Genomic DNA, 55663 nt, shown 5'->3' with positions numbered 1-55663 from the left:
CGGTGATCCGGCGGGCCGAACCCAGCACCTCCAGGCCGACCTGGTCCAGCTTGAGGCCCAGGTCCGGGGAGACAACCTGCGCGCCGGTGAGCGTCGCGATGTCCTGCAGCATGGCCTTGCGGCGGTCGCCGAAGCCCGGGGCCTTCACGGCGACCACGTTCAGGGTGCCGCGGATCTTGTTCACCACGAGGGTGGACAGGGCTTCGCCTTCGATGTCTTCGGCGATGATGAACAGCGGCTTGCCGGCCTGCAGGGCCTTCTCCAGCAGCGGCAGGAATTCCTGCACCGAGGAGATCTTGCCCTGGTTGATCAGGATGAGCGCGTCTTCGAGGACGGCTTCCTGGCGCTCGGCGTCCGTGACGAAGTACGGCGAGAGGTAGCCCTTGTCGAACTGCATACCCTCGGTGAGGACCAGTTCGGTCTGCAGGCCGGAGGCCTCTTCGATGGTGATGACGCCATCCTTGCCGACCTGCTCGAAAGCCTTGGCCAGCAGTTCGCCGATTTCCGGGCTCTGGGCCGAGATGGTGGCAACCTCGGCCACCTTGCCCTCAACCTCGCGGGCGTTCTCCAGCAGGCGGTCGGCAACGGCCTCGACGGCGATCTCGATGCCGTTCTTCAGGGCGCCGGGGGCCGCGCCCGCGGCAACGTTGCGCAGGCCTTCCTTGACGAGGGCCTGGGCCAGGACCGTGGCGGTGGTGGTGCCGTCGCCGGCGACGTCGTTGGTCTTGGTAGCCACTTCCTTCGCGAGCTGAGCGCCGAGGTTCTCGTACGGATCCTCGAGCTCGACTTCGCGGGCGATGGTCACGCCGTCGTTGGTGATGGTGGGGGCGCCCCACTTCTTGTCCAGCACGACGTTGCGGCCGCGCGGGCCGAGGGTCACCTTGACGGTGTCGGCCAGCTTGTCAACGCCGGCTTCCAGGGCTTTGCGGGCAGCGTCGTTGAACTGCAGCTGCTTTGCCATGTGATCTCCTTGATCGAGAAAACCCCGGCCAGTTGCCTGGCCGGGGTCATCGGAAAACTTACTTGACGACGATCGCCAGGACGTCGCGCGCGGACAGAACCAGGTATTCCTGGCCGCCCTGCTTGATTTCGGTGCCACCGTACTTGGAGTAGATGACGACGTCGCCTTCGGTCACGTCGACCGGTACGCGGTTGCCGTTGTCGTCAACGCGGCCGGGTCCAACCGCGACAACCTTGCCTTCCTGCGGCTTTTCCTTGGCGGTGTCCGGGATGACCAGGCCGGAAGCGGTGGTCTGCTCGGCTTCGAGCGGCTGGACGACAATACGATCCTCAAGAGGCTTGATGGAGACCGACACTCGGCTCTCTCCTTTGCATGAGCTACGAATAGGTACGTTGGCCAAGGACTTTTCCACCGTCGTCGCGGTGCCGGCAGAAGGCTCCTTGAAAGGTTGGCACCCATAGGGTGAGAGTGCTAATGCTGACTCTATTCGCACAGTTAGCACTCGGTCAAGGCGAGTGCCAACGGGGTGCCATGCGGCCGCCGCCGCGCTGTGCAGGAGGCCGTGGAAGCGCTCCCGACCTGCCGCATCCAGCCACGCCACCGCCGCGGAGGAGCATCGGGGCGGGTCCTCCCGGCCGCCCCGCGTATAAGACGCACAACAGCCTTCCCCTCATCGCGCGTCACCGGGAGACTCCCGACCGCCCACGGTTTTGCGGTAAGGCTAACCTAACCGCTAGGGTGCAAATGCGCGCACAATTAGCAAACGATTTTGTGTCCTATTGCCGGATGGGCGCCGAGCCCTCCGGACCGACCTTATTTGGAGCCCTGAAATGAACTCGACCCTGACGTCCCGGCTGCTTGCGGTCACTGCCGCCGCATCCCTGCTGGCCCTGAGCGCGTGCGGCCAGAACCCCGGAGCCACCGCCGCCGCGAGCGAAACAGTCACCGTCGAGCACGCCCAGGGTTCCACCGAGGTTCCGGCCAACCCCGAGACCGTCTACACCTTCGATCTGGGTGCACTCGACACCCTCGATGCCCTCGGCGTCGAGGTCGACGGCGTTCCGCAGGCCGTCCTGCCCAAGTCCCTCACCAAGTACGGCGAGGACTCCGTCACCAAGATCGGTTCCATGAAGGAGCCCGATTTCGAAGCGATCAGCGAGGGCGCGCCGGACCTGATCATCATCTCCGGCCGCACCGCCGAGGCCTACCCGGAGCTGAGCAAGATTGCCCCGACCATCGACGTCAGCGTCGACATGGCCAACCCGCTGGAGTCGTTCAAGAAGAACACCGAGACCCTCGCAGGGATCTTCGGCAAGGAGGCCGAGGCCGACAAGAAGCTGGCGGCCATCGACGCCCGCATCGAGGAAACCAAGGCATCCGCTGCCGGCGCGGGCACCGGCCTGATCGTGATGACCAGCGGCGGCGAGCTGACCGCCTACGGTGCCGGCTCCCGCTTCGGGCTGGTCCATGACGTCCTGGGCGTCAAGACGGCGGCCGACGTCAAGTCCGAGGGCACGCACGGCGAGGCCATCTCCTTCGAGTACATCGCCGAGAAGAACCCGGCGCATCTGTTCGTCATCGACCGCGACGCCGCCACCGGAGAGGCCGGGCAGGCCGCGTCCGCCGTGCTGGACAACGAGCTGGTCAACGGCACGGACGCCGCCAGGAACGACAGCATCACCTACCTCGACTCGAGCTCCTGGTACCTGGTGGGCTACGGCCTGAACAATGTCGACGCCATGATCGGCGCCGTGCAGGAAGCCGTCGCGGCGTAGGACGCTTCCGCCGCCGGGGCCCCGTTACAGGAGCCCCTGCGGCGTTGGCAGGCGACTATGGCTTCCTCAACGATCACCCCGATTGCCCCGGCAGCAGCCGAGCGGGCCACCCCGACGCGCCCCCGCGGCAGCGGCGGCCAGCTGATGGGCGCGGGCGCCGCGATTGCGGCGCTGGCCATTATCAGCATGTTCGTCGGCGTCTCCGACGTCTCGCTGCCCGCCCTGCTGGCCGGCGACCAGACGGCCTGGGACATCTTCTGGATCAGCCGCGTACCGCGCACCATCTCCGTGGTCCTGGCCGGCATGGCCCTCAGCGTGGCCGGCCTGATCATGCAGCTGATGGCCCGCAACAAGTTCGTCGAGCCCTCGACCGTGGGGACGGTGGAGTCGGCGTCGCTGGGCATCCTGGTCGTCACCGTCGCTGTCCCCGGTGCCGCGCTGCTGACCAAGATGTCGGTCGCCGCCGTGTTCGCCGCCCTGGGCACGGGCCTCTTCCTGCTGGTGCTGCGCCGGATCCCGCTGCGCAACACCCTTTTGGTGCCCCTCGTGGGCATCATGCTGGGCGGCGTGATCGCCTCGGTCACCACCTTCTTCGCCTACCGTTTCGACCTGCTCCAGACCCTCAACAGCTGGATGATCGGCGACTTCTCCGGCGTGCTGCGCGGCCGCTACGAGCTGCTCTGGATCGTGGCCGTGCTGACGGTCGTGGGGTACCTGTGCGCCGACCGCTTCACCATGGCCGGCATGGGCCAGGAGTTCTCCACGAACCTGGGAATGGACTACAACAAGGTGATGATGACGGGACTCGTGATCGTCTCCCTGATCAGTGCCGTCGTCGTTGTTTCCATTGGCAGCATTCCGTTCCTGGGCCTCATCGTCCCGAACCTGGTATCCCTGGCCTTCGGCGACAACGTGCGCCGCTCGGTGCCGTGGGTCGCGGTGTTCGGCGCCGGCTTCGTCCTCGCCTGCGACATCATCGGCCGGACCATCCGCTTCCCGTACGAGATTCCGGTCGGCGTGGTGGTCTCCGCGATCGGCAGCGTCCTTTTCCTCTGCCTCCTGCTGCGCAAGCGTGAACTCCGTGGGTAATACAGCTAGCACGCAGCTTCCCGCCGCCCTCACCCAGCACACCCGCCGGCCGCTGAAATCGCTGGGCCCGAAGACCTGGATCATCCTGCTCTCCGTGCTGGCCGCCGCGCTGGTCGCGACGTTCATGCTGATCGACCTGCGCGGCAACATCGGCTACATCCTCCCCCGCCGCGCGATCAAGGTGGGCTCGATGCTGCTGGTGGCGTACGCCGTCGGTGTTTCCACCGTGCTCTTCCAGACGGTTACGTCCAACCGGATCCTGACTCCGTCCATCATGGGCTTCGACGCGCTCTACATGCTGATCCAGACCGCGCTGACGTTCGCCATCGGCGGCCAGGCGCTGCTGAGCCTCGGCGCTCCGGTGCGGTTCGTGATCGAGGTCGGGCTGATGGTCGGCTTCTCCTTCCTGCTGTACCGCTGGCTGTTCACCGGCGGCGGCAAGAGCCTGCACCTGATGCTGCTGGTCGGCATCGTGTTCGGCGTGATGTTCCGCGGAATCTCCTCGCTGCTGCAGCGGCTGATCGATCCCAGCGAGTTCATCATCCTGCAGGATCTCTTCTTCGCCAGCTTCAACAACGTGGACGGCCTCCTGCTGCTGGTGTCCGTGGCGGCCGTGGCCGCGGTGAGCGGGCTGGCCTGGCGGATGCGACACCAGCTGGACGTGCTCTCGCTCGGCCGGGACATGGCGCTGAACCTCGGCGTGGACCACAAGCGGTCCGTCACCTCGGTGCTGGTCATCTGCGCCGTGCTCGTGGCGGTCTCCACCGCGCTGGTCGGCCCGATCACGTTCTTCGGCCTGCTCGTGGCCAGCCTGGCCTACCAGCTCTGCAGCCACTTCCGGCACGCCTACGTGCTGCCGATCGCGGTGCTGCTGGGCATCATCGCGCTGGTCGGGGGCCAGCTGGTGCTGGAGCGCGTCTTCGCCTTCGACACCGCGCTGAGCATCGTCATCGAATTCGTGGGCGGCATCGTCTTCATCGCCCTGCTGCTGAAAGGCTCCGTCAAATGATCCACGTCTCCGACGTCTCCAAGCGCTACGGCGGCCAGACCGTGGTGGACGGCGTCAGCTGCTACATCAAGGACGGCGGCATCACGTCGATCATCGGACCGAACGGCGCGGGCAAGTCCACGCTCCTGTCGATGATGAGCCGCCTGCTGCCCATGGACAACGGCAGCGTCAGCATCGACGGGCTGGACGTCAACGCCACCGACAGCAGGCAGCTGGCGCGCAAGATGGCCATCCTCCGGCAGGAAAACCAGCTCACCGTGCGCCTGAGCGTGCGGGACCTGGTCGGTTTCGGCCGCTTCCCGCACAACAACGGCCGGCCCACCGCCGCCGACAAGGTCCACATCGACCAGGCCCTGGAGTACCTGGACCTGGGCGACCTCGCGGACAAGTTCGTCGATGAGCTCTCCGGCGGCCAGCGCCAGCGCGCGTTCATCGCCATGGTGCTGGCGCAGGACACGGACTACCTGCTGCTGGACGAGCCGCTGAACAACCTGGACATGAAGCACTCGGTGGAGATGATGCGGCTGCTGCGCCGGCTGGCGGATGAGCTGGGCAAGACCGTGGTGCTGGTCATCCACGACATCAACTTCGCCTCCTGCTACTCCGACAGCATCGTGGCCATGCGGCAGGGCCGGCTGATCCACCAGGGGCCGCCGGCGCAGATCATGCAGCCCGAGGTCCTGCGCGACGTGTACGAGATCGACATCCGCATCGAGGAGATCGACGGGAACCGGATCGGCGTCTACTTCGCCTGAGCGGGCACAGTACGACGGCGGTGTGCCGGGTTTCGTCCGGCAGCACCCTTTGCGCATTGCGCGGCCCGGCTCGGGCCCGCGCGCCTCAGGCCTTGAGCACCGAGAGGACGTTGCCGGCAGGGTCCTTGAACCAGGCGATGTCCGGCCCGTTCCCGCGCATGATGCCCTTCGCGTCCGTGGGCAGCTGCGGGTCGTCGTAGATCTTCGTCGCCACGCCCTTGCCGTTCAGCTCCTCGACGGCTGCGTCCACGTCGTCGACCAGGAAGTTCAGGATGGTGAAGCTAGCCGGCTCGTGGGTGTCCTTGGGGTAGACCAGCACCTCCGCGCCTCCCGGCAGGGTGAGGCGCAAGGTGCCCATTTCGCCGTCGTTCACGTCCAGCCCCAGGACGTCGCCGTAGAACGCCTTGGCTGCCGCGATGTCGTTGACGCTGAAGCCGCTCATGGCACGCGCTGCTGCAAACATGGGAATCCCCTCCGTATCCTGCCAACCGCCTGGCTCCTTCCACCTTGGCACGCTCCGCGGTCCCGGGCCAGAGCCGGCAGGCTCGGCGGCGTCGCCCGCTCCGGGCCGCCGTCCTACCATGGGAGAAGGCGCCAGGAAGCGGCGGACCGGAGGCCTGCGATGAATGCGTCAGTCCCAAGAACGGACCTGGAACTGGCCCTTGCCGCCTCGCACCTGGCGCCGCTGCCGCAGGAATCGCTCGCGCGCGTCATGGCCGGCAGCGCCGCGGCGGTGGTTCCCGCCGGATCGGTCACGCACCACGAGGGCGACCCGATGGCCCATCTGGAACTGGTCGTCTCCGGCCTGGCCAAGGTCTTCGTCACGGCACCGAACGGGCGGACCGCCACGGTCCGCTACTGCCGGACCGGCGCCCTGGTCGGCGTGGTTTCCCTCTTTACCGACGGCTTCATCATGCCGGCGACGGTTTTGGCACTCACCGAGCTGGAGGTGCACCGGCTCTCCCCCGCCGTCGTCCGCGCCGCCGCCCGGCAGGACGGCCATGTGGCCGAGGCGCTGCTGCAGGAACTCAGCGAGCGCGCCCTGCAGTTCATGGCGGAAATCGCCGGGACGGCCTTCACATCGGTGCGGCAGCGCGTCGCCCGCCACCTGCTGGACCTGGCGCATCCCGAACCCGCCGGGCCGGGCCACGAACTGGTGGTGACCACTGGCCAGCGCGGGCTGGCCGAGGCCGCGGGGACCGCGCGGGAGGTGATCGTGCGGGTCCTGCGCGAGTTCCGGCAGGAGCAGACGGTGCGGACTGAACGGGACCGGATCGTCCTGCTGGCACCGGAGCGGCTGATGGAACTGAGCAGGTGGAACACAGGTTCCTGACCGTCCGCGGCGGCGGGACGACACTGTAGGCATGAAAAAGACTGCAGTACGTTCCGGGCGCCATCCCGGGCAGGCAGATCGGGCGCAGGCACGGCCGGCCCAGGAGAAGGCGGCCTCGCCGCATCCGGCAGAGCCGAGCACCGGCCTGATCACCGAGGATGAACTCCTGCTGGCATCGCGGAACCACGCCATGCCGCTGGAGATGCTCCGCTGGTACGCCACGCCGGCGGGCATGCACTACCTGGTCATCCACTGGGACGTCCCGGCGGTCGACCCGGAAACCTGGTCGCTGCGGCTGCACGGCGCGGTGCACCGCGAACTGCAACTGAGCCTAGGGGATCTGCGCGCCAGGGAAGCGCGGACGCTGGACGTGACGCTGGAGTGCGCGGGCAACGGCCGCTCGCTGCTGAAGCCGCGGCCGGTGAGCCAGCCGTGGGTCCTGGGCGGCGTGAGCAACGCGGTCTGGACCGGCACGCCGCTGTCCGGCCTGCTGGCGGAAGCCGGGCTGGAACCGGGCGCGGTGGAACTCGTCTTCACCGGCGAGGACCGCGGCTACCAGGGCGGCGTCGAGCAGGCCTACGCCCGGAGCCTTCCGGTGGAGGTCGCGGCGTCGGACGATGTGCTCCTGGCCTACGAAATGAACGGCCAGCCGCTGATGCCGCAGCACGGTTTCCCGCTTCGGCTGCTCGTGCCGGGCTGGTACGGGATGACCAGCGTCAAGTGGCTGCGCAGCATCGAGGCAGTAACGACGCCGTTCGAGGGCTTCCAGCAGAGCGTCGCGTACCGGTTCCAGCAGGACGCGGAGGATCCGGGAACGCGGGTCTCGCGTATCCGGGTGCGGGCCCTGATGGTCCCGCCGGGTGAGGCGGACTTCGCCACCCGGCGCCGTGTCCTCGCTGCCGGACCGGCCGTCCTGGAGGGACGGGCCTGGTCCGGGCACGGCGCGGTCACGGCCGTCTCGGTCGGGATCGACGGCGCGTGGTTCCGGGCGCACCTGGAACCGGCGGTGGGCCGGTACGCGTGGCGGCGCTGGACCTTCCCCTGGGTCGCCTCCGAGGGGACCCACGAACTGATGTGCCGGGCCGAGGACACGGCCGGGAACATCCAGCCCCTTGAGCAGGAGTGGAACTACCAGGGCATGGGCAACAACGCGGTGCAGCGGATCGAGGTCACGGTCCGGCCCAGCCTGGCCGACGGCATCGCCTTCCCCTAGGACGTCCGTTCACTGCCCCGGGCTCGCTCCTACACCACGGAGAACCCGGCGGGCAGGGCCGTTCGCCCGGTGAGGGCGGAGAGCAGCCTGCTGCCGTCGCCGCGGGCGACCGCGATCTCGACGGCGAGCTTCGCGGCGCAGAGTTCGACGTCGGCCGGCAGCGACGTCGGAATGCCGCAGGCGGCGGCGAGGTCGACGCTGTGCACCGCCAGTTCGAAGATCCGCGTCGGCAGGTAGTCGCGCAGGCGCATCCCGCCCGCGATGGTTTCGATGACCCGGTCTTCGGCCGCGGGAATGATCTGCCCGGCCTGCACGAGGAGCCGGTCCACCGCCTCCACCGGTGCATGCCCCAGACCCTGTCCGGCCGCGACGGCGCGGTTGGTCACGCCCGGCGAAGAGCTGAAATCCTGTCCGACGAAGTACGCGGCCGGCGACGCGATATCGATCCTCTCCGCGGGCCGCTGCAGGTAGGTCAGCACGGTCACCAGCGCCCGGCTGGTATGGCCGGCCAGGGTCCGGACGCTCCACTCCCCCAGCCCAGGCTTCTCCCAGCCGTCCGGCGGGACCTGCGCCAATACTCCGCGGAAGTGCCGGCCGGCCGCCAAATATGTTGCTGCCCCAGGAATCATGAGGCCATGCTACCCATGCCCGCCGCGTCGCGGACCTAAGGGCCTATGCTGGCTTTGACCGCCCCCGCGCGAGAGGACCAAGCCAGTGCTACCGTCCCCCAACCGGTCCGCACCTTTGCTGGAGTCCGACGCCCTGGCAGCCGGCTATGCAGGCACCGCCGTCTGCGGCAGCCTGACCGTCAGGCTCGACGGAGGCGAGTGCCTGGCCCTCATCGGCGCCAACGGGACGGGCAAGTCCACGCTCATCAGGACGCTGAGCGGCCGCCAGGCCCCGGTGGCGGGTTCCGTTCGACTGAACGGCCAGCTGGCGGCCGAAGGCAGCCTCGCCTACCGGCGGGCCGTCGCGGCCGTCCCCGACGAGGACTCGTTCTTCCCCTCGCTGACCGCCGGCGAGCATTTGCTGATGACCGCCCGCGGCCACCAGGTACGGGACCCGGACACCGCCGTCGGACATGAACTGGAGTTCTTCGCGCTGGCCGGACGCCGCCGCGCGCTGCCGGACGAACTCTCCTCCGGACAGCGTCGCCGGCTGCTCCTAGCCTCGGCGTTTATCCGCCCGTTCGCGCTGATGGTGCTCGATGAGCCCGAACAGCGCCTGGACCAGGGCATGCGGGGCCGGCTGGCGGGGCGGATCCGCGAGCGCGTCGATGCCGGGGCCGCGGTGCTGATGGCGACCCACGATCCCGGCTTCCTGGCCGCAGCCGCGGACCGGTGCGTACTGGTCGGCGAGGAGACTCTCGAAGTGGCTCCCGGGCAGGCAGCCGGGATGATGTCGGTGTGAGGGCCGCCATCGGGGAACTGGAGCGGCCGTCCGGCTTCGATCCCCTGGCCTTTACCCGCGCGGCGGCCCGGCGGCACCCTCTCCGGAGCAGGGCGGAGAGCTTCGCCGACACCTACCAGATCCTGCTCGCGGCAGCGGTGGCGCTCGCCTACGCCGGCGCCGTATTGAACGGAATGCTGGAGGGGCTGCTGGTCGGATCCGGCGCCACTCTGACGCGGCAGCTTGCGCCCGACGGCTCGGAGCTACCCGGTGCGGTCGCCGTCCGCCTGGCGCTGCTGTGCGCGGCAGCGGCCGCGATGAAGTTGTTCCTGCGCGTGGGTCCGGTTTCCGTGACGCCGGCGCAGGCCCACTGGTGGCTCGGCCTACCCGTCGATCGCCGGAAGGTCCTGGCCCGGCCTGCTGCCGCCGGACTGGCGAGGGCTGCGGCCGCCGCAGGCCTGGTCTTCGTCCCGGTGGCGGCGCTCGCGGATCCTGAGCATGGTGCCGCTTCCGTTGTCCTCGGCTGCCTTGCGGCTGCCAGGTTGGGCGCCGTCCTCTTCCTCGCCGGGGCCCTCATCCAGCTGGCGCGGCTGCAGCGGCCCGTCCACTGGCTGCTGTCGGCCCTACTGGCCGCGGCGCTGCTGGTCGTGCCCACGCCGCTGGCTGCCCACGCCGCGCGTTCGGCCGGGGTGGACTCCGTGCTGCTGCTGTCGCCGTCGTCGTGGCCGCTGCTGGTGCTCCACGGTACGGCCTGGCCGCTGGCAGCGCTGGCGGTCCTGGTCCCGGCAGGGGCAGTTGCGGCCGGTCTGCTGCTCGACCGGCTGCCGGCCCACGAGCTGGTCGCCAGCGGGCGGGCCGCGGGCCAGGCCTCGGCCGCCTTCTATTTCGGCGACGTCGGCGTTCTCCGCGGAGTCCTTGCGCCCGAGGCGAAAGCGAAATCCTGGTTCGCCCCGTCAGGGAAACCGGCGTCCGCCTTTCGGATCCTGGTCGAGGCGGACGCCCTGGCGTTCCTGCGGGCACCGGCCAGGACCGGCTGGATCCTCCTTTGCGGCCTTCTGCCGGCCGCCGTCGCCAACGTCGCCGGCGCCGGAAGCGCAGTGCTGGTGGGCATGGCGCTCTTGGCCTGCGCCGGCATCGCCGCCGCCGGGGCGTCCTCGGCAGCCAGAAGCTGGGCCGCCCGGCCGGCCTTGGAAGCCGGCCTGCCGATCAGCACGGCCGCAGCCCGGCTCGCCCACGCCGTGGTGCCCGCTCTGCTCCTGGTGGCATGGGCGGCGGTCGCCTTCGGGACGCTCCTGGCCATGGGCGCGGCCGGGCCCCGGTCCCTGGCCCTCGGCACGGTGGCCGCCCTGGGCCTTGCCGGCGCCGCCGTGCGCGGCGCCTACAGGGCGGGACCGGGCTGGACGGATCCCGCCGCCGTGCCGTGGAACTACCTGGCGGCCCGGGCCGCCACCTCATACCTGGCCGGGCCGGACTTCACCTTTTTGGCCATGCTGCCCGTCCTCGCGGCCATCCTCACCGGCGCATCGAGCTGGTGGCTCGTCCTGCTCCAGCTGGCCTGCAGCGGCTTCTGCCTGTGGCGCGGCACGCGGAACGGATGGGGAGCGCCAGCGGCGCGGGCAAGCAGAGCCGGCCACCTGTTCGGGTACATCGGGCGGCGGAACAGTGCCGCGATGGAGAACTACCCGTGGCTCCTGCGCGGCTGCCGCTGGGCTAGGCTTGAATCCATGGCTTCGGAGAACATTGCGCCCATTCTCACGCCCGCGGGATGGGAGCTGCTCAACTCCCTGGGCCCCTATTCCGAGGCCGACAGCCTGAAGACCAGCACCGAACTGCGCAAGGCCGGCCACTCCCCCGAGCTCATCTCGGCGGCGCTGACCCAGTCCAAGCTGCGCGGCAAGGCGGAGGCCAAGTTCGGCCCGTTCGCCGCCAACATGCTCTTCACCCAGGCCGGGCTGGAACAGGCCACCCGCCTGAACATCGCGGCCCTGCACGCACAGCGCTTCGTCGCCGCCGGCGTCGAGCACGTCGCGGACCTGGGCTGCGGCATCGGCGCGGACGCGCTGGCCCTGGCCACGCTGGAACGCCGGGTCACCGCCGTCGAACGCGATGAGACCACCGCCGCGGTGGCGACGATCAACCTGATGCCCTGGCCCAACGCGACCGTGGTCAACGCGGAGGCGCAGGACGTGGATCTGGCCGGGGTCGACGGGGTCTGGCTGGATCCGGCCAGGAGGACGACGACGACGTCGGGCACCACCCGTTTGTTCGACCCGGAGGCGTTTTCCCCGCCGCTGTCCTTCGTGGAGCAGCTGGCCGACCGGAAGCTGCCGGTCGGGGTGAAGATGGGGCCGGGCATCCCGCACGAGGCACTGCCCGCCGGCTGCGAGGCGCAGTGGGTGTCGGTGGACGGCGAGGTGACCGAGGCGGCGCTCTGGTTCAACGCACTGGCCCGTCCCGGCGTCCGGCGCGCGGCGCTGGTGATCGGACACGGCGGCTCGGCGGAAATCACCAGCGGCGTCGACTTCGATCCGGCCAGCCAGGATGTGGAACTCGGCCCGGCCGAGGGCTACCTCTACGAACCGGACGGAGCGGTGATCCGGGCCGGACTGGTGGCGGACGTGGCCCGGCAGCTGAACGGGCACCTGCTGGATGAGCACATCGCCTACTTCTGCGCGCCCGAACTCATCGAGTCGCCGTTTGCCCGCGCCTACAAGGTGCTCGAGGTGCGCCATTACAACGTCAAGAAGCTCAAGGCGTGGGTGAAAGCCAACCGGATCGGCACGCTGGAGATCAAGAAGCGCGGCACCTCGGTCACGCCGGAGGAGCTGCGCAAGACCCTGTTGACCGGGTCCGGCAAGGGACCGAACAAAGCGACGCTGGTGCTCACCCGGATCGGCGAGGACCGGGTGGCCATTGTCGTGGAGCCGGTCCCGGGACCAGGCCACCGCAGTCGGAGCCGCGACGTCAGGCCGTAAGACGGCGCGACGGCGGGTGCTGTTCGTGAGAGGCCGTAGCCGGCTCAGCCGCAGCCGGCGCCGGCCTTGAATTCCCCGACATCCGCCGGCAGCTTGCCGGGCGCGGCGGCCTCGCCGGTCAGGTAGTCCAGCAGCGCATCGAAAGCCGCCGGGGTGTCCCCGTACAGCGCCGCCTTGGTCTCGCCCTGCGAGAGCTCCAGCCCCCACGGCTCCGCCAGGGACACGACGACGTCGCCGCTGCCGGATTCCCGGCCGGCCAGCAGCGTCACCACCGGGCCGGAACCGACCTGCAGCCCGCGGGAGCGCGCGGCCTCGGCCAGCCGCTCGTTGGCCGCCGGGTCAGCTCCCTGGATGGTCAGCGCGCCGTCGACCTGGCCGCCCTTGCACTGCCTGGTCAGGACCGTCAGGGCGGCGGCCGAGGCGGACTCGGCCTCGGCGGCATGCGTGCCGACCTCCTCGAGGGAGGCCACCTGCGCGATCGACTTCTGCCACAGCTGCAGGGTGACCACGCGCGTGGCAGCCTCATCCAGCCGCTCCTCGCTCAGCGTGCCGTCCTCCACCGCGGCGAGAATGGCGGCGTGCGCGGCATATACGTCGGTGGGCATCAGCAGCAGGTCGGCGCCTGCTGCGAGCGCCATGGGTGCAGCCTGCCCGCCCGGGTAGGCGTTCTCCACGGCGCCCATGTTGAGCGCGTCCGTGACGATGACGCCCTCGAAGCCGAGCCCGCGCAGCGCCTTGTAGCTCGGCACCGAGAGCGAGGACGGGACGCCGGGTTCCAGCGCGTTGACGGCGATGTGGCCCATCATCATGACCGGAGCCCCGGCATCGATAGCGGCCTGGAAGGGCTTCCAGTCGCGAGCCTTCAGCTCCGCCAGCGAGGCGTCCTGGACCGGCAGGTCCAGATGGGAATCCGTGGTCACCGAGCCGTGCCCGGGGAAGTGCTTGACGCTGGGCAGCACCCCGGCGTCCTCGAAACCTTCGAGCAGGGACGGGACCTGCGCCGATGCCTGAGCCGGGTCGCTGCCGAGCGAGCGCGCCCCGATGGTCGGGTCCGCCGGGCCGATGGTCAGGTCGACGCTGGGCGCGTGGTCCATCGTGAAGCCGAGCGCGGACAGCTCCGTGGCCATGGCCGCCATCGAATCCCGCGAGACGTCCTTGTCCGCGGCGGCCCCGTAGGTCATCGGGGTGGGCCACTCGGTCAGCGGCGCCCGCAGCCGGGACACCAGCCCGCCCTCCTGGTCCACCGAGATGATGCCGGGCCAGTCCCGGCTGTCGAACATCGCGTCCTGCAGGGTCTTGTTGACTTCGGCCATCGCCGCCACGTCCACGGTGCCGTCCGGCGCCGTCGGGACGTTGTCGCCCATGATGATGCTGCCGCCCAGGTGCAGCTTCTGGATCGCTTCCACCTGCGGCGCGGGGTCGGTGCCGGCGTAGAACGCCACCATCACCTGTCCCGCCTTTTCGGCGACGCTCATCGCGGAGACGGCGGCAGCGGCGTCGTCGTAATCCTGCTGGCTGGGCCCCCACGAGAGCGCCGGGTCCTGCGTAGGGGTAGCGGACGCGGACGACGGCGGGGCGCCGGTTCCGTCCTGGGGTGCGGGCGGTGCGGTGGTGCAGGCGGCCAGCAGCAGGGACGAGGCCGCCAGCATACCGAACGCCAGGCGGCGGGAACCGAGCAATTTCACGTACTCGACCGTACCACTGCGTAGAATCGAGGTAGGTCCTCCGCCGCAGCGCTGCGTGCCGGAAACACAGCTCCGGCGCAGGGTGCCGGACGACAACGCAGCAGATCAGGAGCCGGTTTGAATATCGATTTCGCGCAGTCGGCGCAGTCCACCCTCGGCGTCGAATGGGAGCTCGCCTTGGTTGACGCCGAGAGCGGCGAGCTCGTGTCCGCGGCCGAGAAGGTCCTCAGCGAACTGTCGCGGAACCATCCGGACCTGAAGGACGACGACGAGCATCCGCACGTGAAGCAGGAGCTGCTGCTCAACACCGTGGAGCTGGTCACCGGGATCTGCACCTCCGTGGAGCAGGCCAAGGACGAGCTGGCCAGCGGCATGGCCTCGGTGCGCGACGTGACGGATCCGATGGGGATCGAGCTCTTCTGCGCCGGCAGCCACCCGTTTGCCACGCCGCGGTCGCAGCGCGTAACGGACAAGGAGCGCTACGCCAAGCTGATCGACCGGACGCAGTGGTGGGGCCAGCAGATGGTGATCTACGGCGTCCATGTGCATGTGGGTCTGGACCACCGGGACAAGGCGCTGCCGGTCCTGGACGGCCTGGTCAACTACTTCCCGCATTTCCAGGCGCTCTCCGCGTCGTCGCCCTATTGGGGCGGCGAGGACACCGGGTACGCCTCGCAGCGGGCGCTGATGTTCCAGCAGCTGCCCACGGCCGGACTGCCGTTCCAGTTCCCGGCGTGGGCCAACTACGAAGACTACGTGCAGGACATGTTCACCACCGGGGTGATCGACACGCTGAGCGAGATCCGCTGGGACGTGCGGCCGGTGGCGGCGCTGGGCACCATCGAGATGCGCATCTGCGACGGCATGTCCTCGCTGCAGGACGTCGGCGCCATCGCCGCGCTGACCCAGTGCCTGGTGGACGAGTTCTCCACCGTGCTGGACGAGGGCTGGGCCATTCCGACCATGCCGCCGTGGCACGTGCAGGAGAACAAGTGGCGCGCCGCCCGCTACGGGCTGGACGCGATCGTCATCCTGGACGGCGCCGGCCGCGAGAAACTCGTCACCGACCATCTGCGCGAGGACGTGCTCAACCGGCTGGAGCCCGTGGCCAGGAAGCTCGGCTGCAGCAACGAACTGGCGGACGTGGAGAAGATCATCGAGCGCGGTGCCGGTTACCAGCGGCAGCGGCGGGTGGCGGCGGAGAACGACGGCGATCTGCGCGCGGTTGTCCTCGACGCGGTCCGGCAGATGCGCGAAGGCTAGGCTTAGGAAGGAGCCAGAATGGGTCCAGATCCGCAGGACTCCGGGCCGGCAGGCCTCGGGGCCGCGTTCCGGGCCGCGTTCTCGGGCCATCCCGCGGCCGTCGCGATCGTCACCGCAGCCGGGCCGGACGGGCCCGCCGGGATTACGGCGTCCTCAGTGATTTCGGTGTCCGCGGAACCGCCTGTGCTGGCCGTTTCCATCACCCCCGGCAGCGGGTCCGGCGCCGCCCTGCTGGCCGGCGGGGCGCTGGCCGTCCACCTGCTCACCACCGCCAACCTCCGGCTCGCTGAATTATTTTCGACGCCCGGTTCGCGCCGTTTCGGTTTCGACATGGACTGGTATACGGCGCCGGCGGGCGAACCCGTCATCCGCGGCGTCGGCACGGTTTTGCTGTGCAAGCCGCTCGACCGGATGGCCGCCGGAACCGGCGTCCTGCTGGCCGCCCAGGTCCAGCAGATTCTCGACGGCGGCTCGCCCGCCCCGCCGCTGGTGTACCGCCGCCGGACGTACTATGCCCTGGACGACTGGTCCATCCTGCGCACCCGGAGCTGACCGCCCGGCGACTCCAGCTGGCGTGGCGTTGGCGACAGGCCCCGCGTCATCGGTCGACACGGGCTGGAAGGATGCCCTGGCGGCCCCGGTAGCGGTGGACTGCGTCGGTGTTGCCGCACCGCGCGGAGCAGTAGGCGCGGCGGCCCCCGCGGCTGGTGTCGGCGAAGACCCGCCGGCAGCCGGCGCGTGCGCATGCGCCGAGGCGGGCGCCTCCCGCTTCCGTGATGAAGATGGCCAGTCCCCCGGCGGTCATCCCCCGGACCCGCTCGACCACGCTGTCCTGCGGGTCCGCGAAGTGCATGTGCGGGAGCATGCCGTCATGGGTAGTGAGGAAGACGCGCCGCACCCCCTGGTCCAGCAGGGTGTTGTCGGCGGCGCAGCGGACCTCCTCGGCCTCGGCTGTGAAGACCGGCCGCAGCATGCCCGCCCAGCTCCTCAGCCCCCGTTCCGCAGCCGGGCCCAGCTCCGCCTGCCGGACGAAGAAGCGCGTCAGGAGCTCCTCGAGGGCGGCAGTAGTCCAGTAGTCCGTGTCCAGCATGTTGACGAGCTCTTCGGCCAGCCGGACGCCGTTCATGTTGTCATGGTTGAACTGCATAAACCCATGACAATACAGTCGTCTCGCGCACCTGTCTCCTCCGCGGGCGCATCCCCGCCGCGCCGGGGTGCGTTCGGCGTGGAGCAGCCGGCCCGACGACGAGGAGCCCCAAGCCTGTGAATACCGCACTGTCCGCGACACGGACTACCCAGTCCCGCATCGTGCGGACCCTTGCCATTGCCCAGATCTTCTCCGGACTGGGCAGCGGCTCCACGCTGGCCTTGGGCTCGATCCTGGCGGTTGACCTGTCGGGCTCCGAAGCCCTGGCCGGGTCGGTGAATACCGCGTTGACCCTGGGCGCGGCCGTTTCCGCGATTCCGTTGTCCCAGCTGGCCCTGGCACGCGGGCGCCGGATCGCCCTGACCACCGGGCTCACGGCGGCGATCGCCGGCACCGCGCTGATGGTCGGCGCCGTCGCCACCGGGCTGTTCGCGCTGCTGCTGGCAGGGGCTTTCCTGGTCGGCCTGGCCACGGCGGTGAACCTGCAGGCACGCTTCGCCGTCACCGACCTGGCGGAACCCTCCCGCCGGGGACGGGACCTGTCCCTGGTGGTCTGGGCGATAACGATCGGGGCGGTCGCCGGCCCCAACATGGTCTATCCCGGCGCGGTGCTGGCCGGCTGGCTGGGGATCCCTGCCCAGGCCGGGCCGTTCCTGATCTCGGCTGCCGGAATGGTTATCGGCGCCGCGATCGTCGGGCTGTTCCTGCGCCCCGACCCGCTGCTGACCCGCCGCGCCATCGATGGGAGCGCACCGCAGCCGTCCGGCAGCAGCTCAAGCCTGTGGCGTGCCGGCTGGCAGATCGTGCGCGAGCATCCGACCGCCCGCGGCGCGGTCATCGCCGTGGTGACCGCCCATGCCGTGATGGTTGCCGTCATGTCCATGACGCCGCTGCATATTCAGCACCACGCCGGGCACGCGGCCGGGAGCCCGGACACGATCGCCCTGATCGGATTCACCATCTCCCTGCACATCGCGGGGATGTACGCGCTGTCCCCGCTGATGGGCTGGCTGACCGACCGGCTCGGAGCCGCACCGACCGTCCTGGCGGGCATGGCTACCCTCATGGCCGCGGTGGCGCTGACCGGGCTGCTGCCCGGCCGCATGCCCGCCGTCACCGCCGGTCTCATCCTGCTCGGACTCGGCTGGTCCGCGGCCACCGTCGCCGGCTCCACCCTGCTCGTCGCCTCCCTCACTTCCTCCCAGCGCGTTCCCGCGCAAGGCTTCTCCGACGCAACCATGTCGCTGGCCGGGGCCGTGGGCAGCGCAGTGGCGGGGCCCGTCATGGGCCTCGTCGGCTACTCCGGCATCAGCACCGTTGCCGCCCTCCTGATCGCTGCCTCGACCATAGTGCTGCTGCGCCTGTCCACCCGTGCCGCGCGCCGGGAAACCGCCCCTCCCGAGCGCTCCTAGGCGGCCGGGGCGGATGGGTCGGGCCGCCTGCCGGCCCGGACGTCAGCCCGCATTCGTGGTGCGGGCGAGGCGCAGGCCCAGTCCCGTGCCGGCACCGAAGGCCAGCAGCAGCACTCCCGTACAGCCCACGGCCAGCCCTGTCTTCTGCTGGCCCGAGAGCAGGTCCAGCAGGATGAAGGGCGCCCCCGCGAAGAAACCGAAGTCGTGGTCCGGCGAGGTCACGTAAATGGCGGCCCCGGTCATCACGAGCAGGACGCCCGTCAGCACGAGGACCACGTCCGGCCGACGGCGGAGGAAAGTCATGCTGCGGAGCCTAGCAGCAGCTCCGGGTTACAGGTGGATGCTGGTGACCGGCATGGAGGAGTCCGGGGCGAACGCGATGCCGGACGGCTCTCCCCCGGCCATGATGATCTGCGAGCCCAGCGCCGCCACCATCGCCCCGTTGTCCGTGCACAGGCTGATCGGCGGCACCCGCAGGGCGATGCCGTTGGCCTCGCAGCGTTCCTCCGTCAGCGCCCGCAGCCGCGAGTTGGCGGCCACGCCCCCGCCCAGCAGCAGGTTGCTGATGCCGTTCTCCGTGCACGCGAGCATGGCCTTGGCGGTGATCACGTCCACCACGGCCTCTTGGAAGGACGCGGCGATGTCCGCCACCGGGACCTCCTGGCCCGCGGCCTCGAACTGCTCGACGGCACGCGCCACCGCGGTCTTCAGCCCCGAGAAGGACCAGTCGTAGCGGTGCGGGCCGGGAGCCTCGGCGGTCCCCATGTATTTGGGCTGGCTGAGGCCGCGGGGGAAGCGGATGGCCTTCGGGTTGCCCTTGCGCGCCAGCCTGTCGATCGCCGGGCCGCCAGGGTAGCCGAGCCCGAGGATCCGGGCCACCTTGTCGTACGCCTCGCCCGCGGCGTCGTCGATGGTGGAGCCGAGCAGTTCGACGTCGTCGGTAATGGATTTCACGCGCAGGATCTCGGTGTGCCCGCCGGACACCAGCAGCGCGCCGAGGTTTTCCGGCAGTGCGCCGCCGTCCAGCAGGCCCACGCCCACGTGCGCCACGAGGTGGTTGATGGCGAAGAGCGGCTTGCCCGTGGCGACCGCGAGCGCCTTGGCCGCGCAGACGCCGACCATCAGGGCGCCGGCCAGGCCCGGCCCGGAGGTCACGGCGAGCGCGTCCACTTCGTCGAGCGTCACGCCGGCGCTGTCCAGGGCCTGCCGCAGCGTCGGCACGAAGGCGTCCAGGTGGGCCCGCGAGGCGATCTCGGGGATGACGCCGCCGAAACGCACGTGTTCGTCCATGGAGGAGGACACGGTGTTGGTCAGCAGCGTGTCCCCGCGGACAATCCCGACGCCGGTCTCATCGCAGGATGACTCGATGCCGAGCACCAACGGCTCGCTGCGGTTCATCGGGCTTCCTCCGTTTCGTCGGTCTGTTGGGCGGGATCTGTGGGTAGGGCGGTCCCGCCCTGTTGGGCCGGCCGGGTCTGCGCCGCCTGCCCGGCGTTCGCACCCGGCGCCCCGGTCCAGCGGTCGAGTTCCAGCCGCATGATCAGCGCGTCCGCACCGTCCCGGTAGTAGCGCGGGCGGACGTGGATCTGTTCGAAGCCGAACCACCGGTAGAGCCGCTGTGCCCGCGGATTGTCCGCGCGGACCTCCAGCAGCACGTCCTTGGCCTTGCGCCGGCCCGCCTCGTCGATGAGCAGGGTCAGCAGCTGCGTCCCGATGCCCTGGCCTTCCCGCTCGGGCACCACCGCAATGGTCTGCACGTCGGCGATCGGTTCGATGCACATAAGCCCGGCGTAGGCGATCACGCGGTCCAGCGCGTCCACGGCGACGAAGTAACTGCGGGTCTCGGGCTGCGCGAGTTCGTCCTCGAACATCTGCAGCGGCCACGCATCCAGCGGGAAGAGCGCGCGCTCCAGTTCCTCCACGGCGGCAAGATCCGCGCCGGTCATCGTCCGGATGCGGCCGGCCCCGGCACCGGTGTTGCCGGCGGCGTTCACAGCGCCCGCTTCCGCGGCCCGGGTACCTTGGCGTCGGATTCGCGCAGGTAGAGCGGGGTCGTGTCCAGCAGCGGCAGTCCCCGGACCAGCTTGACGACGGCGGTGCGGCCGAGCGCTTCGGCGGTGGGCTGGGTGCCGGTGAAGCCGGGGACGGGCCGGAGCAGCTCCGGATAGAGGCCGGCGCCGCGCCCGTAGACGGGCAGCTCCGGGACGTCGGCCGGGGCCGAGACATGCGGCCCGTCGATCAGCTGATGCGTGCCGCCGGTACTGAAGTAGCGGGCCCAGTAGACCTCCTTGCGCCGGGCGTCCGTCGCAACGATGAACTCGTCCACGCCCTGGCGCCACGCATCCAGCGCAGCGTCGACGGCAATGGCGTCCAGGCTCATCACGCCGTGCAGCGGCTTGTTCCAGGCGAAGGCCAGCGAACGCGCCGTCGCAATGCCGGAGCGCAGGCCGGTGAACGGCCCCGGGCCGACGCCGACCACCAGCGCGTCCAGCTGCGTCCCGGTCACGCCCGCAGAGGTGAGGATTCCGTGGATGCCCGGTGCCAGCACCTCGGCGTGGGTCCGCGTGTCTTCGGTGGCGAACGTTCCGAGGGTCTCTCCCTCTCCGGTCAGCAAGGCCGCACTGGCGATGGCGGAGGTATCAATGGAGAGGATCAGCACCCCACCATTTTACGCGGTTACGGGGTGCGGCCCGTCCGGGCGGCGTCGAGGCGCTCCTCTACCGGAAACCCGCCGACTCCCAGAAGTTCCCTCGGGGTGTGCCAGAGGACGTTCCGCATCCATTGATTTCCGAGCCCCCAGCCCTCGAGCACCTCGATCTGGTGGCTGTAGGAGTAGGGAATGGACGGGAAGTCGGTCCCGAACACCACCTTGTGCGACAGGGCAGCGAGCGACTCCGGGTAGCCGCGCGGGATCGGCGCGACTTGCTCCATGTAGGAGGTCCCGACCATCGTCGTGTCGAGGTAGACGTGTGGATTCTCCGCCGCCAGCTCGGCAAACTCCCGGTACTCCGGCAGGCCGGCGTGCGCGATGATGAGCACCAGCGAAGGATGCCTGCTGACGAGCTCGCGGATGGGCGCGGGGCCGGTGTGTTCTCCGCGGTGCGGACCGTTGCCGCAGTGGATGACCACGGGTGTGCCCGACGCCTCGATCAGTCCCAGGCGGGCGCGAGCCGCGGATCAAGCGGCGAGAAGCCGCCCACCTGGATGTGCACCTTGAAGATGCGGGCGCCCTGCTCCAGGCTGCGGGCGACCAGGGCCTCCACGCCCGGCTCCGGATAGAAGGTGGCGGAGTGGATGGCATCGGCATGGGTCGAGGCGAAGGCAGTCGAGTAGTCATTGAGCCACGCAGCCATGCCGGGGCGGTGCGCGTAGTTCAGCGTGGTGAAGGCCTTGACGCCCATAGTCCGCAGCGCCCGGACGCGTTCTTCTTCGGCTTCCCGGTAATTGATGGTCCAGGCGGGAGCCCCGCTTTCTGCCACGCGGTCGAAGAACGCCCAGACCTTGTCCAGCACGTTCTGCGGCATGAAATGCACATGGAGATCGATAATCCCGGGCAGGCCCAGCGAATCGAGGTACGTTCGGATGCCGGCATCCGAACCCGGTGCGGCGGATATGGCCACGGGGAACCTCCCATGTTCTCCTAGCAACGACGGGCGTGCCCGCGCTTCGCCGGCTCGTTCCCTCCGCAAATCCTAGGCCGGAAGCCCTCGGAAGCCGAAGGGACCGGCCGGCGTGATGCCGGGCCGGTCCCTTCGGAGTCCTGAATCCGTACGTTCCGGGAACCTCGGGCTCAGCCCCGGTTGTACATGACGTGTTTGGTGCGGGAGAAGTCCTCCAGGGCGTAGATCGAGAGGTCCCGGCCGTAGCCGGAGCCCTTGAATCCGCCCCAGGGCACCTCGTTGGCGATGACCAGGTGCGAGTTGACCCAGACCGTGCCGAAGTCCAGTTGCCGGGGGACGGACAGCGAGCGGGCGGCGTTCGTGGTCCACACCGAGGCGGCAAGCCCGTAGATCGTTTCGTTGGCCCGGCTCACGGCCTCCTCGTCGGTGCCGAAGGTCTCCACCGAGACGACCGGGCCGAAGATCTCCGTGCTGGCGATCGCGGCACCGGCCGGCACGTTCGTGACCACGGTGGGTTCGATGAAGTAGCCCGGGCCCTCCAGGGCGTTGCCGCCGACGGCGATCGTCAGGCCCTCCTTGCGGATGTCCTCGAGCGCGGCCAGGACTCTCCGGTAGTGGTCGCCTGAGATCATGGAACCGATTTCGACGTCGTCGCCCGCCCCCGGGGCACCGACCGAGATCCCGCTGACCTCGCGCACCAGCAGTTCGGTGAACCTCTCCGCCACCGACTCGTGGACCAGGACGCGGCACGCCGCACCGCATTCCTGGCCGCCGTTCCAGAACCCGGCCTCGCGGACACCCCGGGCCGCGGCCTCCAAATCGGCGTCGTCGAAGACGACAACGGGGGCCTTGCCCCCCAGCTCCAGATGCACGCGCTTGACCGTGGAGGCCGCATTCGCGGCGACCTTCTGCCCGCTGCCCACGCTGCCGGTAATGGCGACCAGGTCCACATCCGGATGCGCCGAGATCCGGTCCCCCACGATGCGCCCGGACCCGGTGACGATGTTCAGCACACCCGCGGGAACCTCGTCGGCAATGAGCTCGGCCAGCTTCAGCGTGGTCAGCGGCGTCTGCTCCGAGGGCTTGAGCACCAGCGTGTTACCGGCGGCCAGGATCGGCGCAATCTTCCAGGCGGCCATCAGCAGCGGGTAGTTCCACGGCGTGATCACGCCGACGACGCCCACAGGTTCGCGGAAGATCACCGAGGTGTGGTTTTCCGCGTAGTCGTCCGCGCCCAGCGTGGTGAACGCGCGGGCCGCGCCGGCGGCAAACCGGAACGTGTCGATCGCACTGGAGATGTCGTCCTCGGCCACCGCGGCCGGCTTCCCGGTGTTGGCCGCTTCGAGGGTTTCGAGCAGCCCCCGGTTGGCCTCGATGATGTCCGCGATGCGCAGCAGGACTGCCGAACGGGCCTTGGGAATCGTCGCCGCCCAGGACGCCTTGGCCGCGACAGCGGCAGCGACGGCGGCGTCGACGTCCGCCACGGAACCGTCGGGAACCTGCATGAGGACTTCTTCGGTGGCCGGGTTCTCCACCCCGCTGGTCGCGGCCGAACTCGGGGCCGTGAACTCACCATTAATGAACTGGCCGAACGGCGGGAGGGAGGGAGCCGGTGCGGCTTCCGCCCTGCGGACGGTGAAGAGGGCGGTGTCTGAGGTCGTCATGGTTTTTCCTTAAGCCTTGTTGTAAGCGGTTGGAGCGGGCCGCGGGCCCGGTGCGGCTATTGGTGTCGCACCAGGCCTGCGGCGCCGGAAGGCGGTCGACGTCGTCGTTAGTGCGAGAACGCCGCGGCTGCTTCGGTGAGGGTCTTGCCCTTCGTCTCCGGAGCCAGCCACTGGGACAGCCCGGCCCCGGCAAGGGCGACGGCGGCGGCGATCAGCATGGTGGGACCGGCTCCGAGGCTCTCCATCGACATTGGCAGCAGGAAGATGCCGATGGCTGCCCCGACCCGGCTGACGGCGGCCGCGAAGCCGGTACCGATGCACCTGATCTCGGTCGGGAGGACCTCGCCCGGGTAGACGTTCGTCAGGGTGTTGTACCCGGCGTTGAAGAACGAGAAGACCAGGAAGAGGACCAGCACGACGGGCGCCGGCGCGCCGGCCCACAGTCCGATGATCGCGAGGACGACGCCGCACAGCCACTGCGGCGGAACAGTCAACAGCCGCCGGCCGACCTTTTCGATCAGCAGGAACGTGACGATGACCCCGGCCAGGGCGACGGCGGAAAGCCCGACTCCGCCGGCCAGCCCACCGGCGAGGCCGTACTGCTGCAGCACGCTGTCGGCGAAGGTCGCGATCGCGAAGTACGGGGTCACCGCGCAGAACCAGAACCCGGAGATGAACAGGGTGGAGCGCCAGTATTCCTTGGAGAACAGCATCCCGAAGCTGCCCTTGCGGACGTCCTCGTGCTGGACATCGTCGAGCGCGTCGTCCGGCATGTACTTTGCCGCGAGGGCGCGGGCCTCGTCCTTGCGGCCCTCGCTCCACAGCCAGCGTGGCGATTCGGGCAGGCCGAGCCGGGCCAGGAACAGGGCCACCGCGATGAAGGTACTGGTACCCAGGATGAAGTGCCAGCTGAGGTCGGTGTACTCGTTGAGCAGGTGGCCGGTCAGGAATGCGATCATGAAGCCGCCGTACCAGGCGATGCCCATGGCGGCCATGAGCCGCCCCCGCAGATGGGTGGGCGAGAACTCGGCCATCAGGGGCCAGCCGACCGCGTACTCGGTGCCGATGGCAATGCCCATCAGCAGCCGCACCACGATCAGCCACACCGGTGAGTCGATGAAGAACTGCATGCCTGACGCGACGGCGAACAGGCCGATGTCGAACATGAAAATCGGTCTGCGGCCCCACTTGTCGGCGGCGATGCCGCCCAGCGGAGCGCCGATCAGGATGCCGACCAGGGCAGCCGCAGCGATCAGGCCTTCCCAAAACGACGTGAGCTGCAGGTCTTCGGCCATCGTTCCCGCGACCGGCCCGATTATCCCGAGGACATAGCCGTCCAGGACCATGCCGCCGATCAGGACGCTGACCATCCTGATCAGGAACCGTCGCTTGTCTGCCGCTGCGCCCGCGTCCGAACGGGCGGCCGGGTTCTTTGTCGATGACATGGCTTACTCCTGCCAGGTTGGGATAAACGAGATGGTTTTTACCTTGGCCGCGATGTTGAAAAGCTGGCATTCGGGCATCTTTGACCTCCCGATCGTGGTTAACCGACGGGTTGCTTCAGCGCGGACAGGGCCTGCTGGACCCGTGCGAGATCGGCGGCGTTGAGGTCGGCTGTGGGGCGACGGGGCTTGCCGGCCGGCAGCCCCTGCAGTGCCAGTCCGGCCTTGACGGACGGGATGAACGGCACGGACAGGAGCGCGTCGATGACCGGGTAGACGTCGTTCCACAGCTCGCGGGCACCCGCAAGGTCGCCGGCGGCGATCCGCCGGCTGACGGCCACGATCTCGTTCGGCACCACATTGGCCGCGCCGGCCATCACGCCGGCCGCGCCCTCGGCGAGGGCGCTGTAGATGTAGGCATCCCACCCGATGAAGGTCCCGATGACATCACGGTGATGATGGATCAGCTGCAGCGCCTGTTCCCAGTTCGCGCTGGAGTCCTTGATGTAGCGGATGTTCTCCACGTCCTCGGCCAGCGAGCGGACGGTGGCCGGGTCCAGGTTCACGCCGGTCACGGCGGGAATGTTGTAAAGCATGATCGGAAGGTCGACGGCGCCGGCCACGTCCTTGATGTACGTGACGGTTTCCTCGACGGTCAGCGGCTCGTAGTACGGGGTGACCAGCATCAGCACGTCGGCGCCGGACTTCTCCGCGGCTTTCGAGAGGCGGATGGCCTCGGAAGTCGAGGTGGCGCCGGTCTGCGCGATGACCGGTACCCGCCCGTTAGTGTGCTCGATGACCGTGTTGATCAGGAGCAGGCGCTCCTCGGAGGACAGGGCGCCGACCTCGCCCGTCGATCCTGCGGCCACGACGCCGGCTACGCCCCCGTCGATGGAGCGGTCGACGACGCGCCGCAGGGTGGCGGTGTCGATGGTCTCGTCCGCGTTGAAGGGAGTGGACAGGGCGGTGAGCACACCGGTGAGTTCTGTGGACATGAAGTGGTTCCTCGTTTCTGTTCGGTAAGGGTGGGGCGACGCGTTAGGCGACGATCGAGATGCCCGGGTTCGGCCGCGCCTGGCGCTGGGTGGCCAGCAGGCTGGCGGCTTCCTGTGCCGCCGAGAACCCGGAGGTGATGGAGCTTTCGGTGTACAGGGTGCCGAGGAAGTCGCCGGCCAGGAAGACGCGGTTGGTTCCGCGCATGAGCGTGGACTGGAGCTTGGCCCGGCCGGGGAAGCAGTAGGGCGAGGCCACCTTCCACCGGGCCGTCTTGGCCTCCACGACGCTGTCGGCGAAGCCGTGGCCGAGGACCTGGTCGAGATCGGCGAGGTGGGTCTGGATGACGTCCTCGTCGCTCTTCTCCAGCAGCGCGCGGCCGAGGCCGGCGGGCGAGAACGTCATGAAGCTGCCGCCGGGCTTGCGCACGGATTCGGTGCCGCGGACGATGCTGGCCTGGTTCAGCGCGATCGCGAACGAGCGCTTCGGGGCCGCGATGGCGTAGATGTCATCCCAGGGCCGCGCCGAGGTCTCGTTGGTCAGGAAGGCCGTGCTGACGTGCGGGCCGTACTTGATCTGGCTCAGCGCGCTGCGCAGCTCCTCCGGCAGGTCGACGCCGACGCGGTGCGAGACGTCCGCGGTGGTGGCGAGCACGACGGCGCGGGCCTCCACCTCGCGGTCGACTCCGCCCTGGGTGTAGCGGACGACGACGGAGTTCTTCTTGTGCACGACTTCCTGCACGGCGGCACCGAGCTGGATGCGGTCGCCCAGCGATGCCGCGATCGTTTCGGTCAGGGTCGACGGCCCGCCGACGATGCCGCGGTTCAGTCCCTGGCCGAAGCCCAGCACCAGGCTGAAGTAGCCGATGCCCGCACCCGCCGAAATCTGGTCCATGTCGCCGGCCGACCGGGTGACCGTGGTCTTGAACAGCGCGGCCGCGTCCTCGCTCAGGTCGCCGATGTAGTCCTGGAAGGATTCCTCGTTATGGAAGTCGTAGATGCGCTGCTGGCGCATCGCCCCGGACTCCCCCGCGCGCTTCCGCACCACCCGGGTGTACTTGGCGACGCCGCCCACGACCTTCATCCCGCCGCGCAGCGTATCGATGCGGGCCGAAAGGGACATCGGGATCCGGAACGGGTACGTGGCGATGTGCCCCTTGCGGATGAACTTGCCGTTCATCGACAGGGCCTGCAGCGACCCGGGGATCTCGACGGCGGAAACACCGACCTCGCTGAGCAGGGCATCCGTGGACGAGCCGGTCCCGGCGAAGACGTGCCCGCCCCAGTTCAACCAGTAGTCCCCGCGGCGCTCCGAACGGATCCGCCCGCCGACCCGCCCGTCCGCCTCCAGCAGCAGCGTGTCCCAATGACGCAGCCGCCACCCGGCGGAAAGACCGGCCAGTCCGGCACCGACGATTACTACATCTTTCATTTGTTCAAACTTCCTGTCCGGGTTTCGTGCTTGGGAGCGGTAGCCGCTATGAGGAAGGCCGTTCCGCGGGGCTTCGCCGGCTCCTGCTTCCTTGTCTGGCGAGGTTTCGTGATGCGGCCGACGTGATGTGCGTAACATCAACCATAATTTGTGATCACACATCACACAAGGACCTGGAAGGAAGTTTTTCGAGCCGAGGCAACGGCGCGAGCTAAAGACCCCGCTGGCGGCGATATATTTGATCTGTGGTCATATCCAAGCGCGTCGAGTCGACCCTGTTGACCGACCAGGTGTACTCGATGATTCATGAGGCGATCCTGAACGGGGATCTGCCGGCCGGCTCCCGCCTGCGCATCCGCGACCTCGCCGCCCAGGTCGGGACCAGCGTAATGCCGGTGCGGGAAGCGATCCGCCGCCTTGAAGAAGCTGGACTCGCCGAGCGTGAGCCCCACAAGGGCGCCGTGGTAAAGAGCCTGACGCTGGAGGAACTGGTCCATGTCTACGACGTGCGCCGCCTGCTGGAGGTCGAGGCAGCGCGCCTGGGGAGCCAGAGGATCACGTCCGAGGACGTCGACAAGATGCAGGACGAGTACGCCCAGATGCGGACCGCGATCGCCGACGGCCGCGTCGTCGCCCTCCTCGACCACGACGAGGAGATGCTGGCCACCCTGTACAACGCCTCGGGGAACCCCGTGCTCGTACAGATGATCCGCACGCTTTGGCAGCAGTGCCGGGCCTACAAGATCGTGGGGGCACAAGGCTCCCTGAGCGCCGGAGGCGACGATGCGCTCTGGCGCTACCAGCAGGACCTGATTGCTGCCGCCCGGAACCAAGACGCCGTCGCTGCCGCCTCGGTGAACGATGCCTCGTTGCTCGATGCGACAGGCCGCATCAAGGCGCTCCTGGCCGCGCAGAACGAAGGTTAGGAGCCCGGCCGCGGCCGGCTAACGCCGCAGGGTCAGCGTTCGATGGTGTTGAGTCCGCACCATTCGGCGATGAAGAGGGCGATCGACTTGGTGATGCGGCGGACGGACTCGATGTCGACCCGCTCGTCGTAGCCGTGGATCGCCTCGGAGACAGGCCCGTAGACCAGTGTCGGGGTGTCGGCGTAGAGCGTGAAGACGCGGCCGTCGAGGTAGCCGGGGGTGACGAAGGACTGCAGTTCCTTGCCGAAGACGTCGCGGTGGGCGTCCCTGAGCACGTTCTCGGCGTCGCTGCCTTCCTCAAGCACGTAGCCCTCGGCAAAGAATCCCGTGCGCACCGCTTTGGCCAGGATTGCGTTGCCCTGCTCATCCGCCGTGATGCTCTCGAGCAGCTCGGTGATCTGCTTCCACACGCTTTCGGCCGACAGCCCCGGGTACAGCGCCACCCGCAGGTCGACGTGGCACCAGGCCGGGACGCTGGAGGGCCAGTCGCCGCCCCGGATGCCGCCCAGGTTCAGGTTGATCGGATGGTCGAGGTCTTCGAAATACCGGTGCGCGGAGCGGTCGCCGTTCCACTCGGCTTCCAGCGTGCGGAGCTGGCCCACGACATAGTAGGCCGCGTCGATGGCGTTGAATCCCGCGAGCATCTCCCGGGGGTGGGTCGGCCGGCCCGCGACCTCGAGGCGGAACCAGATGACGCCGACGTTCCCGCGGACCAGCATGTCTTCCTCGGGCTCCGGGATGATCACGGCGTCGGCCCGATAGCCCCGGAGGTGCGCGGCCAGCGAGCCGTTGCCGGTGCACTCCTCCTCCACCACGGACTGCAGGTGGACCCGCCCTGCGGGTTCGAAGCCTGCGGCGCGGACCGCGTCGAAAGCGAAGAGGTTGGCCGCCAGTCCGGCCTTCATGTCGCCGCTGCCCCGGCCGTACAGCCAGCCCTCTTTCACGTAGGAATCCCACGGTGAAGCCGACCACTGCTCCGCCGGGCCTTCCGGGACCACATCGACGTGGCCGTTGAGGATCAGCGAGCGTCCGCGCTCGGCTTTGGGCGTCCAGGTGCCGACGACATTGACCACCTCGTCGTAGGAGACGGCGATGGTTCAGGCCCCGGGGTGCGCGGACAACTCCTCGGGATCCAGTTCCCAGCGGTCCATTTCCAGGCCCCGTTGTTCCATGGCCTCGAACAGCAGCTGCTGCGCGCCGCCTTCCCTGGTGCGCAGGGAAGGATGGCGGACAAGGTCCTGGGTGAAGGCGATCTGGGCGTCGAAGGCCTCGTCCACAGCGGCGAGGATGCGGTCGCGGATGTGCGGATCGAGGGACATCATGTTCTCCAGTCGGTTCCGGCGGATGGAGTAATCGAAGCTCCGGGACAAAGCCAGCGATGCCCGCAAAATCGGCATCGCTTCGAGTCTCGCCGCGTTTGCCGGCTCGCGAAAGAGCAGTTTCGCACCGACAACGCCGCCGGGCGTGTGCCTTTGCACAATGAGCCAGGCGCAGGGAGTGCCGGCGGCTCTATAATGATCCAACTACATCACCCGGAGGTCGACGTGAACGGTCCTCAAAGCGCCAGCAGCGCGGCAATTCCCCTGCGTGTGTTTCCCGTACACCAAGACAGCTCCGACCCGGCCACGCGTATCCCGGCGGACGGCACCGGCCCCCGCGCGTGCGACGAGGAAGCCCATGATGTCGCGGACCTTACGTCCGGCGCACCCGGTCCGCGGGACCTCGACAGCGTCCTGGCTTCGCTGCGCGGTGCGGACTCCGTGCTGGCGTTCAGCGAAGCAGCCGAGCCGTGCACCGACGCGTTCGATGGCCCGGACGGCGACGCCGACTAACGGCGCCCACCCGCCTCAAGCGGTTTTAGCTGACTGGTCGGAAGGTGCCGCGTAAGCCGTGCCGCTCAGCACGTTGCCGATAGGGCCCTGCACGGGCGCCGCCGGTCTGCCGGACCTGCGCTGCTCGCGGGTGGTGAGCAGGATGACGATGAACGCGATGGAGGCTCCGATGGTGGTTTCCACCGCGCGGTCCGTGACCAGGACGCTAGCCGGCTTGGCGGCGACGAACTCTGTCATCATCAGGGCCACCGGGGTCATGAAGACCAGCGCGATGCTGTAGTGCCGGATCACGAAGACCTCGCCGACGAACTGCAGCGCGGCTAGCAGGACCGCCAGCTGCAGCGGGCGCCAGTCGACGGTCAGCAGGAGGGCGGTCAGGAGCACGCCACCGTAGGTGCCCACGGTGCGGTGCACGGCGCGGACCAGGCCGCGGGTGGCATCGGCAGCGGCGATCGGCGCCGCGGCGGCAACCATGGCCCAGTAGCTGTGGCCCAGGCCGGCCAGCGTGGCGAGTGAGCCCGCTGCGCCGATGGCCACCGTGTAGCGGCCGGCGTGCACGACCATCCGCCGCCATGCCGGGTGCTCGGCTTCGCGCAGGCCGCGGCGGGGGTCAATATGGCGGGCGCGCAGGCGCCCGGCGAAACCGAGGAAAAGAACGACGGCGACGCTGCCCGCCGTCGTGAGGGCCGCCTCCCAGAGTGCTCCCCTGAACGGTATGGAGGCGCTGCCGGTGAAGGCGAAAAGGTAGAAGAAGGGCCCCGCCGGGCGCAGCCGCAGGTAGTCGGCCGCGAGCGAAAGCACCCCGGCTATGACGGTGCTCAGCGCGACCAGGCCCCAGTCCGACACGCTTCCGGCCAGCGCCACGCCGCCGACGACGCTGCAGGCCATGATGATGCCCGCGAAGGTCTGGTGCTTGAGCCGCAGCCAGTGCGGTTCGACCCGGCCGTAGACGCCCGTGAGCGCACCGAAAACAGCGTAGACGGTGAGGTCCGTGCGCCCCATCAGTACCAGCGCGGCCAGCGGAATGACAATGCCGGCGGCGACGCGCAGGGCCGGGATGCGGTGTCCCCGGGCGGGTGGAACGTGGAAGAACTCTCGGGCATGCTGCTTCACGGTTGGTGGGCGCCTCCTGTGGATCGCGGGGGTGGATGTTGCGGCTATGCCGGACGGAGCGGCCGGCCGTGGAGTCAGGTTCAGCCGGCAGGCCGCTCAAGGCCGGACAGCAGGCCGCGAAGGTTCCGGGCAAGATCCGCGGCGGTGGCCGGATCAAGTCCGGACAGCAGGCCCGTCTCGAATTCGAGGACCGATTCCAGAATGGGACGCAGCAGCTCGCGGGCCCGCGGCGTCATTGTGATGAGCGCGCCGCGGCCGTCCTTCGGGTTGGTTTCCCGCACCACAAGGCCCGCGTTCTGGAGCGTCTTGATCCGCTTGGTCGCGCCGGCACCGGAGATCAGCAGCTCGGCGGACAGTTCGGTCGGAGTCATCGGCCTGCCGGAACGGGCCAGCAGCGAGAGCATGTCGAACTCGGCGCGCGTGATGCCGTTGGACGTCAGGACACTGTCGCTGCGCTGTTCGACAATCTGGGCGATGCGGTTGATCCGCGTGATGATATCCATCCCGCCGGTCACCAGGCCCGGGAAGATCTCCGCCCACTGCCGCCTGACGCCGTCGACATAGTCTTCCGGCCCGGCTGCTCCGGCCTCGGGCTCCGCTGGAATGACGCTCCTCCGCTCGCAAGAATTTACTTTACCAGAAAAGTATATCGCGAATGCGACTGGACTTTCCCCAAGGTGGGCCTGGCACTGGCGTGCCGGACTGGTGTCTATGCCCTCAGCCCCCGGCCGGTCTGAATCGCCCGTGCGCGCCGATAGTTGGCCGCTGCCGCGAACCTCAGTTTTTCTTGAGTTCCTCGGCGAGCATCACGATGATGCCGCTGGGTCCGCGGACGTAGGTGAGCTTGTAGATGTCCTGGTAGGTCGCCACGCCGCGAAGCGGACGGCAGCCGTGCCGCGCGGCTATCGCCAGGGCCTCGTCGATGTCGTCGACCGAGAACGCCACGCGGTGCATGCCGATTTCGTTGGGACGGGTGGGCTCCGTCTCGATCGCTTCGGGGTGGATGTACTCGAAGAGCTCAAGGCGGCCGTGGCCGTCCGGCGTCTGGAGCATCGCGATCTTCGCATGGTTGCCGTCGAGGCCGACGGCGGTGTCGGTCCACTCCCCGCTGACCGTGTCGCGTCCGAGGACCGTGAGGCCGAGGTCGGTGAAGAAGGAGATCGTTGCTTCGAGGTCGCGGACGGCGATGCCGACGTTCTCAAATTTGATGGCCATGCGTTGCAGGCTACCGATCCGGGCCGCGCCCGGGAAGTGGGCCAGGATGATCCTCCATGCGCCGGGTCAGCTCCGTCCGTTCTGGGAGCGGGCGTCTTCGACGGCGTCCCGCAGAGTGTGCCAGACGACGGAGGAGGACTGCGGCGCGAGCTGCACGCCGCCGTCGTGGTTGAGCCCGAAGAGATAGTGGCCGGCCGCACCCGCGTTGACGAATCCGCGGCGGAAGCGGCCCGCGCCGACGGTGGCGACCCAGACGAACCACGGTTCGCCCCACATCCGGCGCAGCTGCGGGTCCGCTCCCTCCGGCGGCGGAGTCCGCGGGTCCAGGATGCGCCGCTCGAAGTGTTGCCTCGGGACCTTGGCCGCCGGGGCGGCGACCGTCCACGCAGGACCGAGGCCTGCCCAGGCGGCCATCGTCGATGCCGTGTCCTCGACCCCGGCGACGTCCAGCTGGACCATGCTGCCGCCGGCGCCGGACTCGTATCCGGCCAGCAGCGCCCGCGCAGAGGTTCCCGCGATGACGGCGGTCCAGCGGCGCCCGACCCACAGCTGCAGGCTTGTCCGCTTCCCCTGGTACCAGCCCTCGATCCGGGCCGTGGTCTGCGCTGTCTGCACGGCGTACCGGAGGAACCGGGTGTCCGCGGTGTAGACGCCGCGGGGGTCGGTGAAGCCCCAGCTGCTGAACTCGCGGGCGAGGTGCGGCCGGCGGAGCGCGGCGGCCTTCCCGAAGCGGTGCTGCGCCGAGTTGAGCAGGACCGAGGCGGCCTCGGCGGACAGCCAGGGCCCGGTGGAGAAGTAGCCCTGCCCGTCGGCCAGGCCGGCCAACTCCTCGGGCACTCCCCCAGCCAGGCCGCCGAAACGGACCGGTCCGCCGCCGGATCGTATTTCGGGCTGCAGCCCGGCGCTCATGCCGCCGCCTCGTCCCACCGGAGCGAGGCCATCATCGCATCGAAGGAGCCGCGGACCAGCGGCACCTGTCCCACCGCGCTGCTGGCCACGACGTCGAGGCAGCGCTGTTCCAGCTTCAGGATCCAGCGCCGGACCAGCACGGTGGTTTCGCCGATCCGGTAGGTGGATTCGAGCCGCCGGCCGGGGCGTCCGGCGTGTTCGAGCGGTTCGCTGGCGATCAGCAGCGGGTCCTCGTACTGCCGCTGCGCCTCCTGCGCGGCCCGCAGCGCGATCCGCGGCAGCGGCTCGTCGGAAAAGTAGCTCACCACGACCAGGCTCGGGCGGAAGGTCCCCGCCGGAAGTCCGGCCAGGGCGGCCACCAGTTCGGTGTGTTCCACCGGGACCCGCTCCCAGCCCTCCGGTGTTGCCACATCGACGGCGAGCGGCGGATGGATCGTCCTCTTCACCCATCCCGCCACGCCCGCACTCCTTGTTCAACGCCGTATCGCGCCTACCAGCCTAGGCATGGACCGGTCCGCGCCGCGATGGGGAGGACTCCCCATCGGACGCGCCATCGGGAGGGACAGGTCAGAACGGACCGTGCGACGCCCAGCGCGGTCCATACGCGGCGATGCTGATCAGCCGGTCCTCCGCTTCGTCCGGCTCATCGAAGTCAAGGACGACGGCGGTGCTGCCGCCGCCGGAGCCTGCGGCGGCAGGGTCCGCGGCGGGTCCGGTCCCGGTGGACCGGTGCAGGCTGACGTCGAGCCAGCTGTCGGCCAGGTGCTCCACCCGGCCGCGGCCCCATTCGACGACGGTGACCGAGCTGTCCACGGTGTTCTCCAGGTCGATGTCGTCGATCTCCGCGTCCGACTTCAGCCGGTAGGCGTCCACGTGCACCAGGTCCGGCCCTTCGCCCAGGGACGGATGCTCCCGCACCAGCACGAAGGTCGGAGAGATGATGCCCGGCCGCACACCGAGGCCCTCGCCCAGGCCCTGGGTGAACGTGGTCTTGCCGGCGCCGAGTTCGCCCGTGAGGACCAGCAGGTCACCGGCCCGAAGCTGCGCGCCTATGCGCTTGGCCAGGGCCTGCGTCTCGGCCGCGCCGGCCACCGGATAGTCGGCGCGCCAGACAGGCCCGTCCGCCGCGGTGCTCACTCCGCACTCCCGGCGGGCGCACCGCCGTCGTCAACGGGTGTCTGGCCTACGTAGACCCGGGGCACCCGCGGACTGATCCGGGTGACGATCTCGTAGTTGATGGTGCCCGCCGCCGCGGCCCAGTCCGCTGCCCCCGGAACGTCTTCGCCCGCACCGAACAGGATGACTTCCTCGCCGACGAGGTCGGCCGCCTCGGCTGTCCGCAGGTCCACCACGAACTGGTCCATCGCCACCCGGCCGACGACGTCGTAGCGCTTGCCTCCGATGGCCACCTGCGCGCCGCTGGCGTTGCGCGGAATGCCGTCCCCGTAGCCCATCGGCACCAGGACCAGGGTGCTGGGTCCCTCCGTCCGGTAGCGCAGCCCGTAGGACACGCCCTGCCCCTCCGGCACGCGCTTGCAGTTCGCCACCTTGGCGCGCAGCGTCATCGCGGGCCGGAGCTTGAGGTCTTCGGGCCGCTCGTTTTCGAAGGGGGAAAGGCCGTAGGTACCGAGGCCCACGCGCACCATGTCGAAATGGGCGTCCGGCCGGCTCAGGGTGCCCGGCGTGTTGGCCAGGTGGCGGACCTCGAGGTCCATCCCGGCGTCCTCGGCGACGGCCACGGCTTCGCGGAAGCGGTCGATCTGCTCGTCCGTTTCCGGCCGGTGCGGCTCGTCCGCCACGGCGAGGTGGGAGAACACGCCGACCACGCGCAGCAACCCCTCTTCCTGGAAGGCCGAGGCCTGGCCGATCAGCTCCTCCCAGCGGTCCGGCGGGCAGCCGTTGCGCCCGAGGCCGGTGTCGATCTTCAGCTGCACCCGGGCAGGCCGCTGGACTTCCTTGGCGGCTTCCGCCACGCGTTCGAGTTCCCAGCCGGAGATGCCGATGTCGATGTTGGCCGTGATGGCGGCGGCGAAATCGCTGTCCGGGGTGTGCAGCCAGGCCAGGACGGGCGCCTCGATGCCGGCCGCGCGCAGAGCCAGGGCCTCGGTGATGTGGGCGACGCCCAGCCAGGAGGCGCCGGCTTCGAGGGCCGCGCGTGCCACCGGCAGCGCTCCGTGTCCGTAGCCGTCCGCCTTGACCACCGCCATCACGCGGGCGGGCTCGGCCACTTGCAGGAACTGCCGGATGTTGTCCCGGATGGCTTCCAGATCGATGACGGCCTGGCGGTCAAAACTCTCGGATGCTGCTGAATTCACCACTCCATTCTTCCACCTGGCGCCCGCGCCGCCGTCCAGCCCGTCCGGCGATTGGGCGAAACCCGCGCCAGCGCGGCCTCTTCGAAGCCAGCGTCTGTGGAAGCGTCCGCGGAATCAGAGCGGGCCCAGGTCCCCGAGCACCCGGCGGATGGCCAGCTCATGCGCCACGGCGTTGAAGCGGTAGAGCGTTTCTCCGTGCGCGGCCCGGTAGTCGTTGCACTCTCGGAACAGTTCCTCGTTCACGCGCGCCTGAAGCTGCTCCAGCTCGATGCCCGTCAGGGCAGACAGGTCCTGCGGAAAGTCGTCCGACGGTTTCAGGGCGGAGAACGACATGCCCGGGTCCTTTCTGCAGCTGCCCCACTGCCTGCGGTTGCTGCCGGCAGGTTCCCCTCCACCCGCCGGACTACGACGTCTCCATTTGAACCCGCTTCTCCCCTGCCCGCAAGCCCCGGGAACCCCCTAAATTTGCCTGTGGGAGCCGGGATGCGGAGCCGAACTCCCGCGGGACTGCAGAACCAAGCTGCGGCCGCGGCGGGGCGGGCAGAGCCGCATTCCTTGCGCCCCTCCCGTCGACGCCGGATGCCGGGCATGCCAAGGTGGGAACCATGCCCACCGAGGACGACGTGCGCCGGATCTGCCTGGACCTGCCCGGTGTGACGGAGCGGCCCAGCTGGGGCCGGCCGGCCTGGTTCGCGCGCACCCTGATGGCGCGCATCTGGGAGCCCGGCGTGCTGACCGTCAAGACGGACGAGCGCGAGGCTCTCGCCGGCACCGCCCCGGAAACCTTCTTCTGGACGCCGCACCACGACCGGTCCCCCAACCTCGTCCTCGTCCGGCTGGACCGCGTCGCGGCGGACGAACTCGGCGAACTGCTCGACGAGTCCTACCGGATAGCAGGACCGCCCGGAAAAAGCCGGTCGTAGCGGCTTTTTCCGGGCGGTCCTGCAGGCAGCGGCCAGAGGCCGGCCGGGCTAGCGGACCCCGACGGGTTCCGGCTCGGGCGCGCGGGGCGCCGGCGCGGACAGCTTGGCCCCTTCCACGTCCACATCCGGCAGGATCTTCTCCAGCCACCGCGGCATCCACCAGACGGACTTGCCCAGCAGGTGCATCGCCGCCGGGATCAGCGTCATTCGCACCACGAACGCGTCCAGCAGCACCCCGAGCGCCAGCCCGAAACCGATCGGCCGGACCATGGTCAGGTGCGAGAAGACGAAGCCGGCGAAGACCGAGACCATGATGATCGCCGCGGCCGTGACCACCTTGGCGCCGTGGTTGAACCCGCTGACCACCGCGGCCCGGGCCTCCTCGCCGTGTGCGTAGGACTCGCGCATCCCGGAGACCAGGAACATCTGGTAGTCCATCGCCAGCCCGAAGAGCACGCCGATCAGGATCATCGGCAGGAAGCTCAGGATCGGGCCCGGATCATGCACGCCGAAGATGCTGGACAGCCAGCCCCACTGGTAGATCGCCACCACGGCGCCGAAGCTGGCCGCGAGCGAGAGCAGGAATCCGGCGGTCGCCAGCAGCGGCACCAGGATGGAGCGGAACACCAGCAGCAGCAGGATCAGCGACAGCCCGATCACGATCGTCAGGTACACCGGCATCGCGTCGGCGAGCTTGTCGGACACGTCGATCTGCATGGCGGGCTGCCCGGTGACGGAAATTCCGACGCCGGTGTTCGCCTCGATCTCGTCGGCCTGGGCCCGCAGGTTGTGGACGAGGTCCTCGGTGCTCTCGGCTGCCGGCCCCTCCTCCGGGATGACCTGCAGCGCGGCGGTGCGGCCGTCGTCGCTGGTCCCGAACGGCACCGCCGCGGTCACGAAGTCCAGGGCCCGCAGTTCCCGGGATACCTGCAGCAGCTTCTCGTCGGCCTCGCTCCCCTGCAGCCCGGCCGGCAGGTCTGCCACGACCACCAGCGGACCGTTGATGCCCTCGCCGAAGCTGTCGCCGAGCTGGGTGTACGCGCGGTAGGCGGTGGAATCCGCCGGCTCCGAGCTGCCGTCGGGCAGCCCCAGCCGCAGCTGCGTGGCCGGCACCGCCATCACGCCGAGCAGCGCCACGCCGGCCACCAGGGCCAGCCAGGGCCGGCGCGTAACGACCCGCGCCCAGCTCCGCTTGGGGTCGTTCACGGACGCGGCATCCGCCGTCGTTATTGCCGCGGTGCCCACGTCGGGACCGGACATGCCCGCCCTGGCCCACGCCCGCTTCGAGAGAATGCGCTTGCCGATCACGGCGAGCATCGCCGGGGTCAGGGTGAGGGCAACGACGACGGCGACGGCCACCGTCGCGGCGCCGGCCAGGCCGAGCACGGTCAGGAACGGGATGCCGGGCACGGCGAGCGCCGCGAGCGCGATAATGACGGTCAGGCCGGCAAACAGCACGGCGTTGCCGGACGTGCCGGTGGCGCGGCCGATGGATTCCTCCAGCGGCATGCCGGCCAGCAGCTGGGTCCGGTGCCGGTTGACGATGAACAGCGAGTAGTCGATGCCCACGGCCAGGCCGAGCATCAGCGCCAGCACCGGCGAGATGGAGCTCATTTCGACGACGCCCGAGAGCGCGATCGTGCCGCCGACGCCCACGCCGACGCCGACGACGGCCATGAGCAGCGGCAGGCCGGCGGCGATCAGCGTGCCGAGCATGATGACCAGCACGGCGGCCGCGACGGTGATGCCGATGATCTCGGCGGCGCCGAACAGCTGCGAGATGTCTTCGACGATGTCCTTGCTGTACTCGGCGTGCAATCCACTGGCGAGCGCCGACTCGGTCATCTCCTGGACGGCCTCGCGGTCCTCCTTGGCGACCTCCATCATCGACTTCTCGAACTGGACCTGCATGACGGCGACGCTGCCGGTGTCGCTGACGAAGCGCACGCCCTCGGAGGACTGCTGCTGCAGCTTCGCGGCCTGCAGGTCGGCGACGCCGGACTCGTACTCGGAGCGGCCTTCCCTAAGCTGCTGCCCGGCGTCCTCCAGCTTGGCCTCGGCCGCCTCGAGCTGGGCCTTCTGCGGCTCCAGCTGCGCGCGCTGGGCCTCCAGCTGGGCGCGGATCTGGGCGGCCATGGCGGGCTGTCCCGCGGCGTCGGCCTGGGCGGCCTGCGCCTCGGCGGCCTGCAGCTGCCCTTCGGCCGCGGCCAGCTGCGCCTTTCCGGGCTCGAGCTGCTCCCGTCCGGCCTCCAGGTCAGCCCGGCCCTGGTCCAGCTGGGCCTTGGCCTCGTCGAGCCGGGCCTGGCCGTCCTCGATCTTCTGCGGCGCGTCATCCAGCGCGGACTGGAGCTCGAACGGGTCCGTCGCGCTCTTGACCGCGTCGAGTTCGCCGAGGTCCTTGGCCAGTTGGGCTACCGCGTCACGCTGCTCCTTGCTGAACTTCCCGCCGTCGTCCGTGCTGAACACAATGGTGCCCAGCCCGCCCGCGGCATCCGGAAGGCTGTCCTGCAGCTCGTCGAGCACCTGCTGGGACGGAGTGCCGGGGATGGAAAAGGTGTTGGAGAGCGTGCCGGCGAAGGCCGCCACGGAACCGCCGATGGCCACCATCACCGCCAGCCAGGCCGAGATGAACCACCAGCGTTTGCGGGCGGCGAGTTTGCCGAGCGAATACAGCAGAGAAGCCATGGTCTAGGAGTCCTTGGGATCGTGGTTGATGCCGTTGATGTTGAAGCCGCTGCGGAGCAGGCCGATGCTCTCCAGCAGGTGGTTGTGGAATGACTGGGGGTCCGGATTGCGCCCGGCGGCGGAGTCGGCGGCCGTCCGCATCGCGGCCTTGGCGCACGCAACCAGCGACCCGGCGAGCGCGCGGACCAGCAGCTCGCCGGCGGCCGCGCCGAGCCTGACGGTCAGCCCGTCTTCGAGCTTCTGCTGGGCGCTGTTCCACAGCTGCAGCTGCATGCGCTCCAGCTGCGGGCTGTCTTCGGTCATGGCATAGACCTCGCACAGCACCGCCATCTGCTCGCGGCTCATGTCGCCGCCGAGGGTCGCCATGACCGCGTCCACGATCGGCTCGTCCGCCGGGCGTTCGTCCAGCCGGCTGAACGCCGCGTCGAGGAACTCCTCGATCGGCCGGGCCACCGCCGCCTCGATGGAGGGGAAGTAGTTGAAGAAGGTGCGGCGGGAGACGCCGGCCGCATCGGCCAGGGCGTCCACGGTGAAGCCGCCGGGCCCCTGTTCGCGGGCCAGTTTCAGGGCCGCGGCGGAAATCGCGTTCCGGGTGGCCTGCTTGTTCAATTCGCGGCGGCTCGGTGAAGCCGCCGAAGTCGTTTCCTGCACCCGACAACTCTAGGGCCGAACTTGCACTCAATGCAAACTTGCCCGGCATGCAATAGCTCACTGCGCGCGGCTGCAGCCGACTGGGGCGCCCCGGAGGGTTCATCCCGTGCCGCCCTTGCCTGCCGGGGCACCATGGAGTGCACTGGGAGCCATGCGGTTCTTGTGCTGGATGCGGACATCGGATGCCCGCTGACGCCTTTCGGGGAGACAATGACGACGACGCGGGCCTCCGGTGTCCGCCCGCGGACTGGTTTGTGCTGCTGGAGCGCGTCACGGTGGAGATCGCCGCGCTGCTCGACAATCGGCGCACCTGGCGGGACATGCATGCCCGAGGCGCGGCCCTCGAATCGGAGGCGCCCGCCGGGACGGACACGTCCTGGCTGGCCCAGCTCTACTACCGGGACGCGGCGCTCGGCATCCGCCGGATGGTCGACGGCGACCGCCGGACCGGCTCGTTCAAGCGGCTGCTGCAGAAGATGGCCGAGGAGCCCAAGTTCCTGGACGAGGAATGGTTCCTCGGCGGCAGTACCGGAGCGCGCCGCGCGGACCTGGCCGCGGCTTTCAGGGAACAGGCGGACCCCCTGCGCTTCGGCCACCTGAACCCGGCCGTCCCGCGCGCTGACCTCGCCGCACTCTCCGGCCGGACCGCGGGAATCAAATGCTGGGTGGACCAGCACATCACCCACGCACAGCTGGATCCGCACTCGACCCAGCCGCCGCCGTCGGACATTGACGCGGCCCTGGACCTGCTCGCCGCACTGCTCGGGAAGTACACGTTCCTGCTCCGACCGGACACCCAGACCGCTGCGTCCGATGAGGAAGCTCCCGCACCGCCAAGCTGAGGCAGGATTTCGCCCCGGCCACCCGCCCCAACCCCGCCCTTCCGGCCGCACAGCCGAAGACCGCCGGGCGGCGCAGTCCCCCTCTGCGGCCGCCCGGCGGTCGGCATAGTGATTGCAGCGGCCGGCAGGTCCGCCGTTACTTGCTGATCATTCCGTCCGGATGGCGGGACTCGGCCGTGGCCAGCCGGTTCAGGGCCAGCGCGCCGACGAGCAGGCCGAAGTCGCGCAGGGCCACGTCGAAGAAGCCAGGCAGGACGAGCAGGTTGATGATGATGCCGAGGAGCCAGGCCGCCACGACGAGCGAGCCGATGCGCGGCCGCCAGGCGACGAGGATGCCGGCGAGGATCTCGACCACGCCCACCCCGTACATGAACTGCTGGGCGGTGACCGGGACGACCTGGGTAGCGACCGGTGCGAGGTACTGGGTCCAATCGGTGAGCAGGTTCGCGAATTTGTCGAGGCCGAAGAGAATCGGCGCGATGGTGAAGACCGTGCGGAGGAGCAGGAAGGCCTGGCGGACCGGGCTGTGTACGCCCGTGCGGGTGGCAGTGCTGGGCTGGTGGGTGACCATGACCAATCCTTTCTAAAAGTAGTGGTAATTAACTTTAGAAAGCCCGGCCTGTTACGTCAATGGTTCTTGTTTTTAGAGTAGGATTTTTCCATGGGACACCGCAGCCATCCGGATGCCGTCACGGCCATCGCGGCCCTGGCGGACACCTCCCGACGTTCCGTGTACGAGTTCGTCCTCTCCGCGGCCGCCCCGGTGAGCCGGGACGACGTCGCCGGCGCCCTCGGTATGGTCCGCGGCACGGCAGCCTTCAACCTGGACCGGCTGGCCCGCGAAGAACTGCTCACCGTCAGCTACCGGCGGCTGACCGGGCGCAGCGGCCCGGGCTCGGGCCGGCCCACCAAGCTCTACGCCCCCACCGTCCGCGAGGTCTCGGTCAGTCTGCCCCAGCGGCACTATGACCTGGCCGCCGAGCTGCTGGCAGCAGCCGTGGACGAATCGGCCCGGACCGGAGAGCCCGTGCAGGAGACCCTCAGCCATGCGGCCGCACAGGCCGGGCGGGCCATCGGCGCCGAGGGCGGGCTGGAGGACGCCCTGGCGCGCTACGGGTACCAGCCGGTGCGCGAAGAAGACGGCAGCATCATCATGCGCAACTGCCCGTTCCACCGGATTTCGAAGACCCACACCGCGACGGTCTGCGGCATGAACCTCGACCTGCTGGCCGCCGCCACCGAAGTGTCGGGGCAGAGCGGCTGCACGGCCGTCCTGGACCCGGCCCCCGGCCGCTGCTGCGTCCGCATCCTCCCGCCGACGGACTGAGCGCGGCGGGTAAACCGCTCAAAACAGGCGTTGAAAAACCGGGCGCCGGCGGCTTGGCGGACTCCGGCTCAGCCCCGCAGCAGAGCGCGGATTGTCTCCGGCAGGGCCCGGCTGATGTCCGAGGCGGTGATGGGTCCTCCCGCGGAGGCCTCGGTGCCCGCGAGCCCGTGGACGGCGGCGGCCATGGCGGCGATGCCGGCGGTGTGGTCCGGCGGTTCGATGCCGGCGGCATCCAGGTCAGCCCGGTCCACCGTGGCCGCGAGTGCGCCGAGGATGCCGGCCAGTGTGTCCCCGGAGCCGGCCGTGGCCATCCAGGGCGTTGCGTTGTCCTGGCTGAAGAGCGTGCCGGAGGGTGAGGCGATGACCGTCGCCGCGCCCTTGAGCAGGACGGTCGCCCCGGTCAGGCCGGCGGCGAGTGCGGCAAATTCCGACGGCGAGGCCTCCACCTGCTCGCGCGCCACCTCGACGTCCTGGCGGGCGAGGATCCGGACCAGCTCGCCGGCGTGGGGCGTCAGCACCACCTGCGGCCCCAGCTCGCCGGGCAGCTCGTCCAGCGCGCTGGCGTCCGCGACCACGGGCAGGCCGGAGGCGAGCGCATCCAGCACGCGCTGCGCCTGTTCCTTGTCCGTCCCGGTTCCCGGTCCCACAAGCCACGCCTGCACCCGGCTGTCCGCAACCGAGTCCGAACTGCTGCACACCGCCTCCGGCGTGGAGGCATTCACCAGCCTGCAAACGTCCCGGGGGCCCAGGTAGCGGACCATGCCCACCCCGGTGGCCGCGGCCGCCTGCGTGCACAGCAGCGCGGCGCCCGGGTACTGCTCCGAGCCGGCGACGATGCCAAGCACTCCTCGCGTGTACTTGTGCGAATCGCGCCCGGGCACGGGCCAGAGCCCGCGCAGATCCGACGGCTCCAGCCGCCGGAGCGCCGGCTGCGGCAGGTGCGGGCCGAGACCGATGTCGATCGTTTCCACGCTGCCGGCGGCACCGGCCGCCGGACCGGTGAGCAGGCCGGCCTTGGTTCCGCCGAAGGTGACCGTGAGGTCGGCGCGGAGCACCGGTTCGAACAGCTCGCCCGTGTCCGCCGAGGTGCCGCTGGGCAGGTCGCAGGCGACCACGAGCGGGACTCCGGCCTCGGCGATTGCGCGGACCAGGCCGGCTGCGGGGCCGCGCAGGCCTCCGGCCGCACCGGTGCCGAGGATTCCGTCCACCAGCATGTCGGCCCCTGCACAGAGCGAGGCCAGGTCCGCGGTGTTCTCCTCCCGCAGCTGAACGGCCAGACCCCCGGCCGCGGTGAAGACGGCCAGGGCCTCGGGATGGCAGCGCGCGGAGGTGAGCACCGCCGTCGTCCGCACTCCCCTGCGGGCCACCGCGGCCGCGGCAAAGAGGGCGTCCCCGCCGTTGTTGCCGCTGCCGGCGAGGACCACCAGGCGCGCACCGGAGACCCTGCCCCGGCGCGCGCGCAGTGCCCGCAGCACGGATACCGCCAGGCCGTGCGCCGCCCGGGCCATCAGGGCCGGGCCCTCGCCGGCGTCCAGCAGCGGCCGCTCGGCCTCGCGGACCTGCGCACCGGTCCAGGCGCGGATCATGCCCGGCCTCCACTCGAATGGATGCCCCGTCCGCCCGTGCCCGGCCGGCCCGTCACGCGGTGCCTTCGCCCTGCCGCCGCAGCACCGCCGCGGACTTGCCCGGCAGCGTCAGCGCGCCGTCCAGCTTCACGTCCGGGTCCGTCGCGAGGAGCAGCCGTCCCGGCCTCGCCTCGATCCGGCGCTCGTCCTCCGCGAAGTTGAACGCCACCGTGACGCGGCCGCGGCGCAGCAGCAGCCAGCGGCGGTCCTCGTCAAAGTCCACGGCGACCGCCCGCAGGTCCGGGTTGGTCAGCTCCGGCTCCTGGCGCCGCAGCCGGATGAGCTCCCGGTACAGCTGCAGCAGGCGGCCATGGTCTCCGTCCTCGACCTCGGACCAGAGCAGCTTCGAGTTGGTGAACGTGCTCTCGTCCTGCGGGTCCGGCACGGTGTCCGGGTCCCAGCCCATCCGTTCGAACTCGCGGAGCCGGCCCTTCGAGGTGGCCTCCCCGAGCTCCGGTTCGGGGTGCGAAGTGAAGAACTGCCACGGCGTCGACGCGGCGAACTCCTCCCCCATGAACAGCATGGGCGTGAACGGCGAGGTCAGGTTCAGCACCGCCGCCAGCGCCAGCGAGCCGTAGTCCAGCGTCGCGGAGAGCCGGTCCCCCGCGGCGCGGTTGCCGATCTGGTCGTGGTTCTGCGTGCAGACCACCAGCTGCCGCGCGGTCACGTGCTCCTTGTCGATGGGCCGCCCGTGGTGGCGGTGCCGGAACGAGGAGTAGCTGCCGTCGTGGAAGAACCCGCCGGTCAGCACCTTGGCCAGCGCGGCGAGGGAGTCGAAGTCCGCGTAGTAGCCGGAGGTCTCGCCGGTCAGGTTCACGTGCACGGCGTGGTGGAAGTCGTCGCTCCACTGTCCGTCGAGGCCGAGGCCGTTGCGTGTGCGGGGCTCGATCATCCGTGGGTTGTTCAGGTCCGACTCGGCGACCAGGAACAGCGGCTTGCCCAGTTCCGCCGCGCAGGCGTCCGTGGCTGCGGAGAGCTCTTCGAGGATGTGGACGGCCCGCTCGTCGTGCAGGGCATGCACCGCGTCCAGGCGCAGGCCGTCCACGTGGAAGTCGCGGAACCACATCAGCGCATTGTCCACGATGTACCGCCGGACCTCGTCCGATTCCGGCCCGTCCAGGTTGATCGAGTCGCCCCACGGGTTGGAGCCGGCGGCGGCGAAGTAGGGGCCGAACTGCGGCAGGTAGTTGCCGCTGGGACCCAGGTGGTTGTACACCACGTCCTGGATCACGCCGATCCCCTGCCGGTGCGCCGCGTCCACAAAGCGCTGGTAGGCGGCCGGACCGCCGTAGCTTTCCTGGACCGTGTACCAGAGCACGCCGTCATAGCCCCAGTTGTGGGTGCCGTTGAAGGCGTTGACCGGCAGCAGCTCAACATAGTCCACGCCGAGCCCGGCGAGGTAGTCCAGCTTTGCCGCCGCCGCATCCAGCGTGCCCTCGGGCGTGAAGGTCCCCACATGCAGCTCGTAGATCACCCCGCCGCTGAGCCCCGGCGAACGCCAGCCAGCGTCCGTCCAGGAGTGCTGCGCCGGGTCGAAGGTCCGCGAGAGGCCGTGGACGCCGTCCGGCTGGCGGCGCGAGCGGGGATCGGCGACCGGCTTGTCCGCGCCGTCGATCCGGTAGCCGTAATCCACCTCCCCGGCGGGAACGGCGGCATCCTCCGGCAGCCGCCACCAGCCGCCGTCCGCGCGCTCCATGGCGTACGGCCGGTCGGCGGCGACCAGCTCCAGCGATTCGGCCCGCGGGGCCCAGACGTCGAAGCGGCTCATGCTTCCTCCTCCCGGACCAGCAGCGCCACCGGCAGGTTCCCGAAGACCTCGGCGGCCGGCACGGTCCCAGTGCTCTTGTACCAGAGTCCGGTCAGCTCATCGCGGTAGCGTCCCGGCGGAAGGACGACGGCGGTGTCCCGCCACCCGCCCGCCCGTCGCAGTCCCAGCGGCAACCGGGTGGCGAGCGTGACCGCGCCGCCCCGGTCGAAGGCGAAGACGTGGTCCGCGGCCGGCCCGGTGGCCGGGACGGCGCGGTACCCGGTGAAGAGCTCCTGCCGGTCCCGGCGCAGCTGCAGCGCGCGGGAGACCACCAGCATCTTGGCCGCCGCCCCCTCGTCCACGGCCGGCAGGGCCCCGGATTCCTGGTCCTCGAGCGACTGCTGCCGCGCGGCGAAGTCAACCGGCCGGCGGTTGTCCGGATCCACCAGCGAGTGGTCCCAGAATTCGGTGCCCTGGTAGACATCCGGCACGCCCGGCATGGTCAACTGGACGAGCTTGGCGGCCAGCGAGTTGCTCCAGCCGGCGCCGCGCAGCTTTCCGGCCAGGTCCTCCAGGATCGTACGGACCGCGGCGTTGTCGAAGGCCGCGTCCACGGCCGCGTGGAGGCGCCGTTCGAAGTCCTCGTCGGGCCGCACCCACGTGGTGGAATTGCCCGCCTCGCGCGAGGCCTTCTCGGCGTAGGCATGGGCCCGCTCACGGCTCAGCGGCCAGGCCCCTAGCAGCGCCTGCCAGAGCAGGTCCGCCAGCGGCAGGTCGCCGATGGGCGCGGCCTCCTCGAGCCGGGTCAGCGCCGCCGCCCATTCCCCGGGCAGCTCGGAGAGCACGCTGATCCGGGCACGCGTGTCCTCGCTGCGCTTGGTGTCATGCGTGGACAGCGCGGTCATGGCGAGCGGGGCGTGCAGTTCGCGCCGGAGCAGCCGCTGGTGCAGCTCGATCGGTTCCAGCGAGAAGATGGACGGATCGGCGCCGACTTCGTTGAGCGAGGTCAGCCGCGGGTAGCGGTAGAACGCGGTGTCTTCCACGCCCTTGGCCATCACCATTCCCGAGGTCTGCTGGAACCGCACGGCCAGCTCGGTCAGCCCGTCCTGCGGCGAGAGCAAACCCTGCAGGGCGGCGATGGTCGGCGCCAGATCCGGCCGGCGGACCTGGGCCGCGATGGCGGCCTCCTCCAGGTACTCCGCGCCGTCCGGCAGGTAGCTGCGGTAGACAGGGAAGCACGTCAACAGCTCGGCCAGCGCGTCCTCCGCCGCATCCTCGGCCAGGTCCGCCTCCGCAGGAATCAGCCTGACCAGGCGCAGCACCTCGGAGCGGAGCATGCCGTCCGTGATGGCGCGTTTGGTCCCGTGGATCATTTCGGCGAAGGGTTCCGCGGGCGCGGCCGCTTCCAGTTCCGCCCGGCCGGCCGGATCGGCAAAGAGCCGGTCCACATCCGCGAGCGCGTCGTAGCCGGTGGTGCCCTGGCACTGCCAGCGGTCCGGCAGCCGCTCCCCCGGCTCGAGGATCTTCTCCACGAGCACGTAGGCGCCGCCGGTCAGCCGGTGCAGGTTCTCCAGGTATCCCGCCGGGTCGGCCAGCCCGTCCGGGTGGTCGATCCGCAATCCGTCCACCAGCGACTCGTCGAACCAGCGCCGGACCTCGGCGTGCGATTCCTCGAACACCCACGGCACTTCCACCCGCACGCCGGCGAGCGTGTTGACGCCGAAGAACCGGCGGTAGTTCAGCTCCGCGTCGGCCCGGCGCCAGTTGACCAGCTCGTAGTGCTGGCGATCATGGACCTCGCGGGCCGAGGCGCCGTCCTCCGCCGTGCCCGCCGCGAGCGGGAAGCGGTGGTCGTAGTAGTGCAGTTCGCCCCCGAACAGCTTGAGCTCGTCCAGCTGCGCGTCGCCGTCGCCCAGGACCGGAATCCGGATCCGGCCGCCGGCGGCGTCCCAGTCCACGTCGAAGGCCTCGGCATAGCGCGAGCCGCGGCCCTCGGCCAGCAGGGACCACCACCAGCGGTTCTGCGCCGGCGTGGCGACACCCATGTGGTTGGGCACGATGTCCACCAGCACGCCCATGCCCGCGGCGTGCGCGGCGTCCGAGAGCGCTTTCAGGCCCTCGGCGCCGCCGCGCGCCGGATCCACCGTGGAGAAGTCCGTGACGTCGTAGCCGTGGTCCGAGCCCCGTTCCGCGGTGAGGATCGGCGAAAGGTAGACCCAGTCCGCCCCCAGCCGCCGCAGGTAGGGAACCCGTTCCGCCGCGTCGAACAGCGTGAACGACGGGCTGATCTGCAGCCGGTAGGTGGACAGCGGCGTCCTCATGCGGTGTCCTTCCGGCCGCCCTTTTCGTCAGCCAGGACCGCCAGCGAAGCGGCCACCGAGTGATCCGGTTCCTCCGGCGGCGGGGTGTGGGCCCGCAGCACCACCATGGACTTGGCCTGGACCGAGATCTTCTGTCCGGCCGAGACCGGCTCCGAGTCCGCGTATTCGCCGCCGGTGTCGATGACCTCGTCCCACTTCGCCGAATAGTCCTTCGAAGGCAGCTCAAAGTCCACCGCCACGTCGTCCGCGTTGAAGTAGATCAGGAAATTCACGTCCGTGATCGCCTGGCCGCGGTCGTCTCGGCCCCGGATGCCCTGGCCGTTCAGGAAGACGCCGATGAACCGCCCGATCGGCGAATCCCAGTCCTCCGGCTCCATCGGCGTGCCGTCCTGGGTCAGCCACGCGATGTCCGGCAGGGCCTCGCCCTGGCCGCGCCGCACCGGCCGGCCGTCGAAGAAGCGGCGGCGGCGGAAGATCGGGTGCTCGGACCGCAGCCGGTTCACCGCGGCGACGAACTCGAGCAGCGGCTGGTCCACCTTGCCCCAGTCGATCCAGGACAGCTCCGAGTCCTGGCAGTACACGTTGTTGTTGCCCTGCTGGGTCCGCCCGAGCTCGTCGCCGTGGGCGATCATCGGCACGCCCTGGCTCAGCAGCAGCGTGGCGAGGAAGTTGCGCTGCTGCCGCGCCCGCAGCGCCAGCACGTTCGGATCGTCCGTGGGCCCCTCCGCGCCGCAGTTCCACGAGCGGTTGTGGGACTCGCCGTCGTTATTGTCTTCCCCGTTGGCGTCGTTGTGCTTCTCGTTGTAGGACACCAGGTCCCGCAGGGTGAAGCCGTCATGCGCGGTGACGAAGTTGATCGACGCGACCGGGCGCCGGCCGGAGTCCTCGTACAGGTCCGAGGAGCCGGTGATCCGGGACGCGAACTCGCCCAGCGTCGCAGGTTCGCCGCGCCAGAAGTCGCGCACCGTATCGCGGTACTTGCCGTTCCATTCCGTCCACAGGGGCGGGAAGTTGCCCACCTGGTAGCCGCCGGGGCCGATGTCCCACGGCTCGGCGATCAGCTTGGTCTGCGACACCACCGGGTCCTGCTGGCAGAGTTCGAAGAAGGTGGACAGCCGGTCCACGTCGTAGAACTCCCGGGCCAGGGTGGACGCCAGGTCGAAGCGGAAGCCGTCCACGTGCATCTCGGTGGCCCAGTACCGCAGCGAGTCCATCAGCAGCTGCAGCGCATGCGGGTGGCGCACGTTCAGCGAGTTGCCGGTGCCCGTGTAGTCCATGTAGTACTGCTGCTCGTCCTCCATCAGGCGGTAGTAGGCCTGGTTGTCGATGCCGCGGAAGGACAGGGTGGGACCCAGGTGGTTGCCCTCGGCCGTGTGGTTGTAGACCACGTCCAGGATGACCTCGATGCCGGCCAGGTGCAGCTCGCGCACCATCGCCTTGAACTCCTGCACCTGCTGCCCGGCATCGCCGGTGGAGCTGTAGGTGTTCTGCGGAGCGAAGAAGCCGATGGTGTTATAGCCCCAGTAGTTGGACAGGCCCTTGTCCTGCAGCGTGCTGTCGTTGACGAATTGGTGCACCGGCATCAGCTCGATCGCCGTGACGCCCAGCTTCTGCAGGTGCGCGATCACCGAAGGGTGGGCCACGCCGGCGTACGTGCCGCGCTGCTCCTCCGGCACGTCCGGGTGCAGCTCGGTCAGGCCCTTCACGTGCGCCTCGTAGATTACCGAGCGGTGGTACGGCGTGCGCGGCTTGCGGTCACCGTCCCAGTCGAAGAAGGGGCTGACCACCACGCCGAGCATCATGTGCTCCGCGGAGTCCTCGTCGTTGCGCGAGTCCGGGTCGCCGAAGTTGTAGCCGAACAGCGGCTGCGCCCAGTCGATCTCGCCGCTGACCGCCTTCGCATACGGGTCCAGCAGCAGCTTGTTCACGTTGCAGCGCACGCCACTGCCCGGGTCGTACGGGCCGTCGATCCGGTAGCCGTACTTCTGCCCGGGCAGGATCTGCGGCAGGTAGGCGTGCCAGACGTAGCCGTCCACCTCCCGCAGCGGCACCTGCGTCTCCGTGCCGTCGTCGTCGAACAGGCAAAGGTAGACGGCGTCGGCCACTTCGCTGAAGATCGCGAAGTTGGTGCCGTTGCCGTCATAAGTGGCTCCGAGCGGATAGGCGTCTCCGGGCCATGCTTCCATCAACTGCTCCTGACATTTGGGGATTGTCTGTTCCTTTCTTACCCCATCCGGGTGACACTTTCGTGTAATCCGCCTAACGCGTAACACGTACGACGCCGGCCTGCCGCCCGCCGTCGTACGCTCCCGTCCGCACCGGTGCAGCCTTGCGGACTCGCCCCGGCCGGAGCACACTCAAGCCAGGCGGCAGGAGCCGCGCAGGGGGTGGACGACGATGGCACGACGCGTGCGGCCCGGCAGGCAGGCGTGTTTGGCGGCCGCCGCAGCCATGCTCCTCGCCGGCTGCCAGGCCACGCCGAGTCCGGACGTCATTGACGAGTCGCGCGCCGATTCCTCCGCGCCGGACGACTTCAGGAACCGGGCGGCACTGCCGCTGTGCCCGGACGTGATCCTCGACCAGGGGAAGCAGCTCGGGCCCGAAGCCATCGCATGCCTCGAACGGGGGTATGCAGGGAACGGCGCTGAGCTCGCCGTGGCTTCGCCCACCGTCGAGGGCGACATGGTGGTGCGCCATGTACGGGTCACCCGGCATGGCCCGTCGCTGCAGATCTACCACGACGCCACCCGCGACAAATTCGGCAGCGGAGAGTGGACGGCGGCGTCCTGTCCCCTCCCCCAGGGGCAGGACAGCATCGCGGCATGCCTGGGCGTGGCGTGATCGATGCGAGGGACCGGACCGCCGCTACACCAAGCGCATCCCAAGAGAGGAGGAAGCATGGCCAGCCTGAAATATTCCGCCACCATGTCGTTGGACGGCTACATCGCGGACGGGAACGGCAGCATCGACTGGACCGCTCCGGATGAGGAGGTGCACGCGTTCCTCAACGACATCGAGCGGACGATGGGAACCTACCTGCTGGGCCGCCGGATGCACGAGGTCTTGTCCGTATGGGACACATTGGCCGCGGATCCGGGGCTGGAGGACGTGGAGCGGGATTTTGCGAAGCAGTGGCTGGAGAAGGACAAGATCGTCTACTCCTCCACACTCGAGTCCGTGACGACGTCGAGAACTCCGCTACGCCGTGCGTCGCTGACCGCAGCCTTCCCGGGTCATTCCGCGACCGGTCTCCCGTTTCATGCAGACAACACCCCGCACGGACAGTAAGGTTGCTTACGTTGTCGGCGAGCCGGGCCGGCACATCTGTCGTCCATGGGAGGGAACACAAATGGGCCAGCCAGCGCAGCAACAGGAAGTTCCGGGCGAGCAGTCGAAAATGACCCCGGTGCCTGACTGCGGGGAGAACAGCTACCGCGGCACGGGCAGGCTCAAGGGCAAAGCGGCCGTCATCACCGACGGTGACAGCGGCATCGGACGGGCCGTAGCCATCGCCTTCGCCCGTGAGGGCGCCGACGTCCTCATTTCCTATCTCAATGAGGACGAGGACGCCCAGGGCACGGCCAGCCTCGTCGAGCAGGCCGGCCAGCGGGCCGTGCTGGTCCGCGGCGACCTGGATACGGCGGAGCAGTGCCGCAAGGTCATCGACACCGCGGTCAGCGAGTTCGGCAAGATCGACATCCTGGTCAGCAACGCCGCCTACCAGATGACCCACCAGTCGCTGGACGAGATCAGCGACGAAGAATGGGACTACACCTTCAGGGTCAACATCGGGGCCATGTTCCATCTGGTCAAAGCCGCACTCCCGCACATGGCGCCGGGATCATCAATCATCGGCAGTTCTTCGGTGAATTCGGACATGCCCAATCCCACCCTGGCCCCCTACGCTGCCACCAAGGCCGCCATCGCCAACTTCTCCGCGAGCCTGGCCCAGATGCTCGGCGAAAAGGGCATCCGGGTCAACAGTGTGGCCCCCGGGCCCATCTGGACGCCTCTGATCCCGTCCACCATGCCGCCGGAAAAGGTCGAAGCGTTCGGGCAGGATACGCCGCTGGGGCGCGCGGGCCAGCCGGCGGAACTGGCGCCAACCTATGTCCTGCTGGCCTCCGATGAGGGAAGCTACATCTCCGGGGCCCGCATCGCGGTCACCGGAGGCCGGCCCATCCTGTGACACGCATCCCGCTTGTGGATGCGGCTCCGCCGATGACCCTGGGCGGCCGCTACAAGCTGCAGGGACTGGTCGGCCGGGGCGGGTCTGCGTCTGTGTACCGGGGCGTCGACGAGGTGCTGGGCCGGGCCGTCGCGGTGAAAGTGTTCCGGCCCGATGCCGGCCACGACGACGAGCTTCGTCGGCAGCAGGCGGAAGTCCGCCTGCTGGCTGGGTTCAACCATCCCGGGCTCGTCGCCGTTTACGACGCCGGCAGGGAAGCCACTCCTGCGGGCGGGTCCTGCTCTTTCGTCGTCATGGAACTGGCACAGGGTTGCGACCTGCAGCACCGCCTCAGGCAGGGGCCGCTGCCGGCAGGAGACGTAGCAAGGATCGGCACCGACCTGGCGGGCGCGCTGCGCTATGTCCACGAACGGGGCGTGATCCACCGGGACCTGAAGCCGGGCAATGTCATGCTCAGCTACGACGAGGACACCGGCGAGGCCGGGGCCAAGCTCACGGACTTCGGCATCGCGCGGGTGATCGCAGGCACCCGGCTTACCGCGACGGGGAAAACCGTGGGTACCGCGACGTATCTCAGCCCCGAACAGGCCAAGGGCGAGGCACTGGGGACCTCCAGTGACATCTACTCCCTGGGACTGGTCCTGCTTGAGTGCCTGACCGGCCAGGTCGAGTTCCCGGGAACTCCGGTCGAATCCGCAGTCGCCCGGCTGCAGCGCGCGCCGGTGGTCCCGCCTGCGCTGCCTTCGACCTGGCGGCAGTTGCTCTCCGGCATGACGGCCATGGACCCTGCCGCCAGACCGGACGCGGCGGAAGTCGAAGCGGTGCTGGCGGCGATGCAGGGCGAAGACGGGCTGCCCGCGCCAGCCGGGATCAAGCGACATCGACCCACCGTCGCCCTGCCCGCCCGCAAACCGAACAGGCCTGCACGTTTCCGGGTCCGCGGCATGCATCTTCTCTGGCTGGCCGCCGCGCTGCTCCTGCTCGCCGGTGCAGTCACAGCCATCCTGGTGGCCTCGGCAGGCGGGACGGCACCGCCGGCCGCCCCGGCGCCGTCCCCGTCCTTGACCGGAAGCTTGGAAGACCACATGCGTGAACTGGAACGGCACCTCGTCCCGTGAAAGCCCTACGACGCCGCGGCCGAGCTGCCGCTTGCCTTACTGCGCTTGCCCTGTCCGCCGTAACTGCCTGCGCTGCGCCGCCCGCCCTGACGGACGCGGCGGCCATCACCTTGCAGAAGCAGGCCGCCGTGGTTCGTGCCGCGGCCGCAGCCGGGGACTACCGGAAAGCGGCGGAGGAACTGGACGGACTTGCCGATGAACTGTCACGGGCGGCCGGCCAGGGAGACGTCTCGTTCTCCCGCTACCAAGCCATCGATGCTGCGATCAGGCAGCTGGGCGAGGACCTCCGGGCAGAACAAGCGGCCGCGTCGCCGACATCGCCCGCGCCTTCGCCCGGCAACGAGCCGGCCGGCGTGAAATCGGAGACAGCAGCCGAAGAGAGCCCTCCCGTGCCTGCACCCGCCGCCCCCACACCCGCCCCCATTGCTCCGGCTCCCGGCCCGGAGGACAACAACGCCGGCTCCGGTACAACTGAGAATCCCGGCGTTACCCCCCGAAAGGGCCGCAGCAACGGGTCCACGGGCAACGGCAATGCGCCGGCCACCGGCAACGGGCAGGACAACGGCAACAACAACAACGGCAACGGCCACGGACACGGAAAGGGCACGAACCAGGGCAAGAACTAGCCCCGTTCTAGCGGGACGTCAGCCCTGGATCGCCGGAGGGACTACCAGCACCCGGTGCTGTCCCTCGCAGAGGTAGACCGCCAGGGTGCCTTCCGGCACCGGGCCCTCTGCCTCCCATTGGCTTTCGTCGAGCGCCTGCAGGGCCTGGCCGCACTGCGGACAGACGGGCGTGCCGCTGGTTCCAACAGTCATGATGCTCCTTCGATGAGTCAGGACGGCTGGCCCCAACTTACCGGCTCCAGGCTGGAGCGCACAGGTGCGGGCCGCCAACAGGGCTGCCGGCGGCCCGCACCGGGGTGCTACTTCTCGGCGATCGCCATCGCGGTCGCGAGGTCGCCGTCGTGGCTCATGGACAGGTGCCAGTACTTCACGCCCTTGGCCTCGGACGCCGCCGCGACGGTCCCGGTGAATTCGGGATACGGGTCTCCCCCGCCGTCGACCCGGATGGTGCAGTCCTGCCAGTTCATGCCGACCGGAGCGCCGATGGCCTTGGCGATCGCCTCCTTGGCCGCGAAGCGCGCGGCCAAGGAGCGGGTGTTGAGCTTCCGCTCCTCGGGCGTGAACAGGCGGTCCCGCAGTCCGGGCGTGCGCTCCAGCTGCGCCCGGAAGCGGGACACCTCGACGACGTCGACGCCGATCCCGACGATCATTTGGCCTTCGCTTACTCGACGGTGACGGACTTGGCGAGGTTGCGCGGCTGGTCGACGTCGTAGCCCTTGGCCGTGGCCAGTTCACAGGCGAAGATCTGCAGCGGCACGGTGGCCAGCAGGGGCGCGAGCAGGGTCGGCGTCTCCGGGATGTAGAAGACGTGCTCGGCGTAGGCCTTGACCGCCTCGTCGCCCTGTTCGGCGATCACGATGGTGTTGGCGCCGCGGGCCCGGATCTCTTGGATGTTGGAGACGACCTTGGAGTGCAGCGAGTGCCGGCCGCGCGGGGACGGCACAACGACGAACACCGGCTGGCCCTCTTCGATCAGCGCGATCGGGCCGTGCTTGAGCTCGCCGGCGGCGAAGCCCTCGGCGTGGATGTAGGCCAGCTCCTTGAGCTTCAGCGCGCCTTCCATCGCGACCGGGAAGCCGACGTGGCGGCCCAGGAACAGCACGGACTTGGTCTCGGCCATCTCGCGGGCGAGCTTCTTGATCTGGTCCGCATTGTCGAGGACGGACTGGATCTTCGCCGGGATCGCGCCCAGGTCGGAGAGGATGTCGCGGATCTCGCCCTGGAACTTGATGCCGCGCAGCTGCGCCAGGTACAGGCCCAGCAGGTAGGCGGCGGTGATCTGCGCCAGGAACGCCTTGGTGGAGGCGACGGCGATTTCCGGGCCGGCGTGCGTGTAGAGCACGGCGTCGGACTCGCGCGGGATGGTGGAGCCGTTGGTGTTGCAGATCGCCAGCGTCTTGGCGCCCTGCTCCTTCGCGTAGCGCACGGCCATCAGGGTGTCCATGGTCTCGCCGGACTGCGAGATGGACACGATCAGGGTGTTCGCGTCCACGATCGGGTCCCGGTAGCGGAACTCGTGGCTCAGCTCGACCTCGGTCGGGATCCGGACCCAGTGCTCGATCGCGTACTTGGCCACCTGCCCGGCGTAGGCGGAGGTGCCGCAGGCCAGGACGATGATCTTGTTGACGTTCTTCAGCAGCTCCGGGTCGATCCGGATTTCGTCCAGCGTCAGCCGGCCGGCCGCGTCCGCACGGCCCAGCAGCGTGTCGCCGACGGCGGCGGGCTGGTCATTGATTTCCTTCTCCATGAAGGAGGGGTAGCCGCCCTTTTCCGCGGCGGCAGCGTCCCAGTTGACCTCGAACTCGGTGCCCTGCGCCGGGTTGCCGTGGAAGTCGGTGATCTCGAAGCTGTCCGGGGTGATCGTGACGATCTGGTCCTGGCCCAGCTCCACCGCGCGGCGGGTGAAGTCGATGAACCCGGACACGTCCGAGCCCAGGAAGTTCTCGTTCTCGCCCAGGCCGACCACCAGCGGGGAGTTGCGGCGGGCGGCGACGACGACGTCCGGCTGCTCGCGGTGGATGGCCAGCAGGGTGAACGCGCCCTCCAGCTTCTGGCAGGCCAGCTGCATCGCCTTGGCCAGCGACGGCTCGCCCTTGGCGGCCAGCGAGCGGTAGATGTCGCCCAGCAGCACCGCGGCGACCTC

General features: G+C 69.5%; 55 protein-coding genes and 2 pseudogenes (2 of these 57 running past the window's edge). 22 read left to right on the top strand and 35 right to left on the bottom strand.

From position 1 onward, the window contains the following. Positions 1-961, bottom strand: partial view of a chaperonin GroEL gene (gene groL, locus WFH44_RS05805; RefSeq protein ID WP_336712423.1) — the 5' portion only. It extends 647 nt beyond the left edge of the window; the window shows 961 of its 1608 coding nt (coding positions 1-961); it begins with the start codon at positions 959-961; the stop codon falls past the left edge of the window. A 58-nt stretch (positions 962-1019) separates the two neighbouring features. Next, a complete protein-coding gene (gene groES / locus WFH44_RS05800; protein WP_262105701.1) occupies positions 1020-1316 on the bottom strand; it encodes a co-chaperone GroES in 297 nt (98 codons plus the stop codon). A 475-nt stretch (positions 1317-1791) separates the two neighbouring features. Here groES and WFH44_RS05795 point away from each other — a divergent pair, with 475 nt between their 5' ends. From WFH44_RS05795 to WFH44_RS05780, 4 genes are all read left to right on the top strand, one after another. Continuing rightward, positions 1792-2736, top strand: coding sequence for a siderophore ABC transporter substrate-binding protein (locus tag WFH44_RS05795; protein WP_336712422.1), 945 nt, complete (start codon positions 1792-1794; stop codon positions 2734-2736). 144 nt (positions 2737-2880) lie between these two features. Next, entirely contained in the window at positions 2881-3825 is a 945-nt protein-coding gene (locus WFH44_RS05790) for an ABC transporter permease (protein ID WP_442892882.1), read from the top strand. Then, a complete protein-coding gene (locus WFH44_RS05785) occupies positions 3809-4834 on the top strand; it encodes an iron chelate uptake ABC transporter family permease subunit (protein WP_336712419.1) in 1026 nt (341 codons plus the stop codon). Before WFH44_RS05790 ends, WFH44_RS05785 begins: the two co-directional genes overlap by 17 nt. Beyond that, positions 4831-5589: an iron ABC transporter ATP-binding protein gene (locus tag WFH44_RS05780; RefSeq protein WP_336712417.1), complete on the top strand. Its 759-nt coding sequence runs from the start codon at positions 4831-4833 to the stop codon at positions 5587-5589. The genes WFH44_RS05785 and WFH44_RS05780 overlap by 4 nt, the downstream gene beginning before the upstream one ends. A gap of 85 nt (positions 5590-5674) precedes the next feature. On the opposite strand, the gene WFH44_RS05775 is transcribed toward WFH44_RS05780, so the two are convergent. After that, positions 5675-6052 carry a VOC family protein gene (locus WFH44_RS05775; protein ID WP_336712415.1) on the bottom strand — a complete coding sequence of 126 codons (378 nt, stop codon included), beginning with the start codon at positions 6050-6052 and terminating at the stop codon, positions 5675-5677. Between the two features lie 159 nt (positions 6053-6211). On the opposite strand from WFH44_RS05775, the gene WFH44_RS05770 reads away from it, so the two are divergent. After that, positions 6212-6922 carry a Crp/Fnr family transcriptional regulator gene (locus tag WFH44_RS05770; RefSeq protein ID WP_336712413.1) on the top strand — a complete coding sequence of 237 codons (711 nt, stop codon included), beginning with the start codon at positions 6212-6214 and terminating at the stop codon, positions 6920-6922. 31 nt (positions 6923-6953) lie between these two features. Continuing rightward, positions 6954-8135: a sulfite oxidase gene (locus WFH44_RS05765; protein ID WP_336712411.1), complete on the top strand. Its 1182-nt coding sequence runs from the start codon at positions 6954-6956 to the stop codon at positions 8133-8135. A 29-nt stretch (positions 8136-8164) separates the two neighbouring features. On the opposite strand, the gene WFH44_RS05760 is transcribed toward WFH44_RS05765, so the two are convergent. Further along, positions 8165-8764: a maleylpyruvate isomerase N-terminal domain-containing protein gene (locus WFH44_RS05760; RefSeq protein WP_336712410.1), complete on the bottom strand. Its 600-nt coding sequence runs from the start codon at positions 8762-8764 to the stop codon at positions 8165-8167. Positions 8765-8849: 85 nt separating this feature from the next. Between WFH44_RS05760 and WFH44_RS05755 the strand changes: the two genes are divergently transcribed. From WFH44_RS05755 to WFH44_RS05745, 3 genes and pseudogenes are all read left to right on the top strand, one after another. Further along, entirely contained in the window at positions 8850-9545 is a 696-nt protein-coding gene (locus WFH44_RS05755; protein WP_336712409.1) for an ABC transporter ATP-binding protein, read from the top strand. Between the two features lie 173 nt (positions 9546-9718). Continuing rightward, positions 9719-10921: pseudogene (locus tag WFH44_RS05750) on the top strand (DUF6297 family protein); the annotation flags it as partial. A gap of 327 nt (positions 10922-11248) precedes the next feature. Continuing rightward, on the top strand, positions 11249-12499 hold the full coding sequence (locus tag WFH44_RS05745; RefSeq protein ID WP_336712922.1) for a class I SAM-dependent methyltransferase: 1251 nt from the start codon (positions 11249-11251) through the stop codon (positions 12497-12499). Positions 12500-12543: 44 nt separating this feature from the next. On the opposite strand, the gene WFH44_RS05740 is transcribed toward WFH44_RS05745, so the two are convergent. Further along, positions 12544-14184, bottom strand: coding sequence for a glycoside hydrolase family 3 N-terminal domain-containing protein (locus WFH44_RS05740; protein WP_336712408.1), 1641 nt, complete (start codon positions 14182-14184; stop codon positions 12544-12546). Positions 14185-14301: 117 nt separating this feature from the next. Here WFH44_RS05740 and WFH44_RS05735 point away from each other — a divergent pair, with 117 nt between their 5' ends. Together WFH44_RS05735 and WFH44_RS05730 are read left to right on the top strand one after the other, a co-directional pair. Beyond that, the gene (locus WFH44_RS05735) at positions 14302-15447 is read left to right on the top strand and encodes a glutamate--cysteine ligase (RefSeq protein ID WP_336712406.1); all 1146 of its coding nucleotides are present in this window, start codon (positions 14302-14304) and stop codon (positions 15445-15447) included. Positions 15448-15465: 18 nt separating this feature from the next. Further along, positions 15466-15999: a flavin reductase family protein gene (locus WFH44_RS05730; RefSeq protein WP_336712404.1), complete on the top strand. Its 534-nt coding sequence runs from the start codon at positions 15466-15468 to the stop codon at positions 15997-15999. Between the two features lie 46 nt (positions 16000-16045). On the opposite strand, the gene WFH44_RS05725 is transcribed toward WFH44_RS05730, so the two are convergent. Beyond that, on the bottom strand, positions 16046-16594 hold the full coding sequence (locus tag WFH44_RS05725) for a CGNR zinc finger domain-containing protein (RefSeq protein ID WP_336712402.1): 549 nt from the start codon (positions 16592-16594) through the stop codon (positions 16046-16048). A 116-nt stretch (positions 16595-16710) separates the two neighbouring features. Here WFH44_RS05725 and WFH44_RS05720 point away from each other — a divergent pair, with 116 nt between their 5' ends. Next, complete coding sequence (locus WFH44_RS05720; RefSeq protein ID WP_336712401.1) at positions 16711-18006, top strand: MFS transporter; 1296 nt, start codon at positions 16711-16713, stop codon at positions 18004-18006. A gap of 42 nt (positions 18007-18048) precedes the next feature. Here the strand turns inward: WFH44_RS05720 and WFH44_RS05715 are convergent, their stop codons facing one another. The 10 genes from WFH44_RS05715 to WFH44_RS05670 form a co-directional block, all read right to left on the bottom strand. After that, positions 18049-18309 carry a hypothetical protein gene (locus tag WFH44_RS05715; protein WP_336712399.1) on the bottom strand — a complete coding sequence of 87 codons (261 nt, stop codon included), beginning with the start codon at positions 18307-18309 and terminating at the stop codon, positions 18049-18051. 27 nt (positions 18310-18336) lie between these two features. Beyond that, positions 18337-19404, bottom strand: coding sequence for a tRNA (adenosine(37)-N6)-threonylcarbamoyltransferase complex transferase subunit TsaD (gene tsaD, locus WFH44_RS05710; RefSeq protein WP_336712397.1), 1068 nt, complete (start codon positions 19402-19404; stop codon positions 18337-18339). Beyond that, complete coding sequence (gene rimI, locus WFH44_RS05705) at positions 19401-19952, bottom strand: ribosomal protein S18-alanine N-acetyltransferase (RefSeq protein ID WP_336712920.1); 552 nt, start codon at positions 19950-19952, stop codon at positions 19401-19403. Before rimI ends, tsaD begins: the two co-directional genes overlap by 4 nt. A gap of 44 nt (positions 19953-19996) precedes the next feature. Further along, a complete protein-coding gene (gene tsaB, locus WFH44_RS05700; RefSeq protein ID WP_336712396.1) occupies positions 19997-20665 on the bottom strand; it encodes a tRNA (adenosine(37)-N6)-threonylcarbamoyltransferase complex dimerization subunit type 1 TsaB in 669 nt (222 codons plus the stop codon). A 17-nt stretch (positions 20666-20682) separates the two neighbouring features. After that, complete coding sequence (locus WFH44_RS05695) at positions 20683-21135, bottom strand: amidohydrolase family protein (RefSeq protein WP_336712394.1); 453 nt, start codon at positions 21133-21135, stop codon at positions 20683-20685. A 20-nt stretch (positions 21136-21155) separates the two neighbouring features. Beyond that, positions 21156-21626: an amidohydrolase family protein gene (locus tag WFH44_RS05690; protein ID WP_336712392.1), complete on the bottom strand. Its 471-nt coding sequence runs from the start codon at positions 21624-21626 to the stop codon at positions 21156-21158. A 170-nt stretch (positions 21627-21796) separates the two neighbouring features. Next, positions 21797-23290, bottom strand: coding sequence for an aldehyde dehydrogenase family protein (locus WFH44_RS05685; RefSeq protein WP_336712390.1), 1494 nt, complete (start codon positions 23288-23290; stop codon positions 21797-21799). A 107-nt stretch (positions 23291-23397) separates the two neighbouring features. Further along, positions 23398-24735: an MFS transporter gene (locus tag WFH44_RS05680; RefSeq protein WP_336712388.1), complete on the bottom strand. Its 1338-nt coding sequence runs from the start codon at positions 24733-24735 to the stop codon at positions 23398-23400. A 98-nt stretch (positions 24736-24833) separates the two neighbouring features. Continuing rightward, positions 24834-25727 (bottom strand): 4-hydroxy-tetrahydrodipicolinate synthase, encoded by an 894-nt coding sequence (gene dapA / locus WFH44_RS05675; protein WP_336712386.1) that lies wholly within the window; start codon positions 25725-25727, stop codon positions 24834-24836. 43 nt (positions 25728-25770) lie between these two features. Continuing rightward, positions 25771-27156, bottom strand: coding sequence for a protoporphyrinogen/coproporphyrinogen oxidase (locus WFH44_RS05670; RefSeq protein ID WP_336712384.1), 1386 nt, complete (start codon positions 27154-27156; stop codon positions 25771-25773). A gap of 245 nt (positions 27157-27401) precedes the next feature. On the opposite strand from WFH44_RS05670, the gene WFH44_RS05665 reads away from it, so the two are divergent. Then, positions 27402-28082 (top strand): GntR family transcriptional regulator, encoded by a 681-nt coding sequence (locus tag WFH44_RS05665; protein ID WP_336712382.1) that lies wholly within the window; start codon positions 27402-27404, stop codon positions 28080-28082. A gap of 32 nt (positions 28083-28114) precedes the next feature. Here WFH44_RS05665 and WFH44_RS05660 read toward each other — a convergent pair. Next, positions 28115-29401 (bottom strand): annotated as a pseudogene (locus tag WFH44_RS05660) (ArgE/DapE family deacylase). Positions 29402-29626: 225 nt separating this feature from the next. Here WFH44_RS05660 and WFH44_RS05655 point away from each other — a divergent pair. After that, on the top strand, positions 29627-29914 hold the full coding sequence (locus WFH44_RS05655; protein WP_336712381.1) for a hypothetical protein: 288 nt from the start codon (positions 29627-29629) through the stop codon (positions 29912-29914). 15 nt (positions 29915-29929) lie between these two features. Here the strand turns inward: WFH44_RS05655 and WFH44_RS05650 are convergent, their stop codons facing one another. The 8 genes from WFH44_RS05650 to WFH44_RS05615 form a co-directional block, all read right to left on the bottom strand. Next, a complete protein-coding gene (locus WFH44_RS05650; protein WP_336712379.1) occupies positions 29930-31027 on the bottom strand; it encodes an FUSC family protein in 1098 nt (365 codons plus the stop codon). An 80-nt stretch (positions 31028-31107) separates the two neighbouring features. Continuing rightward, complete coding sequence (locus WFH44_RS05645; RefSeq protein ID WP_336712377.1) at positions 31108-31530, bottom strand: MarR family winged helix-turn-helix transcriptional regulator; 423 nt, start codon at positions 31528-31530, stop codon at positions 31108-31110. Positions 31531-31804: 274 nt separating this feature from the next. Next, a complete protein-coding gene (locus WFH44_RS05640; RefSeq protein WP_336712375.1) occupies positions 31805-32242 on the bottom strand; it encodes a VOC family protein in 438 nt (145 codons plus the stop codon). 66 nt (positions 32243-32308) lie between these two features. Next, positions 32309-33151, bottom strand: a complete 843-nt coding sequence (locus tag WFH44_RS05635) for a hypothetical protein (RefSeq protein WP_336712374.1) — start codon at positions 33149-33151, stop codon at positions 32309-32311. Next, complete coding sequence (locus WFH44_RS05630; protein WP_336712373.1) at positions 33148-33609, bottom strand: hypothetical protein; 462 nt, start codon at positions 33607-33609, stop codon at positions 33148-33150. The genes WFH44_RS05635 and WFH44_RS05630 overlap by 4 nt, the downstream gene beginning before the upstream one ends. Positions 33610-33718: 109 nt before the next feature. Further along, a complete protein-coding gene (gene tsaE / locus WFH44_RS05625; protein WP_442892873.1) occupies positions 33719-34288 on the bottom strand; it encodes a tRNA (adenosine(37)-N6)-threonylcarbamoyltransferase complex ATPase subunit type 1 TsaE in 570 nt (189 codons plus the stop codon). After that, positions 34285-35466: an alanine racemase gene (gene alr / locus WFH44_RS05620; protein WP_336712371.1), complete on the bottom strand. Its 1182-nt coding sequence runs from the start codon at positions 35464-35466 to the stop codon at positions 34285-34287. Before alr ends, tsaE begins: the two co-directional genes overlap by 4 nt. Before the next feature lie 114 nt (positions 35467-35580). Beyond that, positions 35581-35799, bottom strand: coding sequence for a hypothetical protein (locus WFH44_RS05615; protein WP_336712370.1), 219 nt, complete (start codon positions 35797-35799; stop codon positions 35581-35583). A gap of 272 nt (positions 35800-36071) precedes the next feature. On the opposite strand from WFH44_RS05615, the gene WFH44_RS05610 reads away from it, so the two are divergent. Beyond that, a complete protein-coding gene (locus WFH44_RS05610) occupies positions 36072-36389 on the top strand; it encodes an MmcQ/YjbR family DNA-binding protein (RefSeq protein ID WP_336712369.1) in 318 nt (105 codons plus the stop codon). Positions 36390-36437: 48 nt separating this feature from the next. Here WFH44_RS05610 and WFH44_RS05605 read toward each other — a convergent pair whose 3' ends face one another. Both WFH44_RS05605 and WFH44_RS05600 read right to left on the bottom strand, forming a co-directional pair. Beyond that, complete coding sequence (locus tag WFH44_RS05605; protein ID WP_336712368.1) at positions 36438-39074, bottom strand: MMPL family transporter; 2637 nt, start codon at positions 39072-39074, stop codon at positions 36438-36440. A gap of 3 nt (positions 39075-39077) precedes the next feature. Continuing rightward, positions 39078-39725 (bottom strand): TetR/AcrR family transcriptional regulator, encoded by a 648-nt coding sequence (locus WFH44_RS05600; RefSeq protein WP_336712367.1) that lies wholly within the window; start codon positions 39723-39725, stop codon positions 39078-39080. Positions 39726-39907: 182 nt separating this feature from the next. On the opposite strand from WFH44_RS05600, the gene WFH44_RS05595 reads away from it, so the two are divergent. Beyond that, the gene (locus WFH44_RS05595; protein ID WP_336712366.1) at positions 39908-40567 is read left to right on the top strand and encodes a hypothetical protein; all 660 of its coding nucleotides are present in this window, start codon (positions 39908-39910) and stop codon (positions 40565-40567) included. Between the two features lie 136 nt (positions 40568-40703). Here WFH44_RS05595 and WFH44_RS05590 read toward each other — a convergent pair whose 3' ends face one another. Continuing rightward, on the bottom strand, positions 40704-41138 hold the full coding sequence (locus WFH44_RS05590) for a hypothetical protein (protein WP_336712365.1): 435 nt from the start codon (positions 41136-41138) through the stop codon (positions 40704-40706). A 90-nt stretch (positions 41139-41228) separates the two neighbouring features. Here WFH44_RS05590 and WFH44_RS05585 point away from each other — a divergent pair, with 90 nt between their 5' ends. Then, a complete protein-coding gene (locus tag WFH44_RS05585) occupies positions 41229-41894 on the top strand; it encodes a helix-turn-helix transcriptional regulator (RefSeq protein ID WP_336712363.1) in 666 nt (221 codons plus the stop codon). Between the two features lie 68 nt (positions 41895-41962). Here the strand turns inward: WFH44_RS05585 and WFH44_RS05580 are convergent, their stop codons facing one another. The 4 genes from WFH44_RS05580 to glgX are packed head-to-tail and all read right to left on the bottom strand — an operon-like array spanning position 41963 to position 49773. Next, complete coding sequence (locus WFH44_RS05580; protein WP_336712362.1) at positions 41963-43480, bottom strand: NAD(P)H-hydrate dehydratase; 1518 nt, start codon at positions 43478-43480, stop codon at positions 41963-41965. A 52-nt stretch (positions 43481-43532) separates the two neighbouring features. Continuing rightward, on the bottom strand, positions 43533-45287 hold the full coding sequence (gene treZ / locus WFH44_RS05575) for a malto-oligosyltrehalose trehalohydrolase (RefSeq protein ID WP_336712360.1): 1755 nt from the start codon (positions 45285-45287) through the stop codon (positions 43533-43535). Continuing rightward, positions 45284-47587, bottom strand: coding sequence for a malto-oligosyltrehalose synthase (gene treY / locus WFH44_RS05570; RefSeq protein WP_336712358.1), 2304 nt, complete (start codon positions 47585-47587; stop codon positions 45284-45286). Before treY ends, treZ begins: the two co-directional genes overlap by 4 nt. Then, positions 47584-49773, bottom strand: coding sequence for a glycogen debranching protein GlgX (gene glgX / locus WFH44_RS05565; RefSeq protein ID WP_336712357.1), 2190 nt, complete (start codon positions 49771-49773; stop codon positions 47584-47586). The genes treY and glgX overlap by 4 nt, the downstream gene beginning before the upstream one ends. Before the next feature lie 211 nt (positions 49774-49984). Between glgX and WFH44_RS05560 the strand changes: the two genes are divergently transcribed. The 5 genes from WFH44_RS05560 (at position 49985) to WFH44_RS05540 (ending at position 53520) form a co-directional block, all read left to right on the top strand. Beyond that, on the top strand, positions 49985-50428 hold the full coding sequence (locus tag WFH44_RS05560) for a hypothetical protein (RefSeq protein ID WP_336712355.1): 444 nt from the start codon (positions 49985-49987) through the stop codon (positions 50426-50428). Positions 50429-50485: 57 nt separating this feature from the next. Continuing rightward, complete coding sequence (locus WFH44_RS05555) at positions 50486-50875, top strand: dihydrofolate reductase family protein (RefSeq protein WP_336712353.1); 390 nt, start codon at positions 50486-50488, stop codon at positions 50873-50875. Positions 50876-50936: 61 nt separating this feature from the next. After that, positions 50937-51776: an SDR family oxidoreductase gene (locus WFH44_RS05550; RefSeq protein ID WP_336712351.1), complete on the top strand. Its 840-nt coding sequence runs from the start codon at positions 50937-50939 to the stop codon at positions 51774-51776. Further along, entirely contained in the window at positions 51773-52894 is a 1122-nt protein-coding gene (locus WFH44_RS05545) for a serine/threonine-protein kinase (protein ID WP_336712350.1), read from the top strand. Before WFH44_RS05550 ends, WFH44_RS05545 begins: the two co-directional genes overlap by 4 nt. Before the next feature lie 128 nt (positions 52895-53022). Beyond that, a complete protein-coding gene (locus tag WFH44_RS05540) occupies positions 53023-53520 on the top strand; it encodes a hypothetical protein (RefSeq protein ID WP_336712348.1) in 498 nt (165 codons plus the stop codon). An 18-nt stretch (positions 53521-53538) separates the two neighbouring features. Here the strand turns inward: WFH44_RS05540 and WFH44_RS05535 are convergent, their stop codons facing one another. The 3 genes from WFH44_RS05535 to glmS form a co-directional block, all read right to left on the bottom strand. After that, on the bottom strand, positions 53539-53712 hold the full coding sequence (locus tag WFH44_RS05535) for a hypothetical protein (RefSeq protein WP_336712346.1): 174 nt from the start codon (positions 53710-53712) through the stop codon (positions 53539-53541). A 107-nt stretch (positions 53713-53819) separates the two neighbouring features. Further along, positions 53820-54170 (bottom strand): holo-ACP synthase, encoded by a 351-nt coding sequence (locus WFH44_RS05530; RefSeq protein WP_264795245.1) that lies wholly within the window; start codon positions 54168-54170, stop codon positions 53820-53822. Between the two features lie 11 nt (positions 54171-54181). Beyond that, a protein-coding gene (glmS, locus tag WFH44_RS05525; RefSeq protein ID WP_336712345.1) for a glutamine--fructose-6-phosphate transaminase (isomerizing) crosses the window boundary here: on the bottom strand, positions 54182-55663 show its 3' portion. Its footprint extends 435 nt past the window's final position; 1482 of the gene's 1917 nt are visible here — the last part of the coding sequence; the start codon falls outside the window, past its right edge; its stop codon occupies positions 54182-54184.

Source organism: Arthrobacter sp. USHLN218 (assembly GCF_037144715.1).
Classification (GTDB): Bacteria; Actinomycetota; Actinomycetes; order Actinomycetales; family Micrococcaceae; genus Crystallibacter.
Note: the sequence above shows the minus strand (reverse complement) of the source record. Positions and strands in the feature narration are given on the sequence as shown.

Bases quoted from the DNA above. Each gene is read 5' to 3' on its own strand.
- WFH44_RS05635 (WP_336712374.1), bottom strand. From the start codon at position 33,151: ATGAGCGCCGGGCTGCAGCCCGAAATACGATCCGGCGGCGGACCGGTC.
- WFH44_RS05610 (WP_336712369.1), top strand. From the start codon at position 36,072: ATGCCCACCGAGGACGACGTGCGCCGGATCTGCCTGGACCTGCCCGGT.
- WFH44_RS05760 (WP_336712410.1), bottom strand. From the start codon at position 8,764: ATGATTCCTGGGGCAGCAACATATTTGGCGGCCGGCCGGCACTTCCGC.
- WFH44_RS05535 (WP_336712346.1), bottom strand. From the start codon at position 53,712: ATGACTGTTGGAACCAGCGGCACGCCCGTCTGTCCGCAGTGCGGCCAG.
- WFH44_RS05730 (WP_336712404.1), top strand. From the start codon at position 15,466: ATGGGTCCAGATCCGCAGGACTCCGGGCCGGCAGGCCTCGGGGCCGCG.
- treY (WP_336712358.1), bottom strand. From the start codon at position 47,587: ATGAGGACGCCGCTGTCCACCTACCGGCTGCAGATCAGCCCGTCGTTC.
- WFH44_RS05590 (WP_336712365.1), bottom strand. From the start codon at position 41,138: ATGGTCACCCACCAGCCCAGCACTGCCACCCGCACGGGCGTACACAGC.
- WFH44_RS05790 (WP_442892882.1), top strand. From the start codon at position 2,881: ATGGGCGCGGGCGCCGCGATTGCGGCGCTGGCCATTATCAGCATGTTC.
- WFH44_RS05595 (WP_336712366.1), top strand. From the start codon at position 39,908: ATGCCCGCTGACGCCTTTCGGGGAGACAATGACGACGACGCGGGCCTC.
- WFH44_RS05560 (WP_336712355.1), top strand. From the start codon at position 49,985: ATGGCACGACGCGTGCGGCCCGGCAGGCAGGCGTGTTTGGCGGCCGCC.
- glgX (WP_336712357.1), bottom strand. From the start codon at position 49,773: ATGGAAGCATGGCCCGGAGACGCCTATCCGCTCGGAGCCACTTATGAC.
- dapA (WP_336712386.1), bottom strand. From the start codon at position 25,727: ATGTCCACAGAACTCACCGGTGTGCTCACCGCCCTGTCCACTCCCTTC.
- WFH44_RS05530 (WP_264795245.1), bottom strand. From the start codon at position 54,170: ATGATCGTCGGGATCGGCGTCGACGTCGTCGAGGTGTCCCGCTTCCGG.
- WFH44_RS05780 (WP_336712417.1), top strand. From the start codon at position 4,831: ATGATCCACGTCTCCGACGTCTCCAAGCGCTACGGCGGCCAGACCGTG.
- WFH44_RS05615 (WP_336712370.1), bottom strand. From the start codon at position 35,799: ATGTCGTTCTCCGCCCTGAAACCGTCGGACGACTTTCCGCAGGACCTG.
- WFH44_RS05770 (WP_336712413.1), top strand. From the start codon at position 6,212: ATGAATGCGTCAGTCCCAAGAACGGACCTGGAACTGGCCCTTGCCGCC.
- WFH44_RS05795 (WP_336712422.1), top strand. From the start codon at position 1,792: ATGAACTCGACCCTGACGTCCCGGCTGCTTGCGGTCACTGCCGCCGCA.
- tsaD (WP_336712397.1), bottom strand. From the start codon at position 19,404: ATGAACCGCAGCGAGCCGTTGGTGCTCGGCATCGAGTCATCCTGCGAT.
- rimI (WP_336712920.1), bottom strand. From the start codon at position 19,952: ATGACCGGCGCGGATCTTGCCGCCGTGGAGGAACTGGAGCGCGCGCTC.
- WFH44_RS05670 (WP_336712384.1), bottom strand. From the start codon at position 27,156: ATGAAAGATGTAGTAATCGTCGGTGCCGGACTGGCCGGTCTTTCCGCC.
- WFH44_RS05680 (WP_336712388.1), bottom strand. From the start codon at position 24,735: ATGTCATCGACAAAGAACCCGGCCGCCCGTTCGGACGCGGGCGCAGCG.
- WFH44_RS05725 (WP_336712402.1), bottom strand. From the start codon at position 16,594: ATGCAGTTCAACCATGACAACATGAACGGCGTCCGGCTGGCCGAAGAG.
- WFH44_RS05765 (WP_336712411.1), top strand. From the start codon at position 6,954: ATGAAAAAGACTGCAGTACGTTCCGGGCGCCATCCCGGGCAGGCAGAT.
- WFH44_RS05640 (WP_336712375.1), bottom strand. From the start codon at position 32,242: ATGGCCATCAAATTTGAGAACGTCGGCATCGCCGTCCGCGACCTCGAA.
- WFH44_RS05585 (WP_336712363.1), top strand. From the start codon at position 41,229: ATGGGACACCGCAGCCATCCGGATGCCGTCACGGCCATCGCGGCCCTG.
- treZ (WP_336712360.1), bottom strand. From the start codon at position 45,287: ATGAGCCGCTTCGACGTCTGGGCCCCGCGGGCCGAATCGCTGGAGCTG.
- WFH44_RS05550 (WP_336712351.1), top strand. From the start codon at position 50,937: ATGGGCCAGCCAGCGCAGCAACAGGAAGTTCCGGGCGAGCAGTCGAAA.
- WFH44_RS05715 (WP_336712399.1), bottom strand. From the start codon at position 18,309: ATGACTTTCCTCCGCCGTCGGCCGGACGTGGTCCTCGTGCTGACGGGC.
- WFH44_RS05645 (WP_336712377.1), bottom strand. From the start codon at position 31,530: ATGGATATCATCACGCGGATCAACCGCATCGCCCAGATTGTCGAACAG.
- WFH44_RS05685 (WP_336712390.1), bottom strand. From the start codon at position 23,290: ATGACGACCTCAGACACCGCCCTCTTCACCGTCCGCAGGGCGGAAGCC.
- WFH44_RS05580 (WP_336712362.1), bottom strand. From the start codon at position 43,480: ATGATCCGCGCCTGGACCGGTGCGCAGGTCCGCGAGGCCGAGCGGCCG.
- WFH44_RS05555 (WP_336712353.1), top strand. From the start codon at position 50,486: ATGGCCAGCCTGAAATATTCCGCCACCATGTCGTTGGACGGCTACATC.
- WFH44_RS05605 (WP_336712368.1), bottom strand. From the start codon at position 39,074: ATGGCTTCTCTGCTGTATTCGCTCGGCAAACTCGCCGCCCGCAAACGC.
- WFH44_RS05745 (WP_336712922.1), top strand. From the start codon at position 11,249: ATGGCTTCGGAGAACATTGCGCCCATTCTCACGCCCGCGGGATGGGAG.
- WFH44_RS05775 (WP_336712415.1), bottom strand. From the start codon at position 6,052: ATGTTTGCAGCAGCGCGTGCCATGAGCGGCTTCAGCGTCAACGACATC.